This is a genomic window from Mycobacterium bulgaricum, from assembly GCF_041287165.2.
In the GTDB taxonomy this organism is placed as follows: Bacteria; Actinomycetota; Actinomycetes; order Mycobacteriales; family Mycobacteriaceae; genus Mycobacterium; species Mycobacterium bulgaricum.
Map to the genome: position 1 here is coordinate 173,014 of NZ_JBGGKV020000009.1, position 55,359 is coordinate 228,372.

Genomic DNA, 55,359 nt, shown 5'->3' on the forward strand with positions numbered 1-55,359 from the left:
GCTCTCGCACAGCTACGTGCTCGACGACGAGAACCGCAAGTTCATGTCCGAGTCGAACCCGTGGGCGCTGCACGGCATGGCCGAACGCCTCCTGGAGGCGGCCGGACGCGGCATGTGGGCCGCACCCGAGGCGGCCACCCTCGACAGCCTCAAGCAGGTGCTCCTCGAGACCGAGGGCGACCTCGAGGGCTAGGAACGGCTCGTCCCGCTAGCCTGGCGGCATGCCTGTGACCTTTGCCGACGTCGCCAAGTCCGAGTACATCCTGCTGACCACCTTCACCAAGGACGGCAGGCCCAAGCCCACCGCGATCTGGGCCGCTCCGGCGGGTGAGGCGCTGATCGCCATCACCCAGGAGAAGTCCTGGAAGGTCAAGCGGATCCGCAACACCTCACGGGTGACCATCGCCGAATGCGACCGCGGCGGCAAGCCCAAGGGGGAGGCAGTCGAGGCGACCGCCACGATCCTGCCGAAATCGATGAACGGCAAAACCTACGACGCCCTGGGCAAGCGGTACGGGCTGCTGGGCAAGACCTTCAACTTCTTCTCCAAGCTGCGCGGCGGCATGGAGAAGAACGTTTCGATCGAGATCAAACCGGTTAACTAATTCTGCTGTGACCGACCAGGCTGCAAAGGCGCCGACGTTCGAGGACGTCTACCGCGAGAAGTATCTGCTGCTGACCACATTCACCAAGGACGGGCGGCCCAAGCCGACCCCGGTGTGGGGCGTCCCGCACGAGGGCAAGCTCCTGATCAGCACCGACGACGGATCATGGAAGACCAAGCGCATCAAGAACACCCCACGGGTGACCATCCAGAAGTGCGGTGTGCTCGGCAAGGTGAAAGGTGAACCCGTCGAGGCGATCGCACGCAATCTGCCGAAGTCCGAGACCCGACGGGTGTTCGACATGGTGACCCGGCGCTACTGGTGGCACGCCTGGTGGTGGATCCCGCAGGCCATCGTGCGCGGCGGTGTGGACAAGGTACACGCGGCGATCGAGGTCGAACCCCTTCCCGACTAGGAACCTCCGCCACTGCCCGGTCGTTGGCACACTATGGCGATGAGGCTGTTTCTGCTCTACGTGGTGGTCGAGCTGGCCGTCCTGGCGGCACTGATATCGACGATCGGTTTCGGCTGGACCCTCCTGCTGGTCGCCGGCGCGTTCCTGCTGGGACTCGCGCTGGCCGGCTCGCAGCTACGCCGCCACCTGCGCCGGTTGCGGTCCGGCCTCACCCTGGCCGACGCCCAGGGGGCGGTCACCGACAGCGTGCTCGTCGCGCTCGGTACGGTGCTCGTCGTGATTCCCGGTGTGGCCAGTTCCGTACTTGGTGCGCTGCTTCTGCTGCCGCCCACCCGTGCCGCCGCGCGCCCCGTCATCACCGCGATGGCGGCTCGGCGCGCCCCGCTGATTGTCGGGGTGGGCACCGTCGGTTCCGCAGCGGCCGGCCGCCCGACCTACCGGGGCCAGGGCGAGTACGTCGACGGTGAGGTGATCGACGTCCGTGACGACGTCGGTGGCGGCGCCGACATCCGCCCTGCCATCGAGCAGCGCCACCTCCCGGAGTGACCACCACCCATCTGCTGCTCAACGGTCGTGTGCACAGCCCGGCGATGCCGGATGCGACAGCGATGGCCGTGCGCGACGGGACCGTCGCATGGCTGGGCAGCGACGAGGTCGGGCGGGCCCAGTTTCCCGACGCGGCCGTCACCGATCTCGACGGCGGGTTCGTCGCGCCGGCTTTCGTCGACAGCCATATCCACACCACGGCAACGGGTTTGACGCTGACGGGCCTCGACCTGCGCGGTGCGACGTCGCTGAGGCACTGTCTGGACCTGCTGGCGGCCTACGCGAGATCCCATCCCGGCGGGGTCATCTGGGGGCACGGTTGGGACGAATCGGGTTGGCCGGAGCGCTGCGCGCCGAGCACGGGCGACGTCGACGCCGCCGTCGGCGGGCAAGCGGCCTACCTGGCCCGTGTCGATGTGCATTCGGCGGTGGCGTCGACGGCTCTGCGCCGAGCTGCCGATGTGGGGGACGAGGTGCCGCTGACATCCGATGCGCACCACAGAGTCCGCCGCGCTGCCCGTGATCGCCTCACCGCCCAGCAACGCACCCAGGCCAGAGCGGCGGCGCTGGATGCCGCGGCGGCTCTGGGGGTGGTGGCTGTCCATGAGTGCGCGGGCCCCGAGATCGGGGGACTGGACGACTGGCTGGAGCTTCGCGCCCACGACCACGGCGTCGAGGTCGTGGGTTACTGGGGCGAGCACGTCGCCACCGCAGCCCAAGCCGTCGAGCTGCTCGCGGCGACACAGGCCCGCGGGCTCGCGGGCGATCTGTTCGTCGACGGCGCCATCGGCTCACGCACCGCATGGCTGCACGAGCCCTACTCCGATCTCCCCGACGGATGTCCGACGCCGACCGGGAACACCCACCTCGACGCCGACGCGGTCACCGCCCACCTGAGCGCGTGCACCGAAGCGGGCATCACCGCGGGATTTCACGTCATCGGGGACGCCGCCGTCACCACGGTCGTCTCGGCGCTCGACTCGGTCGTCGACCGGTTCGGGGTCGCGGCGGTCGCGCGCTGCGGCCACCGTCTCGAGCACCTCGAGATGGTCACCGACGAGCAGGCGGCACAGCTGGGCAGCTGGGGCGTGATCGCAAGCATGCAGCCCAATTTCGACGCTCTGTGGGGCGGGAACACAGGCATGTACGCCCAGCGTCTCGGCGCCGCTCGGGCCGCGGGGCTGAACCGGTTCGCGCTGTTAGCATCCCAAGGCGTGCCACTCGCCTTCGGTTCGGACAGCCCGGTCACCGACATGAACCCGTGGGCCACGGTGCGCGCGGCGACCCGCCATCACACGCCCGGCAGTGCCATCTCGGCGCGCGCGGCGTTCGCGGCGGCGACCAGGGGCGCCTGGCGTGCCGGGGGCGTACGGGACGGCCTGATGGGCACCCTCGTCCCCGGGGCGCCCGCCAGCTACGCGGTATGGGATGCCGACAGTTTCGAGGTCAGCGCTCCGGCCGACGCGGTGCAGCGTTGGTCCACCGATTCGCGATCCAGGGTGCCGGTGCTGCCTGCGCTCGACGGCGCCCTCCCGACGTGCCGGCAGACCGTGCACCGGGGTTCTGTCATCCATGGGTGAGACGCGGTGGCAGCGGTTCGGCCAGAAGGTCGTGGATCGGCTGCCCACCTTGTCGGTTGCGATCGTGGCCGGCCTGGCTCTGTGTGCGAGCTTCCCGCCGTTCGGATGGTGGTTCGCAGCGATCCTCGCGTTCGGGTTGCTCGGCTGGGTGCTCAGCCGCGCCGCACGATCAAAGGCCGGAGGCGCCGGCTACGGCCTGGTCTTCGGCCTCGCGTTCTACATTCCGCTGCTGCCCTGGATCAGCGGGCTGGTCGGGCCGGTGCCGTGGCTCGCGCTGAGCTTCGTCGAGGCCCTCTTCCCAGCCCTGTTCGGGCTGGCCGCGGTCGCTGTGCGCCGCCTGCCGGGCTGGCCGCTGTGGTTCGCCGGACTGTGGTCGGTGCAGGAGTGGCTGAAATCCACGGTCCCGTTCGGCGGGTTCCCGTGGGGGGTGGTCGGGTTCTCTCAGACTGGGGGTCCGCTGCTGCCGCTCGCCTACGTCGGCGGGGCGCCGCTGGTGTCCTTCGCGCTGGTGCTCATCGGGTTCGGTCTCGCAGCGCTCGTGCTCGAGATCGTCACCTGGTGGCGCCGCGACGCGGCGGCGCGCGCTGCGGCGCCCCCGTCGGTCGTGCTGCCGGGACTGTGCATCGCAGTCGTACTGCTCGGGTCGACGCTGGCCTGGCCTCATGTCCGTAAAGCCGGTCTCGGCGCCGGTGACGAACCGCCGGTCACCGTCGCCGCGGTGCAGGGCAACGTGCCCCGTCTCGGCCTCGATTTCAACGCCCAGCGGCGGGCAGTCCTCGACAACCACGTCCGCGAGACGCTGCGGCTGGCCGACGACGTCCGGGCCGGCCGGGCACCGCAACCCATGATGGTGGTGTGGCCGGAGAACTCCTCGGACATCGACCCGATTGCCAATCCCGATGCTGCCCAGGAGATTTCGTCGGCAGCGGCGGCTGTCAACGCTCCGATCCTGGTCGGCGGTGTGGTTGCGGCGCCGGGCTACAGCCGTAGCAATCCGGTGTCGAACAACACCGTCATCGTCTGGAATCCCGAGACCGGTCCGTCGGACCGCCACGACAAGCGCATCGTGCAACCCTTCGGTGAGTACCTCCCGTGGCGTGGCTTCTTCAGCAAGTTCTCGTCCTACGCCGACCGGGCGGGCTATTTCCTCCCAGGCGATGGCGATGGCGTCGTGCACGCGGCGGGCGTGCCGGTCGGCATCACGACGTGCTGGGAGGTCATCTTCGACCGCGCGGCCCGCGAATCGGTGCGCAATGGCGCGCAACTGCTCGCCGTGCCCAGCAACAACGCCACCTTCAACCAGGCGATGAGCGAACAGCAGCTGGCGTTCGGCAAGCTGCGGGCCGTCGAGCACGACCGCTACGTCGTAGTGGCGGGAACCACAGGGATCAGCGCGGTGATCGCCCCCGACGGCCACGAGATCGCCAGGACAGGGTGGTTCGAACCGGCCTACCTGGATCAACAGGTCCGTTTGAAGACGACCGTGACGCCGGCCACGCGCTTCGGCCCGTACCTCGAGGGTGCGCTGGCCGCCCTCGGCGTTTCGGGCCTTCTCTGGGCCATGCTGCACAATGGTGCACTGCCCGCAGTACTCGTGCCCGCAAGATTGAGGGGTCGGCGATCGGCCGCCGACACGGACAAAGGAGCCACATGAGCGTCCCCGGTGGCATCGACGACGGCGGCGAACCGGCTGACCGTCCCAGCGCGCGCACCCTCGTGATCATCCCGACGTACAACGAGCGCGACAACCTGTCGACGATCGTGTCGCGGGTCAACGAGTCGACGCCCGACGTGCATGTGCTGATCGTGGACGACGGCAGCCCCGACGGCACGGGTGAGCTGGCCGACGAGCTCGCCATGGCCGACCCCGACCGCGTCCATGTCATGCACCGGACTTCCAAGGACGGGCTGGGCGCGGCCTACCTGGCCGGATTCGCGTGGGGGCTCAGCCGTCAGTACACCGTCCTGGTGGAAATGGACGCCGACGGAAGCCATGCCCCCGAAGAGCTGTACCGCCTCCTGGACAAGATCGACGCCGGTGCAGACCTCGTGATCGGTTCGCGCTACGTCGACGGCGGTCGGGTGCGCAACTGGCCGCGGCGGCGCCTCGTGCTCTCACGCACCGCAAACACCTACTCGCGGCTGCTGCTCGGGGTGGAAATCCACGACATCACCGCCGGCTACCGGGCCTACCGCAGGGAGGTGCTCGAGAAGATCGACCTCGCCGCCGTCGACTCGAAGGGTTACGGCTTCCAGGTGGACCTGACGTGGCGATCCATCAACGCAGGATTCACCGTCGTCGAGGTGCCGATCACCTTCACCGAACGCGAACACGGCGTTTCGAAGATGGACGGCTCCACCATCAGGGAAGCCATCATCAAGGTCGCCCAGTGGGGTGTGCGTGCGCGCGTGGACCGCGCGCGCGGAAACGCGCGCTGACTATCCGCGACGGCGTGTCTTGACGATCTCGAGGCGCTCCTTGAGCAGCTCTTCGAGTTCCTCGACCGACCGGCGCTCCAGCAGCATGTCCCAGTGCGTACGCGGCGGCTTGACCTTCTTGGGCTCCGGCACGTCACCTTCGACGAGGGTGCCTTCCAGGCCGTTGCGGCACAGCCACGTGCCGGGAATCTCGGCGTCGTCGGCGAATGGGACGTCGAACTCCTCGCCGTTGTCGGTGCGATAGCGGGCAACCTGACGCGGCGCCAGGTCGTGGTTGCGGTCCGTCTCGTAGCTCACAGCTCCGAGGCGGCTGCCCCTCAAAACACGATCAGCCATCGTCAACTCCTCTGCTAGTGCTCTCGTTCCGGGACTTCGCCGGAGGTGAAGCGGCAACCGCTTCGCCGGAGGCGAACCGGCAACCGCTTCGCCGGAGGCGAACCGGCAACCTACGTCTAACGCAGATACCCGACGTAGAGTTCCCGACTCGACCGACGATGATACGCGGAATATGAGGTCGTCCCGTCTACAGTCGGGCTCGTGACCTCGCTGAGCCCCGCGACGACCACCCGACGGCGCCCTGCGACCTGCCGGTGGTGCGGGCGGGAAGTGGCCGACGCCGGCATGGGGCGGCGCCGCCAGTACTGCAGGCAGTCGTGCCGTCAGCGGGCCTACGAGCAGAGGGCCCTGGTCAAGGGGACCTCGGTGCCTGCCGACGCCGTGGTGCTGTCCGCCGAGGAGGCCTCGGTGCTCGCCGATCGCGTCTATCAGGTCCGGTGCGCTGCCGAGGACATGGCGACGGCCCTCGAAGAGGGTGCCGGCGCTGAGGAACTGCGCGCGTTGTGCGATGCGGTGATGCAGGCGGCACGCGCCGCGGACGGCTGGCGCTAGCCCCGCCACGGGACCCGATCGCCGGTACTCTTAGCGCGTGACCAGCGCCGATCCCGGCATCACACCGCCGCCGCGGGTGTGGCGCTTCGACGATTTCGTGCTCGACGCGGGCCGCTACGAACTGCGGTCCGGTGAGACCGTCATCAAGGTCGAACCCCAGGTGTTCGACGTGCTCACCCAGCTGGTGAGCAACCACGAACGCTTCGTCACCAAAGAAGAACTCTTCGACAGCGTGTGGGGAGGGCGCTTCGTCGGAGAGGCCGCGCTGACCAGCCGCATCAAGGCGGCGCGGCGCGCGCTGGGCGACGACGGCGAATCGCAGCGGTATATCCGCACCGTGCGTGGTCGCGGCTACCAGTTCGTCGGGCAGCTGCGCATCGAGAACCCGGTGGCGCTGCCCGAAACCGAGCCCGAACCCGACGCGCCGCGCCAGCACATCGCGTTCACCCGCGCCGCAGACGGGGTCCGGCTGGCCTACGCGGTCTCCGGTGACGGGCCGCCGCTGGTGCGCGCCGCCAACTGGATGACGCACCTGGGTTACGACATAGAAAGCCCTGTCTGGCGGCACTGGGTGCGCGACATGTCGTTGCGGCACAAGTTCATCCGGTACGACGAGCGCGGTTGTGGGCTCTCGGACTGGGAGGTCGACGGCTTCACGTTCGACGACTGGGTGACCGATCTGGAGTCCGTCGTCGAGGCCCTCGGGCTCGAACGTTTCCCGCTGCTGGGGGTCTCGCAGGGAGGAGCGGTCGCCGTCGCCTACGCCGCGCGCCATCCAGACAGGGTCAGCAGGCTCGTGCTCTGCGGGGCGTACGCGCGAGGTCGTGCCGTCCGAGCCATGAACGACGACGAAAAGCGCGCTGCTGCACTTGATCTCGACCTTGCTCGGGTGGGCTGGGGGCGCGACGACCCGGCGTTCCGTCAGGTCTTCGCGGCGCAGTTCCTGCCCGACGGGACGCGAGCCGACTGGGCCGCGTTCGACCAGCTGCAGCGGCGCACGACCTCACCGGAGAACGCCGTGCACTTCCTGGAGGAGTTCGCGCGCATCGACGTGCGGGACCTCTGTGTCGAGGTGCAATGCCCGACGCTGATCCTGCACTCCCGCGACGACCACCGGGTGCCGATGCGCTACGGCGAGGAGCTCGCGACCCTGATCCCGAACTCCCGGCTGGTCGCCCTGTCGAGCAACAACCATCTGCTCACCGGTTCGGAGCAGGCCTGGCGGGTGTTCTGCGACGAGGTGCAGGCCTTCCTGGCCACCTGATCGCTTCGTGGAGATCTCCACGCGATCTCCACACAATCTCCATGTAAGCGCTGCGGCCGCCGATCATGCTGAGGGCATGAGAAAACACACCCGCACACTGCTCGCCGGGGTCAGCACGCTCATCGCCTTCGGGACTTTGTCGGCGTGCTCGAATTCCTCCAACACCTCCGAGGCCACCTCGCCGTCCCAGCCGGCGCCCGAGTCGTCGACTGCGGCGCCGTTTCCCGCCTCGGCCCGTTACATGGCCGACATGACAGCGCCCGACGGCAAGACGATGACGATCGGCATCAGCGTCGACGGCACCTCGGTCGCGGCCTACGCGTGCAACGGGACCGACGACGAGGCCTGGTTCTTCGGCAATCAGACCGACGGCGCCATCGATCTCAAGTCCCGCTTCCGCGACACCCTCGACGCACAATTCAACGGAACCCAGGTGACCGGCGAGGTCACCATGAACGACGTCGAATACACGTTCAGCGCCGCATCCGTCACGGGCGTGGCCGGCATGTACACCGCCGAATCCGACGGCGTGCGCGCCTCGTGGGTGGTGCGTCCCGACCGGTCGGCGGTCGGGGTGCAGTTCAGCGGGTTCCAGCAGGGCGACCGCAACTTCGATGTGTTCAACCTCGACGAACTCAGCGATTTCGACGTCCGCAACGACGTGCGCAACAAGCGCACGCTGGGTCCCGCGGGCCCGATCGCGTTCCCTCCCGGCGCGGGCCCCCGCGCGACCATCAACGGGGTCAGCGTGGCGCCGACACTCGTGACCGGGACGTTCCGGCTCGGCTGAGGGATCCTACGGCGCAAAAGTCACGCCTGACCGTGCCACTCTGGTATCTCTGACGTCGTGGACGAATGGTTCGAGCGCAGCCCGTTCGTCGGATTCGTTCCGTGGATCATCTACTGGGTCGTCGCCGACGGGCCGAGCACCTGGATGTTCGGCGCGATCTGCGCTGTCATCTCGGCGCTCATCCTGGGGATGTCGGCCGGCTTCGCCGGGGTCCGGCTGCTCGACATCGTCACCGCGCTGTTCTTCACCGTCGTGACGATCTCCGGCCTCATTCTCGGGGCCGCGGACCGCGACTGGATGGACACGTACGCCACGACGCTCTCCAGCGGTGTGCTCGCGGCGATGGCGTTGGGCTCGTTGGCGTTCGAGCCGTTCACAGCCCAGTACGCGCCCGCCACCGCGGCCCGTCAGGACTGGGAGGAGGCCGCGTTCCGCCGTACCAACCAGGTCCTGACGCTGATGTGGGCACTCGTCTTCGCGCTGATCGCGGTACTGGGCTATCTGGCGGTCATGGCTCCGGCGACGGTGCACCTGACCAAAGCCGTCATTCCGGTCGTCGTCATCGTCGGCGCCATCGGGATGACGCTGACCTACCCGAGCAAGGCGCGGGCAAAGGCCCGGCAGGACGCCGCCCGGTGACCGGGTTCAGCAGCTGAAAAGTGCCGCCGACTCCGGTGGCGGCGTCACCTCGGCGAGGCAGCCGAACGGCGACACGCCGTCTGCGGCGATGCGTACCGCCGCCCTGTGCGCATAGTTCACGCAGTACAGCCCGGACCCGTCGCTGCGGCACCGGTTCTCGCCGAATGCCAGCGACTGGCCCGGTGCCAGCTCGGTGCCGGTCCCGGCGGCGAACGGGCCGGGATCACCACGTAGTGCCCCGACCGAGAGTGACGTACCGGAGAATTCGATCCAGCCCGGCTTCCACATACCTTCGGCCTGCGCCGGGGGCGGCGGAGGAGATGCCAGATCCAGAAGGCAGGTCAGCGCGCCCGCCGCGGAAATGCACTGGGTGGTGCTGTGCGGCGGCCCGGACGGGGCGACGAAGGCGATCTCGTCGCCGAGCTGGGTCGTCACCCCGTCCCGGAACGCGACGTGGAATCCGCCGGCGTCCACGGGTGTGCCCGCCTCGATCCAGCCGATCACGTCGCCGACAGGGGCACCCGCGGCGGGTGTCCCCGCCGCTGACGGGGCCGGCGATGCCGATCCCGTCGCAGGTGAGGGCGTTGTCGTCGGAGCCGGCTCGGAAGGCTGCGACGACTCAGCCTGGCCTCCCACCGACTGGGAGCAGGCCGCCACCAGGGCGCTCATCGCGATCACAGCAGCCAGGCGCATTCGGCCAGGTTAGCGAGCGGACACGGATCCGATGGTCAGGCAGGCCGGGCGAAGGTTCGCTACCGTCGGCAGAATGCACGAACACACCGTCCGGGTGAACACCGCTTCGGGCACCGTCGAGGGCTTCACCCGTGACGGGGTCAACCGCTGGCGGTCCATTCCGTACGCGAAACCCCCCGTGGGCCCGTTGCGGTATCGCGCACCCCAGCCGGTGCAACCCTGGCGCGGGGTGCGTTACTGCCATGGATTCGGCTACTGCGCGCCTCAACAGCGGATGTACACGATCCTGGCGCCGGGCAGGTACCAGCCGACCGGTGAGGACTGCCTGACGCTCAATGTGGTCGCCCCGGAGGACGCCGCCGAGCGGCCCGACGGACCGTTGCCTGTCATGGTGTTCATCCATGGCGGCGGCTATCTGCTGGGCAGCTCGGCCACGCCCGTATACGACGGCGCATCGCTGGCCCGCCGAGGGTGTGTGTATGTCTCGGTGAACTACCGGCTGGGCGCGCTGGGCTGCCTGGAACTGTCGTCGCTGTCGACGCCCGAGATCACCATCGACGACAATCTCTTCCTGCGCGACCTCGTGATGGCGCTGCGGTGGGTGCGCGACAACGTGGCGGCCTTTGGTGGCGACCCCGGCAACGTCACCATCTTCGGTGAAAGCGCGGGTGCGCATGCCGTCGCGACGTTGATGGCCACTCCCGAGGCCAAAGGACTTTTCGCGCAAGCGATTTCGCAAAGCCCAGCCAGTGGGATGATCAGCGACGCCGACATCGCCGAGGACTACGCGACCCGCTTCGCGCGGCAGATAGGCGCAACTGAGGCCGACGCTGCGCGCGCATTGCTGGCGGCGCGGCCGGCCGACCTGGTCGATGCGCTGGACCGGCTTGTCGTCGAGGGTCAGCGGGACATGCTGGGCGCGTTCGCCATCGGGCCCACCTACGGCACGGAGTTCCTGCCCGAGGACCCCGTCGAGGCCATGAGGTCCGGCGCAGCGCACAGGGTGCCGCTCATCGTCGGGGGGAACGCCGACGAAGGACGGCTGTTCACCCGCTTCCTGAAGTTGCTACCGACGAGCCAGCCGGCCATCGAGCGGTTACTGATGCACGTGGAACCCGATGCGCGACAAAGCATTCTGGCGGCCTATCCCGGATATCCCGGAACGGCCGCGTGCGTGCAGTTCGGCGGAGACTTCATCTTCGGCTCCGCGGTGTGGCAGATCGCCCAGGCACATTCGGCGTTCGCGCCGACCTATGTGTACCGCTACGACTACGCGACCGCGGCGCTGAGGCTGTCCGGGATGGGCGCCACCCACGCGACCGAACTCCTCGCCGTGTTCGACGTCTACCGGTCGAGGTTCGGCAAACTGCTGGCCGCAGGCGTCGACTCGCGCAGCGCACGCAAGGTGACCGACGACGTCCAGAAACGATGGCTGGCATTCGCAGACCGTGGCGTGCCGGGACAGGACTGGCCGCTGTACACCAGTGACGAGCGCGCCGTCCTGGTCCTCGATCGGCGCAGACGCGTCGAGCTGGACCCGCACTCGGAGCGACGACTGGCTTGGGAGGACTTTTTCCTCGCCACTCGGTGAGGTGCCCGACTTGGGCGATTCGGCATGCCCGCACACCCAGGATGTGATTGCGTTGGCAGGTGTCTGCACCCTCTGATTCGTCGCCCGCGGTTCTGCATCCTCTCGATCCGCTGAGCGCCGACGAATTCGCGGCTGTCACAGCGATCCTGCGGCGCGACCGCGGTGTCGAGCCCGGTTCCGCCGCACCGGGATCCGCACAGGGCTGGCGCTTCGCCTCGATCGAGATGATCGAGCCGTCCAAAGCTGAGCTGGCGGGCTTCGAAGATGGTGGCCCGACGCCCCCGCGGCGCGCGGAGGTGACCTGCTTCGACCGATCGGCCAACGCCACCTACAAGAGTGTCGTGTCGCTGACCGAGCAGCGCGTCGAAGCGTTCGACCATGTGCCCGGGGTACAGGCCAACTTCACCGTGGACGAATTCGTCGAATGCGACCGCATGCTTCGTGCCCACCCCGACGTCGTCGCGGCTCTGCGTAGCCGCGGCGTCACCGAGATGGATCTGGTGTTCTTCGACACGTGGACCTACGGGGATGCGGTGGCCCCGCCGGAATACCGGGACCGCAGGATCGGCTGGTCGGACAGCTGGGTCAAAGCCGCGCCGGGGGCCAACCCGTACGCGAAGCTGGTCAGTGGTCTGCACTGCGTCATCGACCTCAACGCGATGGAGCTGCTCAGGGTCGAAGACGAGGGCCCGTTCGCCGTGAACTCCCAGGACGGCACCCCGCGTCCGGTACCGGAGGTCATGGGCGAGTACGTGCCCGCACACATCCCCGAACGCATCCTCGGCGCCTCGACGCGGGAACCACTGACGCCCTTGCACATCACTCAGCCCGAAGGCCCGTCGTTCACCCTCGACGGCAACCTGCTGCGGTGGCAGAACTGGTCTCTGCGTGTGGGTTTCAACCACCGCGAGGGTATGACCCTGCACACGGTGCGCTACCGCGACGGCGGCCGGGAACGGTCGGTCGCGCACCGGATGTCGTTCGCGGAGATGATCGTGCCCTACCGGGATCCGTCGCCGGATCACTACCGCCGCACGGCATTCGACATCGGAGAGTGGGGGCTGGGCTTCATGACCACCTCGCTCGCGCTGGGTTGCGACTGCCTCGGCGAGATCCGCTATCTGAATGCGGTGCTGCACAACAGCAAAGGCGATCCGTACACCATCTCGAACGCGATCTGCATCCACGAGGAAGACAACGCCGTGCTGTGGAAGCACGTCGACCATGAAATCGGTGCGGAAGTGCGCCGGATGCGCAGGCTCACCATCTCGTTCCACGTGACGGTCGCGAACTACGAATACCTGGTGTACTGGCGGCTGTATCAGGACGGCAACATCGAATGCGAGGTCCGCGCGACCGGCATCATGGTCACCACCCCGCTACCGCCGGGAGCTCCGAACCCCAACGGCACGCTGGTCGACGAACGCACCTACGCGCCGTTTCACCAGCACTTCCTGGTGGCCCGGCTGGACATGGACGTCGACGGCTCCGGCAACACCGTCGTGATGTCGGAATCGTTCGCCGAGCCGATCGGCCCGGACAATCCGCACGGGCTGTCCCTGGTCGTCCGCAACACCCCGCTGCGCACCGAGGGGGAGGCCCGACAGGACGTCAACTTCGCCACGCAACGGGCGTGGAAGGTGGTCAACCCGAACGTGGTGACGGCGCTGGGTGCCCACCCGGCCTACAAGCTCGTCCCCAGCGGGGCGATCCCGCCGATGTTCGAGCCGGGATCACCGGTCCTCGAACGTGCCGGCGTCATCGCCCACACGCTCTGGGTCACCCCGCATCACCCCGAGGAGCGCTGGCCCGCAGGTGAATTCGTCAACCAGTCGGTGCGCGACACCGGCTTGTCGCGATGGACTGCCGCCGACCGTCCGATCGAGAACACCGACGTGGTGCTGTGGTACGTGTTCGGCATCCACCACATCACCCGCGCCGAGGATTGGCCGGTGATGCCGGTCGATGTGGTTTCGTTCTGGCTCAAGCCTTTCGGATTCTTCGACCGCAACCCGGCACTCGACGTCGCCGGCACCCCGCCGGACGCCTGCCACACCTCGACCACCAGCGCCCACCATTGAGTCGGCACCGCGACCGCGCGGGTCTGCACGCCGACACGCCGCTGGGCGCGGGCATTTTGCGCTCGCTCGCGGCAGAGTGGAGCCGTGGTCGTCAAGTCCGTCCTGCTGTTCATCCTCGCCGCCGTCCTAGAGATCGGGGGAGCCTGGCTGGTCTGGCAGGGTCTGCGTGAGCACCGTGGGTGGTTGTGGATCGGCGCGGGGATCATCGCGCTCGGCGCCTACGGCTTCGTCGCGGCCTTCCAGCCCGACGCGAACTTCGGGCGCGTCCTGGCCGCCTACGGCGGCGTGTTCGTCGCCGGGTCGCTGATCTGGGGAATGATCGCCGACGGCTTCCGCCCGGACCGCTGGGACGTGACCGGCGCGGCGGTATGCCTGGTCGGCGTCGGCCTGATCATGTATGCGCCGCGATGACTGTCAGCCCAGATGCGCGCTGCCGTCATCGAGATCGTCGCGGTTGAGCCCCATCGGGGTGCCCGACGGTATGTCGCCGGCCGCGACGACCTTGCGGGTGATCGGCGTCAGCGCCTGGAACAGGGCCTCGACCTCGTCGTCGTCAAGTGCCGCGAGAGCCGGCAGGGCCACGGCGTCGGTGTCGTCCTCGATGTCGCGTTTGAGATCGCTTCCTGCAGCGGTCAATTCACCGGAGGCATCGAGCACACCCCGCTGCTGCAGCTGGCCTTGCAGCTGCGCCCACTGCGACTCGTCGTAATCGCGTGACCGCATGATCATCTCCGCGGGCACCTTGCCGGCAGCGGCGTGCAGCACGTTGCACTCCCGTCCTGACACACCGTGGGCGGTGAGCACCGCGACGTGGCCGTCCCCTCGGTGTTCCCGCAGCAGGGTGGCGGCGTGCCACAGTCTGGCCAGTGGCTCCTGCGGCCACGGAAGGGCTTGATTGGCGGCGAACAGGACTCGCCCGCCCACCTCAAGGTCTCTTGTCGCCTCGGACACGAGGTCGGCCACCGTCGCTGCTTCGTGCTGCGTCACACCGCACCGGTCGAGAGCGGCCACGGCCGATTCCCGGCGAGCCTTCAGTGCCGCTTCGGGCGGGGCGACGTCCCATGCGGCGGGCAGCGCCTTGGCCACCCGAGCAGGCGCGAAGTTGTAGAAAGCCGCCGTGACGACGTCGGCGGGCACGCTCCCGAGCGGCGCCGAGCGTGCCGCGAAATATCCCATCCAGAAGCCGCGGTAGCCCAGCGAGTCGAGGGCAGATCTCGCTTCCGGTGCAAAGTAGGTGACGGCGTGCACGGGTTCGATCCGATCGTGCAGACGGCGGGCGAGGGAATGAGGTCTGGGCACGTAGGCAGTTAATCACCACCCTGACCTCGGTCTGCTAGGGTGCCTGCAAACTTCCGACCTGTGACAGGACTGCACACATGAGGAAGGTCGCCGGCCTGCTCGCAATGCTGGCGGCGGTGACTGCCCCGATGGCCGGCTGCGGCCTGACGGTGTCGCGGGGCGTCCCCGCAGTGGCCACCTCGGACCTGCAGTCCGACATCGCGGCCCGTTTCGCCGAGGCGGGCAACAATCCGCAGTCGGTGTCGTGCAAGGATCCGCTCATCGGCGAGGTCGGTCAGACCGCGCGGTGCGACGTCGTGATGAGCCCCACCAACAGCTTCGAGCCCATCGTCACCGTCACGAGCGTCGACGGCGAGGCCATCGACTACGAGCTGATGCCCGCTCTGTCCGAGGAACAACTCGAACGGGCGGTCGCGCGGCTCGTCGACGAGGCCGGGGGTCCGCCGACCTCGGACGTGATGTGCCTGAACGGTCTGCTGGGGGTGATGGGGGAGTCCGCACAATGCGACGTCACCGCGGACGGCGTGACGCTGCGGCGCACGGCCGAGGTGACGAGCGTCGAGGGCCTGATGATGAATTTCGATCTGGTCCCTATCCTCACCAAGGGCGAGGTCGAGAATTCGCTGCTGGGCGATCTGACCCGCCACCTGGGTAGACGGCCCGATTCGGCGACGTGCTCGGGCAACCTGGAAGGCAAGCCGGGCAACACGGTGGACTGTTCGGTGGTCGCCGGTCCGGAAAGCGCGGCGTTCATCGTCACCGTCACCACAGTCGACGGGGCCAGGATCGACTTCAGCTACGCTCCGCGGAGTTGACGCCGCGCAAAAGACTTGCGCGGCAGCAGTTTTCGCGAAGCATCTGTCTACCCACAACGACATCGAAGCCCCGGCGGAATTCGCCGAGGCCTCGATGTCGTGTCGTCAGCTCAGACGCGGCGCTTCTGCTTCTTCGCCTGCTTCTTGGCTTCCTTGCTCACCCTCCTGGCTTCCTTGCCTGCGGTGTCGGCCAGATCGGCGGCGCGGTCGAGTGCGAACTCCGCGCGTCCACGAGCCAGATCCGCCCAGTCGGAGCTCCTGTCGCGGGCCACCTCGGCCAACTCGGGTGCCCGGTCACGCGCCCGTTCGGCCAGGTCCCCGCCGCGGTCCCGGGCGACTTCGGCCCATTCGCTGCCGCGGTCGCGGGCCAGATCGGCGAACTCGCCCCCGCGCTTCTGCGCAACCTCTGCCCACTCGCTGCCGCGCTCCCTGGCAATCTCGGCCAGTTCGCCGCCGCGCTCGCGAGCGATCTCCGCCCATTTGCCGCCCCGGTCGCGTGCCACCTCGGCGAGTTCGGAACCCCGCTCGCCGGCGACGTGGGCGAGCTCGCGGCCGCGCTCGGCGCCGACGTGTAGGCCGTGTCCGACCTTTTCGGCGAGCGCGCTGTCGGTCAGAGAGCTGCCTGAGGCCGCCCCGGCCGGCAGCGCCGAAGAGACGGCCTCGGAGACCTTGCGGGCGGCACGTCGTCCGCGCCACCCGAGCGACGGTTTGCCCTCGGTGTCCACGGCGGCGATGATCAGGCCGCCGATCAAGCTGATGTCGGTGATGAACGCGCGACGCTCGTCGGTCTTGCGCTGCGGGTCGACTTCGTTCCAGAAGGCGTGGCCGCCAAGCGAACTGGGGACGACGGTCAGCGCGAGCGCCGCCGACGCAACGCGAGGAAGTTTGCCCGTGGCCAGCAGGAGGCCGCCGCCGATCTGTACAGCTGCGGTGACCTTGGCGACGGTCTCGGCGTTCGACGGCACATTGGTGCCGACGGGATCTGGCAATTTGCTCAGTCCCTCAAGGGTTTGCCGGGTGGCGTCTGTAGCTGGTTTGGGGCTTCGCAGGGCTTCGACACCCCGCGAGATGAACACTGCAGACAGCATGGGGCGCGCAACACGTCTGATCAACATGGGGCCTGTGTTCCCCCGCTTACGTGGCCGCAAACCCCACGTCAGCGCACGTGCGGGGTACCTTCGGCGACATGGCGTCGCCGGTGTGGGAACGGGTCAGCGCGCATGTGATGCGGTGCAGGTTGGCCTTCTGCGACGTCACCGTCGGCGTCGTCCACGACGACGGCGTGGCGCTGATCGTCGATACGGGCACCACGCTGTCGGAGGCAGGGGCGATCGCCGACGACGTCGCGACGCTCACCGGGTGCCGCGTCGGTCATGTCGTGTTGACCCACAACCACTTCGACCATGTGCTCGGATATTCGGTCTTCGCCGGCGCCGACACGTATTGCTCGCCCGAGGTCGGCCGCACGATGGCAGAGCGCAAACTTTTGTTGCGCGCCGACGCGCTCAACCACGGAGCCGACCCGGACGAGGTCGCCCAGGCGCTGGCCGTGCTGGATCCTCCCCGTGCATCCGTTGCCGAGGCGACGGTCACGCTCGGCGACGTCGCGGTGACGATCAGCCATCCGGGCCGGGGCCATACCGACCATGACGTGATCGCCGTCGTGCAGGACGGGCCCGAAACGGTGGTGTTCTGCGGAGACCTCGTCGAGGAATCCGCCGACCCGTGCATCGACGAAGGCTCGGACCTGACGGCATGGCCGGAAACGCTGGAGCGTGTGGTGACAGCAGGCGGAGAAGGCGTCTACGTCCCCGGGCACGGTTCGCTCGTCGACGCGGCGTTTGTGCTCCGGCAGGCCGCGTGGCTGGCCTCGGGGCGCGGCCACTGAGGGTGCGGCGGGACCCCTGGTGGCGGACGCATCCGGTCCAGGATCGCGCGCAGGGGTGACCACGCCGAGCGGCCGGCCCGCGTCACGGCATAGGCAGTCAACGTCACCTCCGGGTTTCGTAGCGGCAGGATGTCGACCCCGGGACCAGTCGGCCTGCCCAGGGGCAACAGTCCGACGCCGAACCCGCCGACGATGAGGTCCTCGACGAGGTCGAGGCTGTCGATCTGATGGGCGATCGTCGGGGTGAATCCTGCCAGCGATCCCAGCGTGCGCACCGCCGTTTCATCAGCGGTGTTGCGCGAGTTCACAATCCATGTCGATTCCGCGAAGGCGGTGAGTTCGGCGTCGGCGGGCGTGCCGGACGGCACCCCGAGACCCCAGCCGATCGACCACAGCGGCATCGGTTCCAGGCTCGCGGCAGGCGAGGCCGGGGCGAGGTTGTAGTCGTAGGTCAGAGCCAGGTCGAGATCGTCGCCGACGAGCAGTGCGAACGCCTCGATCGGCTCGTACTCGCTGATCACCACGTCGACATCGGGGTAGCGAGTCCGCAGATCGGCGACGATGGGCAGCAGCGAGACCCGAATGCCCGTGGCGAAGCCGCCGATGCGGACGGTACCGGCCGGTTCGGCGTCCGGATCGAGGTCCAGTCGGGCGCTGTCGACGGCCGCGAGGATCGTGACGGCGTGGTCGGCGAGGCGCCTGCCCGCCGGGGTCAGACGCACTCGGCGGCCTTCCGGTTCGACCAACTGGGAGCCGGTGTCGCGCGCCAGCGCCGCGATCTGCTGGGACACCGTCGACGTCGTGAGGTGGTGCTCGTCGGCCACGGCACGCATCGAGCCGAGCCGCGACAGTGCCAGCAGCAGTTCCAGACGCCGGGTTTCCATGCAGGAATTGTCCCCAGTCGGAGCGCACGCAGTCGGTAAGTTCGCCACATGACCGACCTGACCGTCTCCGTCGGCGACGGTGTCGCGGTGCTCACCCTCAACAGGCCGCAGCATCGCAACGCATACACCGGTGAGATGGGAGCGCTGCTCAACGCCGCCTATCGGGGCTGCGACGACGACGATGACGTGAGAGTGATCCTGGTGACCGGCGCGGGCGACGCCTTCTGCGCCGGGGCGGACTTCGCGACACCGGAAAGCCCGTTCGCATCCACCACCGATTCGTTCACCGCGTCACCCACCGACCCCGCCGCGTTCGAGTTACGCACCCCGGTCATCGCGGCGGTCAACGGACATGCCATCGGCATCGGTTTGACGATCGCGCTGCAGGCCGACATCAGAATCATGGCCACTGACGCCAAATACGCTGTCGCGCAGGCGCGCCGGGGTGTGGTCGGGGACTGCATGTCGCACTGGACTCTGCCGCACCTGGCCGGCGGCACCGCGGCTGCGGATCTACTCTTGACCGGCCGTACGTTCGGCGGGGACGAGGCGCTCGCGATGGGGATCGCCACGCGTACGGTCCCGGCTGCCGAGGTTCTGGGCGAGGCGATGTCGGTCGCACGCGACATCGCGACCAACGTCGCGCCGATGTCGGCAGCGCTGAGTAAGCGTCTGCTCTGGGACACGATGGTCAACGGGTATCCGCCACGGCAGGTCGCTCGTCTGGAAACCGAGGCGCACCGCCGGGTGATGGGCAGCGCCGATGCGCGCGAGGGCGTGGCCGCGTTCCTGGAGCGACGCACTCCGCGCTGGACGGCGTCGGTGTCGGGGGAGTGGAAACCGTTGCCGGGGATGGGCGTTGAAGGCAGCACCGCACGGTTCGGGACGCCGGGTTAAGCGAAGAGTCTAAACAGCCCGGCGGCGCAGGAGCGCTGACACACTGGCGGGAGTGCGCAGCGGAAGGAACCATCCATGGCGGTCAGCACGGACAGCGACGTCTCCTACGACCCCTACGACGTCGAGCTCAACACCGACCCATACCCGATCTTCGCGAGAATCCGCGAGGCCGGCCCGCTGTATTACAACGCCGCGCACGACTTCTACGCGCTGAGCCGATACGCCGATGTCGACGCCGCATTGGTCGATCACGAGACGTTCAGTTCCGCGCGTGGCGCCGTCTCGGAGATCATCAAGTCGGGCATGGACATCCCCTCGGGCACACTGATCTTCGAAGACCCACCGATCCACAACATTCATCGCAAACTGCTGTCGCGAATCTTCACGCCGCGCAGGGTCGCGGTCAACGAGGTGCTGATCCGTGCCGCCGAGCAGACCTGATGAACGACTCGTGGGTTCGCGGTGACCTCAGCGGTATCTCGTTTCCCGCACACCCGGTGGCTTTGCGGCAGGGCGGTGTTCGATTCCTGCGCGACGCCTTCAGGGCGTGGGGTGTCCTGAGCGCCGACAACGACGTCACCGGCATCGACCGCTTCGTGGAAGTCGGCGGAGGCAGCACGGGCCGCAAGGTCGTCCTGTCGGTGCGGTACTGCGCACCGCAACCTGGTGTGCATCGCGAACTGTTCGCCAAGTTCTCCCGTGACTTCGACGACGATCTCCGCGACGTCGGGAGAACCCAGATGGATTCCGAGGTCAGGTTCGCCGCGCTGGCACGGTCGCCGGGCTTTCCCATCGCGGTACCCGCGACCCAGTTCGCCGACTACCACGGCGCCTCGGGCACCGGCCTGCTGATCACCGAGCGAATACTGTTCGGAAGCAACGGAATCGAGCCGGCGTACCCCAAATGTCTCGACTACCGGATGCCCGGGCAGTATGAACACTATCGTGCGATAGTCATGGCGCTGGGCCGGCTCGCCGGAGCGCACCGCGCCGGTGCGCTTCCTGCCCGTCTGATTGAGCATTTCCCGGTCGATCTGGCCGCGGCGACGGTGGGGGAGCGGCCCACGCGGGCTCCGGAACAACTCGATCGCAGGCTCGTTCGGCTCGTCGACTTCATCGCGGCCCACCCGGGTCTGTTCCCGGCAGACGTCCGTGCGCCGCAACTGACCTCGCGACTGGCCGCCGACGCGCGGGCGGTGATCGCCGCCGAACCCGCACTATGGCGGCACCTGGCCGCCGCAACCGATCACATCGCGCTGTGCCACTGGAACGCCAACGTCGACAACGCATGGTTCTGGCGCGACGGGCACGGCCTGCGGTGCGGCCTGATGGACTGGGGCTGTGTGAGCCAGATGAACGTGGCGATGGCGTTGTGGGGCGCGCTGTCGGCGGCCGAGACCGATCTGTGGAATCGACACCTCGACGACCTGCTGTGCGCTTTCTGCGACGAGGTCCGCGCCATCGGTGGCCCGGATGTGGCACCGGTCGCGCTGCGCCGGGATCTCGTGCTCTACGCGATTCTGATGGGCGTCACCTGGCTGCTGGATGTGCCCGCGCTGGTCCGGGCGCGCGTGCCAGGCCTCGATGCCACCACCACGCGCGCTGATCCGCACATCGAAGACGACGAGGGGGTCCGGGCGCCGCTCCAGATGCTTGTCAACGTGTTGAACCTGTGGGCGGGAACGGATCTCGGCGACGCATTGCGTGGAATCTAGCGCAGTCCATCCTCGCCTGTCGGTGGGCCACAGGCCGGTGACGGCGTCGATGAGCCCGTGGGCTGCCTCCGGCCACGCAGATCGGGCCCGCGGACCGTGCTGGGCCAGAGCTCCCTCATGCTCGGCGCACGTGTGCATCAACAGGTTTCGCGCCATCACGATGCGCTCGAACCGGACGCGCTCGGGAAGATGGGGCATGCCGTCGTTGATCCCGTTGATCGTCTTTACCAGTTGCGGTGAGGCCGGTGCGTCCTTGGTGACCACGTCCCGATAGGCGGGGTCTGCCATCGCCTGCGCGGCGAAACGTGCATACCGGTCGCCGGCGAGGCCGTGGTCCGGGCCGGCATCGCCGCGCGCAACAGATCCGTCCGCGTACCGAAGTGGTAGCAGACGGGCGTTGTCGCCCTGCCTGGCGGCCTCGCTGATCTGCCTGTTCGAGATCGCATACATGCCCCGTTCGGCGAACAGCCGCTCCGCAGCGGCCAACAGAACGAGGCGGGTGCCTTCGGATCTGCCAGTGGGCAAGGGGCCTGGCTGCGGTCGTCACAGGGCCCGGTGAACACATTGCCGACGGCGGAATTGTTCGAAAATGATGAACGGTATGTCGTAGAAAACCACGTGGACCGCAACGGTCGGCGTCCCGTTCAATGCACTCATGGAGACAGGTCACGCGCGGACCGGCGCCCTCATGGCGGTGGGGTCGATGGTGTGCGTGCAACTCGGGTTGGCGATCGCCGTCACGCTGATCGAAGACATCGGCGTCGAAGGAGTGGCGTGGCTGCGGTTGGCGTGGGCCGGGATCCTCTTTCTCATCATCGTCCGCCCCCGCCGGGCAGCGTTCACCCGCAACAGCTTTCTGATGTGCGTCCTTCTCGGCGTCGTGACGGCGGGGATCACGATGCTGTTCATGGCCGCGCTGGATCGCATCCCGCTGGGGACCGCGAGTGCGCTGGAATTTCTGGGCCCGCTCGGTGTGGCGGTCGCGCGCGGAAGGGGCCGGGGCCGCTGGGTGTGGCCGGGACTCGCCGCGGCAGGGGTGCTGATGCTGACCGAGCCCTGGAGTGGAAGCGTGGACCTCGTCGGCGTCACCTACGCGCTCTGCGCGGCGGTGTGTTGGGGTGTCTACATCCTCCTCACCCAGAAGGTGGGCGACGAGGTCGCGGGCATTACCGGCCTCGCCGTGTCGATGCCCGTGGCCGGGTTGGTCGCGACGCTGGTCGTCGGCCCCGGTGTCGTCGAGCACATGACACCGCAGATCTTGCTGATCGGCCTGGGGCTGGCGATCCTGTTGCCGGTGGTGCCTTTCGCGCTGGAGCTGCTGGCGCTGCGCAGGCTCACCACCGCGGCGTTCGGCACGATGATGGCCCTGGAACCGGCCTTTGCCATGGTGCTCGGCTTCGTCGTACTGCACCAGGTGCCAGGACCGCTAGGCATCATCGGCATCTGCCTGGTCGTCGCCGCCGGCATCGGTGCTGCGCGCACCGGAGCAAGGGCCGCCCCGGTGCCGCTCGAAGTGGGCTGAACGAAGGCCAGTCAGCCCTCGAACTTTTTGCGTCGCCACAACGTGCCGGCGGCGAGCAGAACCAGGCTCACCACCAGGATCGCGGTCGCGAGCACATTGATCTGGGGCGGCACAGCCGCTTTCACGGCCGCGTTGACGTACAGCGGATAGGTGACCTCGGACCCGCTGACGAAGTAGGTGATGATGAAGTCGTCCAGCGACAGCGCGAAGGACAACATCGCCGCGGCCACGATCCCAGGCACGATGAGCGGCAGAGTGACCTTGAAGAACGTGCGCGCCGGGCTCGCCCCGAGGTCCAGTGACGCGTCCTCCAGCGTCCAGTCGAAACCGCGCACCCGGGCCCGCACCGTCATCGCGATGAAGCTGACCTCGAAGGCGATGTGGGACAGCAGGATCGTCACATACCCGGCGGGCTGGTCGAAATCCAGGAACAACGTCAGCAGTGCCGCACCCATCACCACCTCGGGCGCGGTCAGCGGCAGCACCAGGAACGTGTCGACGGCGCGCTGTCCGCGCCACCGCTGCCGGACCAGGGCGATCGCTACCAGCGTGCCGAGAACGATCGCGATCGCCGTGGATACCGCGGCGACGTTGAGGCTCAACTTCAGCGCCTCGGTCAGCGGCGGGTACTTGAACGGGTCGAGCCAGTTCTCCAGCGTGAAGCCCTGCCAGGTGTAGTTGAACTTGCCTTCGGGTTTGTTGAAGGAGAACAGCACGATCACGAAGATCGGCAGGAAGAGGTACAGAAGCACCAGGCCGGCCACGATCCGTAGCAGCACATCGCCCCAATTGCGGCGCGCGCGAACCTTTTTCGGCTTCGGATCCTGTTGTGCGGCGGTGGCGATCGCGGCACCTGCCTGCGTCGTCATACGAGGTCCTCCGAGCCCAGCGCGCGGGTGTAGAGCAGCACCCCGATCAGGATCAGCACCATCAACCCGAGGCTCAGTGCCGCGGCCGCCGGATAGTCCTTCACGACGAGGAACTGTTTTTGGATGACGTTCCCGATCATCGTCGTCTGCGTACTACCCAGATAGTCGGCGTTGATGAAATCGCCGACAGCAGGGATGAATACGAGCATGCTGCCCGCCAACACACCCGGCATCGACAGCGGCAGAATGACCTTGCCGAACGCCCGCGGCGTCGACGAATAGAGGTCTTTCGACGCCTCGAGTAGGCGCGGGTCGATCTTCTCGAGGCTGACGTACAGCGGCAGGATCATGAAGATGATCCAGTTGTAGGTCAACCCCCCGATCACCGCCCAACTGGTGGACAGCAGCCGGCCCTCGTCGGGGAGGAGTCCGATCGCGCCCAGCGCGGTGACGACCCATCCCTCGTCGGCGAGGATCGTCTTCCACGCGATGGTGCGAATCAGGAACGTGACGAAGAACGGCAGGATCACCAGGCCGAGAATCAGGTTCTTGTACCGCCCGGCCTTGAAGGCGATCACGTAGGCCAGCGGAAACGCCAGCAGCAGGCACAGCACCGTGGCCGCCAGGGCATAGCCGAACGAACGGAAGATCTGTTCCCGGTAGAGCGTGAAGGCCTCGGCGTAATTACCGAAGTCCCACGCGAACGTCAGCGTGGGCATGAATACCGAGCCCGCAGTCTCCGACAGCGATGTCCGCGCCAACGAGAAGAACGGCACGACGAAGAAGATCGCGAGGTACGCCAGCGCCGGCAGCACCATCAGATACGGCGCGATCTTGCTCCGCTGACGGCTGCTGGAAGCAACACCAGCCATGGTGTCAGCCGCCGGTGACGGCGGCGTACGCGGTGTTGTACTCCTGCGTCTGCTCGTCGGTCAGAGCGGCCCAGCCCTTGGACTTGGCCAGGACATCGGCGGACGGGTTGATCAGTGGATTGTTCGCCGATTCCGGATCGATCTTCTCGAGTTCCTCGGTCATGTCCGACAGCACCGGGATGTACTGGACATAGGACACCAGCTTGGCGTAGTTCGCCCGGTCGTAGACATAGTCGATCCACGCCTCGGCGGCCTTCTGGTTCTGCGTGGTGTACGGAATCACCATCGTGTCGACGAACGTCGTCGCGCCGGACTCGGGCACGACGAATTGCAGGTCGGGGTTGTCGGCCTGAAGCTGCACGATGTCACCCGAATATGCCTGTGCCACAGCGATGTTTCCTGCCGCGAGATCGTCGGCGTAGTCGTTGCCGGTGAACCGGCGGATCTGTCCCGCATCGTTCTGTTCACGAACCAGATCGACGGCCTGCTGCACCGATTCGGTGCTCGGGTTCTCGGGCGAGTTGCCCTGCGACAGCATGATCATTCCGAGACCGTCCTGGGCGTCGGAGAACAGGCTTACGCGTCCCTTGAACGCGGGGTCCCACAGATCGTTGATGGTCGTGATGTCGCGGCCCGTCGCGGCACGGTTGTAGGCCAGTCCGACGAGGCCGGACATGTACGGGGCGCTGAACTCCCGGCCCGGGTCGACGCTGGCCTCGAGAAGGTCCGGGCGGATGTTCTTCATGTTGGGGATGGCGTCGTGATTGATCTTGTTGAGCCACCCGAGCTGGTTGAGTCGGACAGCCAGGAACGTCGTCGGCACGGCCAGATCGGCGCCGATGTCCTGCTTGCGGGACAGCGGCTCTTTGACCTTGGCGAACCACTGCTCGTTGTCGTTGAGGTCTTCCTTGTAGTCGACGGTGATGCCCGACGCCGTCTGGAACGCGGCGATGAAGCCGTCGGCCATGTAGAGGGGCCAGTTCGAGATTCGCAGCGTGCCGCTGGCGGGGCCGCTGTCCTCGGAGCTGGCGCTCGACGATTCACTGCCCGAGCCGCACGCGGCCAGGAACGACGAGCCGAGCGTCAGGCCCGCGGCCGCCGCAGCGCTGCCGCCGAGGAAACGTCGGCGCGATGTGCGGCTCGCGGTCATGCGGGCCAGCAGTTGGGGGTTGATCTCACGGGACATGGCGATGCAGGCCTTTCGTCGGCTCCAGGGAGGGGGATGGGGTCGCGCGGGCGTGAGGCCCACCAATGGCTTTCAGGAGTCGTCGAGCATCTCTTCGAGGTCCTCGGTCGTGGGAATGTCGTCGCCCGGCAGTACCAGGGACGCATCCGGGGCCCAGCTGACGAACACCTCGTCACCGGGCCGCAGCATGGGCAGATCCTGTTCGGGTCCGACGTGCGCGATGATCGTCGAGTCGTCGGGCGCGGCGAGGGACAGTCGCACCACCGGCCCCTGGAACGTCAGGTCGACGACCTTGGCGGGCACCGCTGCTACTTCGCCTGTCGGTGCGTCCATGGACACCCGGATGCGTTCGGGGCGCACCATCAACGTCGCGTGACCGCCCGGTTCGATCGTGGTATCACCGGCGCGCGCCTTGAGCGTGGACCCGAGCACATCGATCTCGACGAACTCGCGGTTGGCGCGTCCGGTCCGACGACCTGCCCACAGATTCGCCTGTCCGATGAAGCTGGCGACGAAAACCGTCGCGGGTCGGTCGTAGATCTCGGTGGGACTGCCGATCTGTTCGACGTTGCCCGCGTTCATGACGGCGATGCGATCGCTCATCGTCAACGCCTCTTCCTGATCATGGGTCACGTAGATGAACGTGATCCCGACCTCGCGCTGGATGCGCTTGAGCTCGAACTGCATCACGTGGCGCAGCTTGAGGTCGAGCGCACCGAGGGGCTCGTCCAGGAGCAGGGCGCTGGGGTAGTTCACCAGCGCGCGGGCCAGCGCGACGCGCTGCTGCTGACCGCCGGAGAGTTGGGCAGGCTTGCGTTCGGCGAAGTCGGTCAGGCGGACGATCTCGAGCAGTTCGTCGACGCGCTTTCGGGTCTCCCCTTTGTCCAGCTTCTTGCTGCGGGGGCCGTAGGCCACGTTGTCCCACACCGTCATGTGGGGGAACAGGGCGTAATGCTGGAAGACGGTGTTGACGTTGCGCTTGTTCGGCGGCGTCCGCGACACGTCGGCGCCTTCGAGGCGGATCGCGCCTTCGGTCGGAGTTTCGAAGCCGGCGATCATGCGCAGCGTCGTCGTCTTGCCACATCCCGACGGGCCCAGCATCGAGAAGAACTCGCCGGAGGCGATCGAGAAATCGGCGTCGGCAACGGCGACGTAATCGCCGAAGCGCTTGGTGACGTGGTCGATCTCGATGACCGGCCCGCCCTTGGCTGCGGCGGCGCGGTGCTGGCCCGCCTGTGCATCAGCGGTCGTGTGTGCGCGGGTCAGAGCGCATCCTCCTCGTTAATGCCCCCCGGCTGTCAATAAACCTTCGCGGATCACGCGGTTACGCGCAAGCGAATCCGCAACGAATTTACATTTCCACAATGGAATCCGCTGTCTAACCGACCTGATCTCGAGAGAATCCGCGTATGAGGGCGCGTTGGACCGACGCCTGACCGTGTGCCGGCCGGCCCGCCCCGCGTCGCGGTCTCAAGTCTGGCAGCCATCAGTCGGGATCGCCGCTGTTTACGCGCGCGCATACCCTGGGTAGGGAGGAGGGCATGGCGACTGTCGATGTGTCCGTGACGTCCGATCTGACACCTGAGCGAGCCTGGACGCTGGCCTCTGATCTCAAACGGTTCGATGAATGGCTGACGATCTTTGGCGGCTGGAAGAGCACGGTGCCCTCGGAGATCGATGTCGACACTCAGGTGTCGTCACTGATTAGGGTCAAGGGTTTCCGCAATGTCATCCACTGGCGGGTGACCCGCTATGACGAGCCGAAGGAGATCGAACTCGTGGGCCGGGGACGCGGGGGCGTGTGCATCGCGCTCACCCTGCAGGTCGAGCCCGCCGAAGGGGACGGGTCGTCCTTCCGTGTCATCGCCGAACTGACCGGAGGTCTGCTGAACACGCCCGTCGGCAACGTCGTCGCCAAGGTCATCAAAGGCGATGTCCACCGCTCGGTCTGCAATCTGGCCGAACTGCAGTGACCGCATCCTGTCGCTAGCCCCACTCGTGGTTCATCGCCCGCGATTCGTAGCGGGCCTCGTCGGATTCCGTCGCCCGCGAGCGCGGGCGTGAGACGGCGATGAGGATCATCGCCAAAAGCGCGGTGCCGGCGCCGCCGAGGAAGATGATGGTGAAGCTGCTCTCCATCGGGGTGCCCGCCGACGTGGTGCGGCTCAAAAGCACGGCCACGACTGCCGCCGCCGTCGAGCTGCCGATTGTTCGCGCGATGGCATTCATGCCGGTGGCGACTCCGGTCTCGCCGGCCTCGCTGTCGGCGACCACCAGCGCGGGCAGCGCCCCGTAACCGAGGCTGATATAGGCATTGGCCAGGATGTTCGCGATGATCACCTGCCACGGCGCCGCGTGCACGAAGGCGATCAGAAGGAATCCCGCGATGCCGGCGAGGGCGGCCACCACCAGGACGGGCCTGGCGCCGAAGCGGTCGATGAACCTGCCGCTGACGAGAGCGATCAGGAAGCCGGTCAGCGCACCGGGAAGGAGGTAGACGACGCTGGCCTCGAGCACCGTCGCATGGAAGCCGTAACCCGCGACGTCGTTGTCGATCTGGACGAACTGGGTCAGGCCGAGAAACGCGAAGTAGAGCCCCATCCCGACGAAGATCGTCGCGAGATTGGTGAAAAGCATCGACCGCTGGGCCAGCATCCGAGTAGAGACGAGAGGCCGGGCGGCTCGCCGCTCCCAGAACCACCACGCGATCAGCACCGCGACACCGCCGGACGCGGCGGCCATCGTGCGTGGCGACAACCAGCCCCACGCATTGCCCTGAGTGATCGCCAGCAGCAGAGCCGACAGGCCGGCCGCCAGACCCAGCGCACCGAGCCAGTCGATCGACCCCGAGGCGGCACGTGGCCGGTCGGGGACGACGGTGAGCACGATGACGACCACGAGCACCGTGAACGCAGTGGTCAGCCAGAACACCCGGTGGTAGCCGGCGTCGCCGGTCATCAGGAGGCCGACGACGACGAGGCCCGTGCCGCCACCGAAACCCAGCGTGCCCGACAGCACCGCCATTGCCGAGACCATGCGGTCGGGCTGCAACTCCTCACGAAGGATCGCGATGCAGATCGGGTAGAGCGCAAACGACGCGGCCTGCAGGACACGGGCGACGATCAGCATCCCCAGCGACGACGTCGCCGCGGCGAGAATCGAACCGACCAACACGACCGCAAGAACGACCAGCAGCACCAGCTTTTTGCGGTACAGGTCGGCGAGCCGCCCGATCAACGGCGTCGCCGCGGCGGCGGCCAGCAGATTGGCGGTCACCGCCCAGCTGACCGCGACGGTCGAGGCGTTCAACTGCTCGGCGATGACACCGAGCACCGGCACCACGGCGGTCTGCAGGACGGCCACGGTCAACACCACGATGCTCAGCCCGACGACCAGGAAGCGGGGGCGCTGGACCGTCTGCCCCACGTCACGCTCCGCTCGTCGAGAAACCAGTTCGTTAGCTGATCTTCAGTTCTCGTCGATTATTGCGCCTGTCCGAGGAGCGCTGTTAACCGGTCGAGCGGCAGGCGCGGCGAGCGGTGTCCGTCGCGACCGGTCATGTCGGTGTTGACGACGAGCGCGTTGAGCACGGCCTCCTCGACGCATTGCACGACGGCGGAGTACAGGTCGTCCATCCGGCCCCAGGGCAGGAACGCGATGGAGCCGATCTCGTCGTCGGAGAACGGACCGAGAGGGAAGGCACTCGCCAGACCCGGCACCTCCGCGGTGGAGAAGGCAAGGAAGATGTCGCCAGAGAAATGACTGCCGGTGGTTCCGGTCCTCGCCAATCCCAACGGAACCCGACGCGCCAGGGCCTTGCACTGGCCCGGGAGCAGAGGGGCGTCGGTGGCGACGATCGCGATGACCGAGCCGGCGCCCGGCGGGGGCGCGCCGGCCAGGTCGCGGGCGAACCAGTCGCCGTCGAGCGGGTTGTCGTCGAGCAGCGTCGGACCGACGTGGCGGCCGGCGACCGTCAGTTCGGCCCGCGACCCGAAATTGGCCTGCACGAACGCCGCGACGGTATAGGTGCGGGATCCGTAGGGCACCAACCGCGAGGCCGTCCCGTTACCGCCCTTGAAGTCGTAGCAATTCATCCCGGTTCCGCCGCCGACCGATCCTTCGGCGACCGGTCCGCCGTCGGCGCTGTCGAGCGCAGCCACGGCGTGCTCGGGCCTGACGTGCCCGCCGTTGATGTCGTTGAGGTAGCCGTCCCAGGTCTCGGCGCAGACGGGTAGCAGCCACTGTCGCGCCAGCCGTGGCGCGACGCGGTTCGCCCATTGCACGACACCGGTGTGGCAGGCCCCGATGGCATGTGTATTGGACAGCACCACAGGCAGATTGAACGAACCGACCTCGTCGATCCAGGTGGTCCCCGTCATCTCCCCGTTGCCGTTGAGTGAGTACCAACCGGCGGCACAGGGCTGCCCGACGCCGGCGGTTCCGCGGGGCAGGATGGCCGTCACCCCGGTGCGCACCGGGCCGCGCCCGACGACGAGGGGGCCCTCGCCGCCGATCAGTGTCGTCACCCCGACCTCCACGCCCGCCACGTCGGTGAGCGCGTTGAGCCGTCCCGGGGTGCCCGGCAGCTCGATTCCGGCGCCGCGGGCGCGTGGTCTGCCGTCGGGGGTATGCGTTGCGAAATCCTGTCCGGTCACCTCATGAATCATGGTCACCGAGGGCGGTCAGGTCGAGCCCGGCGACGCGTGGTCGAATATGGCCATGTCGCAACGAACCTCGAACGACGTGTTCAGTGGTCACCGGCCGTCGGCGGCCGGTGACCTGTCGGTCGAGACGCAGGGCATCGCCCCGATTCCGGTCGCGCACCGTTACGGCACTGCGGGTCGGCTGTTCACGGTGTGGTTCGCGCCGCAGGTGAACATGACGGGAATCTTCACCGGAACGCTCGCGATCGTGTTGGGTCTCGGGTTCTGGCTCGGGATGCTCGCGATGGTGATCGGTACGCTCCTCGGTGCGCTCGTCGTCGGCTATCTGTCGACCTTCGGCCCGCGCACAGGCGTCGGGCAGCTACCGAACTCACGGATGGCCTTCGGCGGTACGGTCGTGCTTCCCGCAGCACTGCAATGGGTTTCGTCGATAGCCTGGGATGCGCTGGTGGGCTTGTTCGGTGGTGAGGCGCTTTCGGCGCTGCTCGGCATCCCGTTCTGGTCCGCGGTGCTGATCGTCCTCGGGGTGCAGGGCGTGGTCGGGTTCTTCGGTTACGAGCTCATCCACCGGTTGCAGGCGGTGCTGACCGTCGTGTTGTTCGTGACCTTCGTGGTGTTCGCCGCCAAGCTCGTCGGCGGTCACGAGATCGTCGTACCCGCCACCGTGGCGGGTGCCGACCTGGTTGGCGCGTTCGTGCTGGAGGTGACGATCGCGTTCAGCCTGTCCATCTCGTGGGCGACCTACGCGGCGGACTTCAGCCGGTACCTGCCCGCGGGTGTCTCGGCAGGGCGCGTATTCGGTTTCACCGCAGCGGGATTGGCGACAGGTTACGTGTTCGTGCAGGGCGTGGGCATCGCCGCGGCGAGCGTGGTGGGGGAGCACACCGTCGAGGGTGTGCGCGCCATCATGGGCGGCGGTCTGATCGGCGGTCTGGCGCTGCTCGTGATCGCCGTCGCGTCGATCGGCTCGGGAATCATGAACGACTACAGCGGTTCGCTGGCTCTGCAGACGATGGGCGTGCGGGTGCGGCGGCCGATCTCCGCAGTCATCGTCACCGTGCTCGCGTTCGCCTTGATCCTCTGGCTTCACGCCGCCGACACCGCCACGCGGTTCACCGACGTGTTGCTGCTGGTGAGCTACTGGATTCCGGCTTTCGCGGCGATCGTGGTGATCGACTGGCGGCTGCGCATCGCAGGGCGGGACACTCTCGATCCCACCGTCGAGGTCACCGGGCGTCGCGACGGCATTGCTGCGCTGATCGTGTTCGCCTTCGCCTATGTCGCGGCGATCCCGTTCATGAACACGACGTTGATCCAGGGCCCGGTCGCGTTGGCGTGGCATGGCGCCGACATCGCCTACTTCGTCAACGGATTGGTCGCCGCCGGTCTCTACGGTGGTTACCGGGTCCTCACCCGCCGCGGAGCAGCGACGGTCTGATTCGCCGCCCTACGATCGGGGTACTGACACTCGCAAAAAACCGCGCCGAAAGGAAATAGATGTGCCCCTCGACACTTGCCAAAACGGCAGGCGGATCTTTCGCCGCGGCAGCAGCCGGCGCGTTGGCCACCCGACCTGCCGTCCAGTCGTCGTGGTACGACCGGCTGAAGAAGCCCAGCTTTCAGCCGCCACGCCAAGCTTTCCCGATCGCCTGGAACATTTTGTACTCGGACATCGCAGCCGTCTCCGCGTCCACTCTGGACACGCTGAACGAGCGCGGTGACACCGAGCGGGCCCGCAGGTACGCCACGGCGCTGACCGCCAACCTCGTGCTCAATGCCGGCTGGAGCTGGGTGTTCTTCAACCGCCGCAAGCTCGGCGCCGCCGCTGTGCTGTCCGGCCTGCTCACCGCCAGCAGCGCGGACCTCGCGCGCCGGGCGGGTGCGGTCAACGCCCCCGCAGGGGCGGCACTGGCGGCGTATCCGCTGTGGTGCGGTTTCGCGACCGCGTTGTCGACGCGGATCTGGCAGCTGAACCGCTGACGGGCGTGGCGGTGGCCGGCAACGAGGAAGAAAAGCCCGAGGAGCGCCAGCGTCTCGCAGATCGGGTCCTGAGCGTCATCGAGGACGCGATCTACTGGGCCATCGCCGTGATGCTGGTGATCGGGTCCGGCGCGTTGCTGGTCAGCCAGTTCAATACGATGTTGCGGCTACGCAACACCCCTGCGAACACGATCATGCTGGAGATCCTGGACGGTCTGCTGCTGATCTTCATCTTCGTGGAACTGCTCTACGCCGTGCGGACGTCGCTGCGCTCCCACGAGATCGCCGTCGAGCCCTTCCTTATCGTCGGCATGCTCGCGGGCATCAAAGAGATCGTCGTCCTGTCGGTGGAGGCCGCCACGCTTCTCGACAACGGCCCGAACTTCGCGCGTGCCGTCGTCGAGATCGGCGTCCTCGGCGGTGTCGTGCTGATTCTCGCGGTGGCCGCGTTCATCCTTCGGGGACGCCGTTCGGGGCGGGCCGACCCCGGGGCCAAAGCGGTCGAGGAGGAGTCGCCTGCCCCGGCGTGATCCTCCGCGCGTGGGCACGATCTACTGAGACGGTGCAGCAGAGCAGCGACGCCGCGGAGATCGCGGCGCACTTCACGGAGGCCGACGGGGGCTTCACGCCGACCCGATATGCGCAGAGCCACTGGGGTGAGGACCATCTGAACGGTCCTGCGATCGTCGGCCTGGCCGCGCGCGCTCTGGAGGCCGAATGTGGATCGCCGGAGTTCCGCCCGACCCGGTTGACGGTGGACCTGTTCCGCGCGGCGCGCAACATCGCGACCACCGTCGAGGTCAGAGTGGTTCGGGACGGCCGCCGGGTCCGCAGCGCCGAATGCGACGTGATGCAGGACGGCAGGCCGGTCGCCAGGGCAACGTTGATCCAGTATCGGCCGTCCTCGCCGCCGCCGGGAACGCTCTGGCAGTCGGAACAGACCTTCGCGGACTCGACGCGGCCGCAACCCGACGGCACGATCTTGCCGTTCGTCGGAAGCGACGACGTCGGCTGGACCCGTTCGCCGGCCGAACATCAAAATGCTTCACGCAAGCGGTTCTACAACGACGGCATCAGAGTCGTTGCCACTGAACCGAACTCCCCTTTCGTGCGGTCGGCGATGGTTGCCGAGGCGACGAGTCTGGTGACGAATCTCGGTACCGCAGGTGTCGGCTATATCAACGGCGATCTGACGGTCGCGCTGTCACGGCTGCCCGTCGACGACTGGATCGGCATCCAGGCCGACTCTCATCATGCTCGGGACGGACTTGCCGTGGGCACTGCCACGCTGTTCGACAGCGTCGGTGCCTTCGGTGCGGGATTGACGACGGCGATCGCCAATCCCGCGGCCCAGATCGACTTTTCGGCCCGTCGATTCCGCGTGGGTGACATCAACTACGAGTGACGGCCGAGCCGAGCCCGTGGCACTCCCCGCAGGGCTAGTGTCGTGCGCCTAAATGCACCCGCTGACGGAGATCCGCCGTCCGACGTTGGCGCAGACGCTCACGTTCGGCGGTGGGGGCGGTGGCGGTGGAGGAGGGGCCGCGCTGTAGTCCTCCGGCAGGGGCGCGTAAGCCGCGGGCGGCGGTACCCAGGGGGCGATCGCGTCCGCGACATTGCCGCACGCGTTCACCGAGACATGTCGTCCGCCGACCGAACCGCACACGTCGGCCGACGCGATCGGCGTCTGGGGCGTTACGGCCAGACCCAGCGTGATCAGCGACAACCCGATCGCCCGCGCGGTCTTCATGCTCGGGATCCTACCGCCGGCGCCCCTGTCGACCGGCCGTAACGCCAAGACGTCGTACACTCCGGCATGGCCGACAGCTCGCCCGACGATTCGGACCTCAGCGTCGACCCCGCCCGCGTCGATGAAGAAACCTTGTCGGGTGCGGACCGATACTGCGCCCTGTCCGTGCTCCGCTACACCGACACCGACGCGCAGCCGCGGTGGGCGGCCGCGCGAACCCTGCTGGCCGGCGCGCCTGAACTGGTCGACGGCCACCTCTGGGCTGCTGCCACGGCGGCCGACCCGAATGCGTTGGCACGCCAACTCAGTCGAGGTGCCCGGGTGACGGAGAAAGGTGGACCATTCCGGTGGGAGCCGCTGATGTACCTCTGCTACGGGCGCAGTGCGCACGCATCCCGCGAGCAGACGCTCGCCGCGGCGACTCTGCTGCTCGACGCCGGCGCCGATGCGAACGCGGGCTATCTGTGGCGAGGCTTGCCCACCCCGTTCACCGCGCTCACCGGCGTATTCGGCGAAGGTGAGCAGGGGCCGCGTCGTCAGCCCCGCCATCCTTTCGCCACCGACCTGGCCACCCTTCTCCTGGAGCGGGGTGCTCATCCCGTCGATCACCAGACGCTCTACAACCGCATGTTCCGTCGCGACGACTCTCATCTGGAGTTGCTCTTCGCGCATGGTCTGGCCGACGCCGGTCCCAGCCCGTGGGAACACAGGCTGAGGGAGTCGATGGAAACCAGAGCGCAGATGTGGCAGCGGCAGATTCGCTGGGCCGCCGACCACGGATTCGCCGAGCGGCTCGCGCTGTTGTCCCGCCATGGCATCGACACGACGGGAGCTGCGCTGATCGTCGCGCAACTGCCCGATGATCCCGACGCACGCGACGACACCGGCGCGACCGCGCTACATCATGCTGCGTGGGACGGCGACGTGGAGCTGATCGGCCGCCTGCTCGATGCCGGGGCTGATCCGACGATCACCGACGCAAGGTTCGACGCGACCCCGCTGGGCTGGGCCGAGCACGCCTACCAGAACGAAGCAGCCGACGTTCTCAGACCTCTGACGCAGCGGTGAGCCAAGCCCGGGCTGCGATGAGTTCCGGTACCAGAACCTCCGTGAGCAGCGCGACGTCGTCGTCCGAGTCGTGGGGATACCGCAGGGTGTATCCCGCACCCGGTACGTCACCACCGACGGCGACGACGGTGCTTCCACGCGCCTCGGTCCATTCAGCCATCTGCGATTCCCACGGCGATCCGGCGAACACCAGCAATCGGTAGTCGGTCGTCTTCGTGAGATAGACGTCGACATGGCTCCAATCGCCGGTCTCGCAGCCGACCGCCGGACGGCGCGGGCCTTCGCGCAGCATCAGCGCACCTTGGTGCGCTGAGCACAGCCGGTGCGCGGGTGCCGCCAGGTGGGTGCCGGATGGTCCGAGAAGAAGTTCGGAAATGTCGGGGCACCAGTCGGATTCACGGTCGAGCAGGTGCGCGGACGCTTCGGCGGCGGCGCTGACGGTAGCAACCACGCTGTCCGTGCTTGCGCCGGTCAGATGGCACTCCAGGGCGAGCAGCAGCGCCAGCGTGTGCTGGTAGCTGCGACATGCAACGCCGCCGACCTCGGCTTCTGCGTCCAGTGTGACGAGTGAGTCGGCGCGTGTCGTGATCGTCGAATCGGCCGTATTGGTCAGCGCAACGGTGGCGACGCCGGCGGGCAGCCGGGACAGCGCGTCGAGGGTCTCCACCGAAGTGCCGCTGGCCGACGTGGCGACCACCAGAGTCCCTGCGCCCCAGCCGGGAAGCAGACGAGACGAGGCAAGCTCGGAAGTCGCCATCAGGCCGTGCGAACGCATCCTGGCCGCCGCGATGTTCGCGGCGTACGCCGAGGAACCCATGCCGAGAAGGACCACACGCGCGGGGCCGGACTGCACGACCTCAGACCACGGGTTTCGTGCTGCCAGCGTGCGTGCCAGCCGTTCCAGCACTTCCGGCTTGCGGCGCAGATCCTCCAAGAATGCATCGGGTTTCATCTGTCGGTGCCTTCCTCGAAGAGCGCGGGCAGGGCGGCGTCGGGAACATACATCCATCGGGGCAGATGTTCTGCCGCATATACCATTTCGCGCATCACCTGCTGAAGCCGCAACGCGCGCAGCGGGCGGGGGTCGTACAGACGTGCGTGACCGAGGGTGTCGAGCTGGTGCACGTATGCATCCAGAAAGGAGTCGCGTGCGGCTGCGTCGACTGCGGCCAACGCACTCGGCTCCAGAACGGTGTACTTGGCCGCCACAATGGCCACGTGTGCCAATGACTGCGCCATTCCGGCGACGTCGACGACGGTAGGGATCGGTAGGCCTCGCTGCGACGCGGGAAGTACCGGATTGCCGTCGAAATCGGTGACGACGAACCGCCCGCCACTGAGTAGCACCTGCCCGACATGGAGATCACCATGACCCTCGATCGCTGACACGCCGGACATACCTTGGAGGCAGTCGAGCTCCGCCAACACCTCGTGACGATGGGCTTGCAGGACCTGGCCGCTGGTCGACTCCGAGAGAGCGCACGCCCTTTCGAGGAGATCGAGTGCGTCCCGGTGCCACCGGCGCGCATCGTCTGCTGACGCTACGGATTCTGTCGGGGCCAGCGCCGCATGCAGTTGCGCGATCAAGGCGCCGACATCGGCGGCCGCGGTGGTGATCGGTTCGATCGCGCCGCAGGATGCCGCCGAGGTCACCAGCTCCACTGCCCAGGTCCACCCGTCGACCGCTCCTGGGAGGTACTCGTCGACAGAGACGGCGAGCGTCTCGGCACGGCCGGACGGGTGCCAGGTGACCAAACCCCAAGGTGCGGGCATGCCGGTGAAGCCCGCGTCGCGCAGGGCGGCAACGCGTACGGGTGCGGGGTGCGGCCCTTCCTGCAGATGAGTCGCCCATTTCACGACAGCTTTGTCGCCGACGATCACCGACTCGTTGGTCTGGTCGACCCCCATCGCCCGCTCGCTGACGGCCCTCTGTGCGGACCACGAACGCACCGTGAAATTCCCTCGTGTCTGTGAACCGGGCTGCCCGGCAAGCAGATCCAGGACTGCCTCGGCGGTGCCGTCACCTGGCTCCGCGCGGTGCCATCCGACGCCGTCGCGGACCATCGGTAGTGCGGAAAGCGTGGTGCCTTCGCCCGTGATCGACAGCCGGTAACCGTCACCGAGATCGAGCGTGTCGACGACCTCAGGCAAGTGACGTCCGGTGTGCCAGCCCGACCCGTTCGATCACGTCGGCGCCCACCCGCAGCCCGTCGCGGGCTCGTACCGCCTCACCGATTGTGGAGAGCCGGCGCCGCAGGTCGCTGTCGGCCAGCAGCTGTTCGACTGCACCGGTCAGGTCGGCGTCGGTGGACGCGTAGGTGTCGAGTCGGACGCCGTATCCGAGTTCGTCGATGCGTTGGGCGTTCTCGTACTGATCCCAGAACAACGGCAGAATGATCAGCGGCTTACCGAAATGCAGCGTCTCGGTCACCGTGTTGTTGCCACCGTGTGAGATGACCAGGTCTACCTGAGGGATCACCTTGGTCTGCGGCAGCATCTGTTCGCCGACCATGTTGTCGGCCAGGGTGATTCGGTCGGCCTGCGGTCCCTTGCTCACGATGAACCGATGACGCGTGGTGCCGAGAACATCGACGAGCCGCTGCATGAGCGCGACGTCCGCACCGCCGAGGGAGCCGAGAGACAGGTAGATCAGTGCGCTGTCTTCGGGACGGTCGGCGACTTCGTCCGGCACGACGTATTCTTCGTCGTTCTCGCGGACGCTCGAGTCCATCCGCGTCCAGCTCTCATCGAGTGGCCGCGCCTCGCGATAGTCCGCCTCGGCGGGGTAGACGTAGAGGTTTGCCGCCGTGGCGCGTGGCATGAACTCGAGATCGGGGAGTGCGTCGGCCCCCTGTGCCTGAACCCAGCCGTTGAAGTCGGCCCACATCGCGCGGTGGGTTCGCTCGAATTCGGCCCGGTATGCGTCCCACTCGCTGCGATCGGCACTGGGCAATCCCGAGAAGGGCGGCGGCACATCGGGTCCGAGGATCTCCAGAGGACTGCAGGACACGATACGCACGAACGGGGCGTCCGCGGTCGCGAGCGCGGGGAAGAGCACGACGTTGTCTTCGACGATGACGTCGGGGCGGTGCGTCGAGATGATCTCCCGCAGGCGAGGTTCGCAGTACTTCGCTCCGTCGATCAGTGCTTGATATGTCGGCTGGATGAAGGTGGCCAGCTGATCGATCGTCGGCTTCCGGAACTCAGGTGAGGTCTCGGCGATGAAGTCGGTCCAGAACTTTCCGGGGTCCTCGTCCTGGGCGCCCTCGGCGGGCTCGGCGAGGTCGACGAGTTCTTCGATGAAGCCGAGCGCGGAGAGCTTGCCCGCCCACGAACTCTCAGCCGCGAAGACGATCGAGTGTCCGCGCTCGCGCAGGATCGAGGCCAATCCAATGCACTGATTGGTCGGTCCATAGGCCGACTCCGGCCAGAACATCACCGTGAGGGGTTGCGCCGCCGCCACATTGTTCCCTTCTGTTTCGATGACCGTGGTTGCGAAGGTACCCCTCCTTTGCAGTTCAGGCGTACTGTCGCCGTATGCCCACGATCACCACCGGCGACGGCGTCGAAATCTTCTACAAGGATTGGGGATCGGGGCAGCCGATCGTCTTCAGCCACGGCTGGCCGTTGTCCGGCGATGACTGGGACGCGCAGATGATGTTCTTTCTCGGGGAAGGGTTCCGGGTCATCGCACACGATCGTCGCGGACACGGGCGATCCAGTCAGGGAGCCGACGGTCACGACATGGACCACTACGCCGACGATCTCTCGGCCGTCGTCGAGCACCTCGATCTCCACGACGCCGTCCACGTCGGGCATTCCACGGGTGGCGGCGAGGTGGTGCGTTACCTCGCGCGCCACGGCGAGAGTCGGGCATCGAAGGCGGCGATCATCGCGGCGGTGCCGCCGCTGATGGTGCAGACCGAGGCAAATCCGGGGGGTCTGCCGAAATCTGTGTTCGACGATTTCCAGCTGCAGGTCGCGACCAATCGCGCGGGTTTCTACCGCGCGGTGCCCGAGGGCCCGTTCTACGGATTTAACCGAGACGGCGTCGAACCCGTCGAGGGCATCATCGCCAACTGGTGGCGGCAGGGGATGCAAGGCGGCGCCAAGGCGCACTACGACGGAATCGTGGCGTTCTCGCAGACCGATTTCACCGAGGACCTCAAAAAGATACACATTCCGGTCTTGGTGATGCACGGCGACGACGACCAGATCGTGCCCTACGCCGACGCCGGCCCGCTGTCGGCCGAGTTGCTGCCGAACGGAATTCTCAAGATGTACAACGGCTTTCCCCACGGCATGCCCACCACGCATGCCGATGTGATCAACGCGGACCTGCTGGAGTTCATTCGCTCCTGAGGGTCCGTGGGCTACGAGAACCCCGAACGCCACCTACTGCCCCAAGACGAAAAACCCTAGCCGGTGGGCTGGGTTTTCGCCCGATCAGCGTCGCCAGAAATCGTAGCGGTCTCGCCCTGGGCGGAATCCCGCAGCCTCGACGATGTCGACTGCCACGTCGAAAGCGTCTCCCACCCGCGCCGGCGCATGCGCGTCGCTGCCGTAGGACACCGCATCCCCGCCCTCCTCCCACCACCACCGGATCAGTTCGACGGAGGCGAGCGGTGATCGCGTGTTGATCTCCAGCGCACGCCCCGAGCCGGCGAGACCGCGAAAGACCGTGCGGTAGTGCTCTTCGAAGTGTGCTTCGTGATAGGCGCCGGCTCGATCGTGCGGCCAATACCTTCGCGGATAATCGCAATGCGCAAGCACGGTGAACAGGTCGCAACCCTCCACCAGGGTCACCATGTCGGTGAAGTACCGATCCATCAACTCGAACGGATCGATGAGCTCGAACAGCTCGGCATTGACCCATTCCAGCTTTCCCTGCAACGGAATTGCGTGGAGGCTGCCGAGCACTCGCTCGAAACGGCCCGCGTCGAGCACGCCCGCGACGCTGGCCGGAAAGTAGTGCGGTTCGCCTGCCTCGATGCCCGAGAGGATTCGCAGCTGCGGGAACATGTCCCGGCAGCGCGATATGTCCGCGGAGTAGCCGGCGATGTCGAGGGGCGCGACACCCGGTCGCTCGCCGACTTTCAGAGAGTCGGGCCTGTCACCCGCAGCCCACTGGGTGAAATCGACGTGCTCAGTGAAGGCGACCGCGGGTATGCCTCGCTCGATCGCCGACCGGCACTCGAGCTCCATTGTGGAGGTTTGGGCGGTATCCCAAGACCATCGAGAGTGGACGTGGTTATCCGAGGGCAACATCGGCACAATCGTTTCACGACCGAGCATCATTGCGCCGCCGCCCGCGCAGGCTCAGCCGCGTTCGGTTGCCTCTCGCTGAATGCGCTCGAACTGTGCGCCCATCGCGTCGGCCAACGCGGTGGCTGCCGACAGCGGCCGCACCATCACGATGAAGTCGTCGATCAGACCGTTGTCGTCGAGGTGCAGAAAGTCGCAACCGGTGATTTTCTTGCCGTCTACCGTGGCCTCGAACATCAGCGCATGGTCGCGCCCGTTGGTGTCGGCGATCTCGCGCACGTAGCGGAAATTCTCGAAAACGCGCATGACGCCGCGCAGGATCGCCGCGGTGATCGCCTTGCCCGGGTACGGCTTGAACGCCACCGGGCTGGTGAATACGACGTTGTCGGCCAGCAGCGCTTCGATCGCAGCCTCGTCGCGCGCTTCGACGGCCTCTCTGAATGGATGCACCGCACACCTCGTCTCTTCTGTCAGGTAGGCGTCCTCGCCGACGTGATGCAGAGACGGTATCTCGTCGTACCGCGGCGACAGTGCCGGGCCGGTCTCATCGAGCTGGTCGCCGGGTCGCTCTAAATGTGTGGACTTTTCACTCGTGCAGCGGCTTTCGTGGCCTTCGGGCACGAAGGCGGTCGCGTACTTCTGGCCCTGCCTTCCGCAGCTGACTCACACCGCTATGGCGGGACGCGAGAGGAATCGCTGACACGCATCGATGCGATGTGCCACGCGCGCAGCGGATTCAGCGAACACACCCGCATCCGTCGAGCTGAAGGCAGTCGGGTCCGATGAGAACACGCTGACGGTTCCGATCCGGCGCTCGCCCGCATGGAGCGCCGACGTGAGTACAGTCTGGATGCCGAGGCTGCGCGCGTGTGCAAGCCAGGCCGACCACTGGGCGGAGCCGGCCAGTGTCTGCGCCACGACAACACCACTGTCTCGCCATGCTGACGAGCATGGATTCTCGGGCATCCGTTCGCAGAGCGAACTGAGCTCTTCCCCGGTCCGGTTGGTCGCCACAGACGTGATGCGACGGCCGTCAGTGGTCAGCAGGCTGAGGGCGCAACCGGTCGCCATGGGCAGCAGCGCGGCGCAATGGTGTGTGACTTCGTGGAGCAGCGATGTCAGGGGCGCGACCGTGGGGGAGGCGACTCGTGCTGCAGGCAAGGTGGTCGGCATTGCGCGGCGATACCCGTGGAGCACCTCATCAAACGCGAGCCGGCGGCGGCGATAAATTGCGTACTCGAATCAGGTTTATCGCCCACGACAGGGGTATCTCGCTCGAGCCTCCGGTTGAGTCATTGCCGCAGCGTCGACCGCTTCCCAATTGTCAAAGCGCGTTCTGGAGAACCTATGTTTCGTCATACCGACTACATGCAGTTCGATGTCAAGCCCGAGAAGCCAGATCCGGTGTACGCCCGCAAACTTCAGGAATTGTTGGGGGGCGCATTCGGCGAGATGACAGTCACCATGCAGTACTTGATGCAGGGCTGGAACTGTCGCATGAAAGGCAAATACAAAGACCTGATCATGGATATCGCGACCGAGGAGATCGGGCACGTGGAGATGATCGCCACGATGTGCGCGCGTCTGCTCGAGAGCGCGCCGGCAACCGATTCCACCGAGAATGCCCTCGGAGACCCTGTGGTCGCCGCAGTGATGGGCGGCATGGACCCCCAGCAGGCCATCATCTCCGGCGGGGCTCCCACACTTTCGGACAGCCAGGGATCCCCGTGGAGCGGCAAATACATTGTCGCCTCGGGAAATCTGCTGGCCGACTTCCACGCCAACGTCGCCGCCGAGGCGCAAGGTCGTGTGCAGACCGCACGTCTGTGGCACATGACCGACGATCCGGGTGTGAAGGCGATGCTGAAGTTCAACCTCGCACGCGACACCTATCACCAGAACATGTGGTTGGCAGCCATCGAAGAACTGCAGGCAGACGGTGTCGAGGGCGTGGTGGCGCCGAACGATCTCTTCGACGAAGAATTCGAGGAGCACGCCAGCACGCTCTGGCACCTGTCCGACGGCGCGGATTCCGACAAGGGGCGCTGGATCGGCCCGCTACCCGACGGGCGCCACACCGGCCGCTTCCTCGCCGACCCCCAGCCGCTCGGCGACCGGCAGTCCGGTCCGCCTCCGGATCCGAAACTCTACTGCACCTATGACGGCGGAATGGGGGAGCCGCGAACGCCGGCATTCGGTACCGAGAAAGGGCTGATGGGCAAGCTCAAAGATGCGGTCGATCCCGACAAGACATAGGGGTCGGCACAGGTCAACCCTGCCGGGGCGGGGCGTCGTCAACGGTCTGCGCGGCGCCCCGTCCCACCCTCCTCCGGCAGCGAAAAAGGACAAACAAGCATGAAAGCGATGGCCTACCGGGGCCCTTATCGAATCCGGCTGGAAGAGAAGAACTTTCCGCGAATCGAACACCCCAACGATGCGATTGTCCGGGTTCAGCGGGCGGCGATCTGCGGGTCGGATCTGCATCTGTACCACGGACTGATGCCTGACACCAGGGTCGGGCACACGTTCGGCCACGAGTTCATCGGCGTGGTGCACGAGATCGGTCCCTCCGTCGAGAACATCGCGCCGGGAGATCGAGTGATGGTGCCTTTCAACATCTTCTGCGGGTCGTGCTACTTCTGTTCCCGTGGCCTGTATTCCAACTGTCACAATGTGAACCCGAACGCGACCGCGGTCGGGGGCATCTACGGTTACTCGCACACATGCGGCGGGTACGACGGTGGCCAAGCGGAGTTCGTTCGCGTGCCGTTCGCGGATGTGGGCCCGGTGCCTATTCCCGACTGGCTCGACGATGACGATGCCGTGATGCTCACCGACGCACTGCCGACGGGGTACTTCGGTGCCCAACTTGGCAACATCGCCGAAGGCGACACCGTGATCGTGTTCGGCGCCGGCCCCGTCGGCCTGTTCGCGGCAAAATCCGCGTGGCTCATGGGTGCCGGTCGAGTGCTTGTCGTCGACCATCTGGACTTCCGACTCCAGAAGGCGGCGACATTCGCTCACGCCGAAACCTTCAATTTCAGCGAATACGGCGACATTGTCGTCGAGATGAAGAAGGCGACCGGCTATCTCGGTGCGGACGTCGTGATCGACGCCGTCGGGGCCGAGGCGGACGGCAACCTGCTGATGCACGTCACCTCGGCCAAGCTGAAGCTGCAAGGCGGTTCGCCGATAGCGCTCAACTGGGCGATCGACTCCGTCCGCAAAGGCGGAACCGTGTCGGTGATGGGCGCCTACGGCCCGATGTTCAGCGCCGTGAAGTTCGGTGATGCGATGAACAAGGGCGTCACCATCAACGCGAACCAGTGCCCGGTCAAGCGGCAGTGGCCTCGGCTGCTCTCGCACATCAAAGAAGGTTATTTCTCGCCGAGGGACATTGTCACACACCATATTCCGTTGGAGGAGATCGCCGAGGGCTACCACATGTTCTCTTCAAAGCTCGATGACTGCATCAAGCCGGTCATCGTCTTCGGCAACGACTGATAAGGACTGGAGAACCATGGCCACCCCCGCAGACAGCGTCCCCGTATATACCGCGGCACATCCACCGACTCCCGGCAGTGACGAACTCCGGGCCCGTATCCCCGGGTGGGGTGCCGATCTTGACCCCGAGGACAGGCCGTCGGTCCCCAAGCTGCGCCATGATCTCGATTCCGGGGCGCACTGGGATTTCCCGGATCGTCAGGCCGAAACGACCCCGCGCGAGAAGTCCATCGAACACCGATTCCTGACGCCCGTTTTCGGTACCGCGCAGCCTCTGCGTGGGCTCTCCGGTGCTGTCCGGAGAGCCGCGTATCGATACAGCGAGGGCAGAGCGGCCCACTGGCTGATCTTGCTGCTGGGCGACCGGATAGACGTGCTCGAAAGCCGAATTCTCGCCGCCCTTTCCGGAAGACCGGACAGGATGATCGCCGAACTCGGACTGCGCGCCGAGATCACCCGCGGCGGCAGGCGGTCGCGGTGGGGAAGAGGACGTACGGACGTTCAGCACATGTGGATGGATCCGGTGCTCGTCGCAGGACCGTGGTTGGTCCTCGGTGCCGTCGTGGCACGGCTGGTGCGCCGCCGCCGCGGCCGTCGATAGTCGCTCCGCCATGTCACGTCGGCGACATCAGATGCGTAAGGGTTTAGCGTCTGCGGCTCCGGCTATGTTTCGGGTGAACCGCATAGCGAGGAGACCGACGTGAGCACCGACGACGCCGGCGGAACCACCGCCAACGACCTGGGTGGAGCCGACGACATGCTGAGCCCGATGGAAGCCACTGATTCCGACGAAGTACGCAACGCCGACGGCGACGAGGTCGTCGATCCTCCTGACGACTGGAGTGGCGCCGACAAGTTCGGCATGTCTTCCGAGGAGGAGCGGCAGGGCGAGTCACTCGATCAGCGGCTCGCCGAAGAGGAGCCCGACGTGACCGTCGACGCGAATCCGCCGGGCGGGTCGGCAAGCGAGGGTGGCGAGCAGATCGACGGTGCGCCCGAGGACGGCGACTCTCTGTTCCCCGTGGTCGAGTAAAGGAAGAAGGCGCACTTCGATGACAGAGTCCGGCAATCTACCACTGCCCGATTACGACCAGCTGACGCTCGGGGATCTGCAGCACCGCATCCGGTCACTCGACGCACAACAACTCGAAGTGGTCCTCACTTACGAGGCCGGGCACGCTGCGAGGGTCCCCGTGCTGGAGATCCTGGAGGCGCGCGCTCGTGAACTCGACGGCGGTGCCACCCCCTCGGCGGGGGACCCTCGACGCGCGCCCGGCGTCGAATCGACCCCGGGCCGCTCCTCTGTGCAGGAGTCCACTGCGGCCGAGGCCACCAGCCCGCTGCGTCACGGTGTCGCGAATCAGACACCCAATCGGGGCCTCCCGTGATCGCCGCGTCAGCCGAGTAATAGCCGGGAGGCGGCTCGATTGAGCCGCCGGCGGGGCCAGCCTGTCGGCCCGTCGGTGGCCAGCGCGGCCCTCGCGGCGTTTCGTCCGCAAATGCCGTGGACTCCGCCGCCCGGCGAGGCCGCGGCGCTGCCGAGAAAGACGTTGTCCAGTGGGGTCTGTGCTCTGCCCTGCCCGGGCAGCGGGCGAAAAATCAACTGCTGGAACAGTTGGGAGGTACCGCCGTTCACGGCTCCTGCGTGCAGATTCGCGTCGCTGCGCTCGAGATCCGAGGGGCGTTGGATGACCTTGCCGACGATGCGACGGGTGACGCCGGGAGCATGCCGCTCCAACACGTCGTCCACGGCGGCGGCGAGCTCTTCCGCTGCGGCGTCGTCGGAGAGACCCCGCGGCAGATGCGTATAAGCCCAAGCGCTTTCGGTTCCCGCAGGCGAGCGGCTCGGATCCGCTGTCGTCATCTGGCCGAAGAGCAGGAAGGGGTGCTGCGGCACGGTGCCGGTGTTGAGGTCAGCCATCCACCGGATCAGACCGTCGTGGTCGGCGCCGAGATGCACGGTACCCGTCTCGGAAAGACTCGGCGATCGCCATGGAATCGGAGCATTCAGCGCATAGTTCACCTTGAGCACCGGGGTGTCCCATACGAACCTACTGAGATCGCGGTGGCGCTGCGGCAAGACGCCGGAAGGCAGCAGCCGCTGGTAGAGCTGGGGTGCCGACGTGTCGGCGATGACGGCGCGGCGACAGCGGACGATGCTGCCGTCGGCGCAGCGAACAGCGGTGGCGCGGTGGCCGCTCACATCGATTGACGAGACCTCGCGGCCGCACTCGACGCGGGCACCCGCCGCGCCGGCGCGCCGGACCAGGGCTTGTGTCAGTTCGCCCGCTCCGCCGACCGGGACGGGGAACCCGCCGTCCTGGGCCAGCATCATCATGAGGTAGCCCATGACACCGCTGCCCGGCGCGTCGACGGGCACATCGGCGTGCATGGCGTTGCCCAACACCAGCAGGCGTGCTGCGTCGCCGTCGAACAGGTGTCGGGCCAGTTCTCCTGCGGGTAGGAGCAGGAGATGCGCGAGCCGCAGGGCGTCAGCGGAACCGATCCGGCGCAGCAGGCCGGCCGGTCCGCGCACCGGGGGAAACGGCGCGAACAGCGTCTCCAACAGAGGTTTCTTGATGCGCTGGAAGAATTCGCACACCTCGAGCCAGCGGTCACCATCTCCGGGCCGGCGTCTGTCGAAGTCTGCGGCGGTGCGGGCGATGTCGCGGTAGATGACGGGTGCGTCGTCATCCTCGGCCGAGCGGGCGTGTCCGACGACCGCGGGAGCGTGGGCCCAGCGCAGACCGTGGTCTTCGAGCGAAAGTGATTGCAGTGCAGGCGATGCGGTGGACAACGGATAGAACGCGCTATAGAGATCGCTGACGTAGCCGGGCACCAGTTCGGCGCTCTTGACAGCGCCGCCGGCCTGGTTTTGAGCTTCCAGCACCACCACGTCCCAGCCGGCATCGGCCAGCAGCGCCGCCGCGACAAGGCCATTGTGACCGGCGCCGATGACGACTGCGTCGGCGGTGACCCTTTCCGCGACGTCAGACGTCATCTGAGGTGCGGCGCTCGGCTATCGCGGCGAGCCGCCACGTGGTCTCCTTGTTGCGCGGGAAGACCCCGGCGAGGGCAATCGGATCGGGCAACCACTTCATCGGTGCGGACACAGGTACCTCCGCCATCTCGATGATGCAGCCCCCACCTTCGCGATCGTGCAGCCGCAGCGTGATCCGGGCCTTGCCGAATGGGCGCCCGTTGGCGATCAGGACGAGTTCGTCTTCCGGAGTGCACGATTCGACGACGGTGCTGTCGTTGATGAGGGCAGGCCAAACGCCGATCGAGTGGTGGATGGTGCTGCCCGGTTGAGGCCAACGCGGGTCCACTGCCCGCATCCGGCTGTTGCCGACGACCCACTGGGAGTAGGTCCAGCCGTCGGCTATCACAGCCCATACCTGCTTTCTGGACGCGCTGGTCTCCCGCCGCACAAGCGGTGCACTGTGTATTTCGTCAGGTTCTGCCACTCTGTGCGGCTACCCGGCCGGGCGGCGGACAAACACGCCAGCCGGTTCTGTTGACGGCGACACCCGGGCGGCCGGCTCGGTCGTACCCGTGTTTCGATAGGGCGGAACAGGAGGTGTCGTCGCATGCCACAACCCGGCGGGTGGCGCGGCGACCCTGTCTGGCTGGCAGACATCCTGCGCGCCGAAGGCCTCGACGTCGTCGAATTCCCCAGATGGCGAGACCGCGGCCACGGCGACTTCAAAGACATTCGCGGCGTGATGGCACATCACACCGGCTCCGACACCGCGAGCGCGGCATCCATCGCCTACGGCCGCCCGGACCTTGCGGGGCCACTGTCGCAGCTGCACATCGCCCGCAGCGGCACCGTGACGGTCGTCGCGGCCGGCGTGGCCTGGCATGCGGGCGTCGGCATGTATCCGTGGCTGCCCGCCAACATGGGTAACTGGCACACGATCGGCATCGAGTGTGCCAATTCGGGTACCAATCCCTCGGCGCCGCATCGGCGTAACTGGCCCGATGCGCAATATGCCGCGCTGGTGAGCAGTTGCGCCGCAATCTGTCGCCGACTCGGTCAGCCCGCTACCCGCACGATCGGCCACAAGGAGTACGCGGGGCGTGCACAAGGCAAGTGGGACCCCGGCGCCATCGACATGGACCGCCTGAGACGCGACATCGCCGAGCGGATCGGCGCCGTACCCGGCGGATCGTCGCCGCGACCGCCCCTGCCCGCCGGCGAATACACCGACGTGTTGCTCCACCGAGGCTCGCGAGGGCCTCAGGTTGCCGAACTGCAGCGGCGGCTCAAGTATGCGTACGCTGCCTACGCGGGTGACCTGGAGATCGACGCAGTCTACGGCCCCGAGACGGAAGCGGCAGTACGCGAATTCCAGCGTCGTACACCAGGTTTGAGGGTCGACGGAATCGTCGGTCCAGCCACTGCCGCGGCGCTGCGGCTCAAGCTGGTTTAGCCGGCGGGCCCCACCTCGACGGGAATCCCGTTGAGCGCACCGTTTCCCGACGGCTCGTCAAGGAAGTCCGGGGGCGACAAGACGTTGGTGTTGACGCCCGGGGACCCGTTGGCGATGCGGAGTCGGGTCCCGGGCTTGCCGTGCCCCCATCCGTGTGGCATCGACACGACACCGGGCTTGATGGCGTCGGTGACCTCGAGGGGAACCTCGACGCATCCGCCGGCCGACCTCACTGCCACCAGGTCGCCGGTGGACAGGCCCCGGCGTGTTGCATCGTCGCGGTGCATCAACAGCGTGCACCGGTCTCTGCCTTTCATCAGCGGACCGACGTTGTGCAGCCAAGAGTTGTTGGAACGCAGGTGCCTTCGACTCACGAGCACCAGATCGTCGGGCTCGCGTGTGATGCGGCGTGCAAGCCGTGGCAAGTCGTCGAGCAGGTACTGCGGCGCGAGCCGGATCTTGCCGTCCGAAGTGCCGAGAACCTCTGGTATCCGCGGGACCATGGGGCCGTAGTTGATTCCGTTCGGTGCTGCTTTGAGCTTCGCCAAAGTCAGAGCGCCGGGGTTCTGGCCGTAGCGGTCGCCGAACGGGCCGGTACGCAATGTCAGATCCAGCGTGCGCTCGGGTCCTCCGGCAGCCAGATCGGTTCCGGCGTACTGCGCGCGGATCTCGGCGCCGTCGAGTCCTTGGGTGAAGCACATGTAGTCGAAGAAGCCGTCGTCGATGGCGGCGACGTCGACGTCTTCGGCAGGGGTGCCAGTGCACAGCCCGGTCAGGCGGATGAGGATCTCCCATTCGTCGGGGGCTTCCGGATCAGGTTTTGCGAACACCGGAGGTGAGTAGTTCGCGATGCTGTTGATCGCGAAGTTGAGGATCAGGTCGTCGTGGTGGGGCTGCTCCAGCGGCGAGCAGCCGGGCAGGATCACATCGGCATGTCGCGTTGTCTCGTTGAGCCACAAGTCGATCGAGATCATCGCCTCCAGGCTCGGTAGCGCCTCGTCGAGCTTGTGCCCGGCGGGTGTGGACAGCACGGGATTGCCCGCGACGGTGATCAGTGCCTTGATCTGGCCCTCGCCCGGGGTGGCGATCTCTTCGGCCATACAGGACACCGGTACCTGGCCGAGCACTTCCTTGGCGCCGCGCACGCGGGTGCGATAGCGTCCGAACTCAGGCGCCCCGTCTTCGAGGCCGGGGATCGGTTGCAGCGTGATCGTCCAAGCTGCCGGCGTGGGGAACATCGAGCCGCCCGGCACGTCGAAATTGCCGGTGAGGATGTTCACGACATCGACGAGCCAGCTGGCCAGGCTGCCGAACTCCTGGTTGCAGGTGCCGATGCGCCCGTACAGGACCGCGCGGGGCGTCCCTGCGAGCTCACGTGCCAGCGCCCGGATCCGCTCGGCGCCGATACCCGTCGCGTCCGCGACCCGCTCCGGTGACCAGTCGGCGACGACGTCGCGCAACACGTCCACGCCGTCCAGGTGTGGCTCCAATGTGCCGAGGTTCACCAATCCCTCGTCGAACAGCGTGTGCGAAACCGCAAGGAGCAGAGCGGCATCGGTACCCGGCGTGATCGGCAACCATTCGTCGGCGCGGTCCGCCGTCGCCGTCTTCACCGGATCGATCACGATCACCTTGCCGCGCTTGCGGATCGCGCCGATCAGTCCCATCACGTCGGGCGCGGCGAGTAGCGACCCCTGCGATGCGGCCGGGTTGGCGCCCATCACCACGAGAAGATCGGTGCGTTCGATGTCGGGAACGGGAAAGCTCCACCAGCCGCCGTACATCAGATGGGAGGAGAGGTTCTTCGGCCACTGGTCGACGGTGCCGGGGGAGTACGTCACCGGCATTCCGGACAGGCCGAGGAGGATGCCGGTGTAGCGGGCCAGCGAAAATGAGTGCGCCAGTGGGTTTCCCGTGTAGGCGGTCACGGCACCGATGCCGTATTCCGCGATGACGGGCTGCAGCAGTTCGGTGCAGCGCCGGAACGCGGTGTCCCAGTCGACCTCGTGCCATTCGCCGTCGAGTTTGATCATCGGACGGCGGATCCGGTCGGGATCCTCGTGTAGTTCGCCCAGTGATACGCCCTTGGGGCAGATGTGGCCGCGGCTCCAGGTGTCGTCCCTGTTGGGTCGGATCCCGGCGACGTGGCCTTTTTCGACGCTGATTTCAAGGCCGCACATCGCCTCGCACAGCGGGCACGTGTACAGGTGCAGGCCGTCCTCGCCGACTCCCGCCAGCCGCCTGGTGTCCTCTGCCATCTGACCGCCCTTGTGGTTACTGGCTGTATCGACAAATTGCTATGCCACACTGTAACGACGGTTTGCGCAGAAGGGAACGGCATCGGTGAACAACGCAGGCCAGGCGCGACCGGCCCGCCGGCACCACGGATCGCGTCGTGATCCTGCGATCAACGATGCCGTTCTCGACGCCACCCGCAAATTGTTGGTGACGCGCGGATACTCGGCCACCTCCATCGACCTGATCGCAGCGACCGCGAAGGTGAGCCGGCCGGCCATCTACCGTCGCTGGAGGTCCAAGGCCCACCTCATTCACGAGGCCGCGTTTCCCGATCTGGGGAAGACGCCGTATGAGGATGACATCACAGCCGAGATCACCCGACTGTGCCACGGTGCGCTCGTCATGTACGGGGATCCCGTTGTTCGCGAAGCGGTTCCGGGTCTCTTACACGATCTGCGCCTGGAGCCCGCCATGCGCAAGCTCATCAACGACAGGCTGGAGGCGGCCGCGCGACGCCGGCTGGCCGACCAACTGGCCCAGGGGGTCGAGGGCGGCACCGTCCGCCCTTCGGCCGATGCCGACACCGTCATGGACGTCGTCGCGGGTGCAGCCTGGTACGCGGTGTGTGTTCGGAAGGTAGACGACGTCGAGACCGCAGCCCGGCAGCTCGCCGATCTCGTACTGCGCGGTGTCCTCGCCAGTTCCTAAAGACGGCCGACCTGCCGCAGGCCATCGACGGTGTCGGCGATCGTCTCCGCCGGATCCCGCTGGGTGAGTCCGAAATCGCGTCGGCTCGGGGCGTCGTCAGAAGCGGGCATCTGGGTGTAGTACTGCATCGCCGCCGAGTTGATCGGCGTTTCGAACGGCATGTAGGGGCCGACGACGTCGAGCAGTCGGCCCGCGCTGCGCAGGGCGACGTCGGGGACGGGGAGGGTGATCAACGTCTGCCCGGCCGCGCTGCCGATCATCGACGCCAGTTCCGACACCGAAACCCGCCTACCGCCTGCCATATAGCGACGGGGACCGCGTCCCGATTCAAGCAGGGCGACGTGAAGCTCTGCGAGGTCGCGGACGTCGATGACGATCCACGCCGCACTGCGGCCGGGAACGCTGCGCATCTTCACCGACGCCTCCACACCCTCGGCGGCCTCGCCGAACTGGTCACCCGCGGGCGGACCCAGAACCATGCCGGGGTAGGTGATGGTGACGGGTGCGCCGCCGTCCTGCAGACCTCGCGCGTAGGCCTCCACGGCCGCCTTCGACCTGCCATAGCCGTCGCTTCCGCCGACCACGGGCAGATCCGCGTGCAGGACCTCGATGTCCGGCCGGAACAGCGCCGTGAAGCTGGAGACGTGGACGATCGGGTCGATGCCCGCATGCGCGGCACCGCCGAGAATGTTACGGGCGCCCTCGAGGTTCGTGTGCAGCATCTCGTCGGCCCGGTTTGGGTCGGTGGAAACCATTGCCGCGCAGTGAATTACTGCATCACAGCCCGCCAGTGCGGCGGCGGTCGTCTCGCCGTCGGCGATGTCGCCCACCACGTGGTCGCTGATGTCCACGCCGATCTCGGCGGCACTGGTTTTGAGTCGGTCCGGGTTGCGGACCAGGAAACGGATTTCGTGGCCCGCATCCTGCGCCGCCTTCGCCGTCCATGCACCGACGAATCCGGTTCCTCCGGTGATCAGTACCTTCATGTGCCCTCCGCTCGACGCCGAGACGCAGGCTACCCACAGTCGGCCGTGTCGACACCCTGGGTCGCGCGCGAGTTGACGGCCGTCAAGTGATTCTTCCGATGTGGCCGTGGCCGCGCTCCGCTGCTATACGTTGGCCGGGTGTGCCCATCGACGCGTCCACAGTTGATCGAACGCCCCACTGATCTGACCGCCGAATGGCTGACCGCGGCCATCGGCGGCGGGACTGTCGCGGAGTTCACCGTCGACCGCATCGGTACGGGCCAGATGAGCGAGTGCTACCGCGTCACGCTGCGCTATGCCGAAGGCGAATCCGGGCCGGGCTCGGTGGTGCTCAAGGTCGCCGCGGCTGACCCGAGCAGTCGGCAGACCGGCTCGGCGATGGGACTGTACGAGCGCGAGGTGACCTTCTACGCCGATATCGCGCCGGGGCTGGGCGGGCCGGTCGCTCCCTGCTATCACTGCGCCTACGATCCGGACACGGGTGCTTTCGACCTGCTGCTCGCCGATGCGGCACCGGCCACTGTGGGTGACGAGATCCGCGGCGCCACAGTCGATGAGGCCATGCTGGTGATGCGTCAACTCGGCCTTGTGCACGGGCCGCTGCTGGGTGACCAGGCGCCGGTGAACGCATCCTCGCTCGACCGGGATTCGCCGGTGGATCAGGGGCTGATCACCGCGCTGTACGCGGGTTACATCGAGCGTTACCGCGACCAGGTCGCTCCCGAACACCAGCACGTGTGCGAACGCCTCGTCGAGTCGTTCGACGCGTACATGGTTGCCGAGAACGAGGCCGGGCGGCAGCGCGGCCTGATTCACGGTGACTTCCGGCTCGACAACATGCTTTTCGGGCATGAGGGCGCGGATCGTCCACTGACGGTGGTGGATTGGCAGACCGTCACGTGGGGTCCGGCGTTCACCGACGTCGCCTATTTCCTCGGCGGCTCGCTGCCGATCGAGCTGCGCCGCGGCCACTACGACGCATTGCTTGCCGCCTACCACCAAGCACTGGGCGCCGATTCGGGCGTCACCGTCGACGACGTCCGCGAAGGGGTCCGCCACCAGAGCTTCTTCGGGGTGCTCATGGCAATCGTGTCACCGATGCTGGTGGCACGCACCGACCGCGGCGACGAAATGTTCATGGCCATGATCTCACGCCACTGCCAGCATGTTCTCGACACCGATGCGCTTGCCGTCCTACCCGCTGCGGCGGCACCGGAACCCTTGCAGCCCAACGACGATGACGAAAATCGCCACGAATCCACCGATGAGCCGCTGTGGAGTGAAAGCTGGTATTTCGACTTCGTCGATCCGGCACAGGGCATCGGGGGCTGGATCCGGCTGGGCCTGATCCCCAATCAGGGGCATGCGTGGATCAACGGGCTGCTGTGCGGACCCGGCCTGCCAACGATCGCCGTCCTCGACTTCGCCGCGCCGCTGCCGGCTGATCACACGCGGGTCCGTGCCGACGGCGTCGAGCTCGACCAGGACGTCGTCGAGCCGCTGCGCACGTACCGCGTGTCGCTGCGGGGGCGCGGGCAGGCCCACGACGACCCTGCCGGGTTGCTCCAGGGGGGAGACGGCCGGTCCGTCGACGTGGAGATGGACCTGACCTGGTCGAGTGTCGGGCAGCCCTACCAGTACCGGGTTTCACCGCGTTACGAGATTCCGTGCACCGTAACGGGAACTGTGAGCGCCGACGGACACACCTACCAGTTCGCCGATGTCGACGGACAGCGCGACCACTCGTGGGCATCGCGGGACTGGTGGAGTATGGACTGGGTGTGGAGTGCCTTCCACCTCGACGACGGCACGCACATTCACGGCGTCGAGATCATGATTCCCGGTATGTCACCGCTGTCGGCCGGCTACATCCAGCGCGCCGGCGACCCGCTGATCGAACTGTCCACGGTGACCGCGCAGACCGCGTTCGATGACAGCGGGTTGCCGATGTCCGCCGAGATGCGTTACGCGCCGGGAGAAATCACCGCGACCATCGACCTGCAAGGTCATGCCCCGGTGTTGCTGACCGCTTCTGACGGTCGGCTCAGTCGTTTCCCGCGAGCCTGGGGGAGCGTCACCACCACCGACGGTCGAACCGGGGTCGGCTGGATCGAGTGGAATCGCAGCCAGTCCTGAGCCAGCGCAATCCAATCGCCTGTTTGCGGAATCAACCGCCTGTTTGCGCGTCTGCAAATTAAGCTCCGGTCGGGGCGGCGACGACGGGTCGTGCCGCGAAGTGATCGTCGAACGTTAAGTGGGGGACTGAAGTGCGGCTGGTTCACGGATTGGCGCGAAGCATCCTTTTCGCCTTCATCGCAGTGGCATTCGTGCTCCTCGCGCCCACCGGAACGGGTGCCGGCGTCGCACTTGCCGACCCTTTCGGCTATGAGGACGACAGTCCCGTCGACGTGGACCCCGAGCCTGCCGAAGAACCCGGACCGGTTGACGAGGCGCCCGAACCCGCTCCTGAAGTTCCTCCCGCGGAGGATCCGTGGGGGGAGCCGGACCCCGGGCCGGCCGGCAACGCCGAGAACGGCGGGCCCGAGCAGCCCGCGCCCAATGAGGATCCCGGGACTCCGGCCGAACCTGCACCGCCCGGCGAGCCGGTCCGCCCTGATGATCCAGCCGTCCCTGACGATCCCGGTCTCGGCGAAGATCTCGCGGACCTGGACGCCTTCGATCCCTCTGTGGCCGAGGCACCCGAACCGGACATCCTCCTCGCAGACGATGGAGAAGCAGACCTGTTCGACCCCGATGTGGCCGGCGATGCGGAACTCGACGAGCTCAGAGAGTTCGTGGAAACGACGACCGAAACCACGTCGACGCAGCAGATTTCGCAATGGAGTTCGAGCTGGGTGCGATACGACCAGTACTTCCGGCCTGTATTCAGCAACCCCTATCGCACACCGTTGAGTCTGGTGTACACCTACGGCGGTTCACCGCGGATCGTGACCGTTCCACCGTTGCAGAGAGCCGTGGTCCAGACGCCAGACGCAGGCGTCTACAGCTTCACCGCGATCGCAAACCGGGACGCGGGAACCCCTGTCATTTCGGTCGGCAGCTTCTCCGGCGGTGGCTACCAGCCTGCGCCGGGTCAGCCGCCGCCCGCGAAACCTGCACCCGCGACAGTCATCAAGAATGTCGTAGTTCGCTTCAATCTCGGTGCGCAGCAGTACAAGCCGATCAAGGTGGCCTCGGTGGTCGATGTGGGCGACGACCCGACGGTGGGCGCACACCAGGTACTGCTCGACGGCGAGGTCCCCGTTTGGGGCGCCTGGCAGC

At 67.0% G+C, this 55,359-nt stretch carries 56 protein-coding genes and 3 pseudogenes (2 of these 59 cut by a window edge); 36 read left to right on the top strand and 23 right to left on the bottom strand.

All coding sequences use genetic code 11. From position 1 onward, the window contains the following. The 7 genes in view from cobN to ACAG24_RS22260 are tightly spaced (at most 44 nt apart) and all read left to right on the top strand, a layout consistent with a single transcriptional unit that may run on beyond the window. A protein-coding gene (cobN, locus tag ACAG24_RS22230) for a cobaltochelatase subunit CobN (RefSeq protein WP_370474510.1) crosses the window boundary here: on the top strand, positions 1 to 193 show its 3' end. The gene continues 3,422 nt to the left of window position 1, outside the view; the window shows 193 of its 3,615 coding nt (coding positions 3,423-3,615); its start codon lies off the left edge, out of view; its stop codon occupies positions 191 to 193. Between the two features lie 28 nt (positions 194 to 221). After that, on the top strand, positions 222 to 605 hold the full coding sequence (locus tag ACAG24_RS22235) for a PPOX class F420-dependent oxidoreductase (protein ID WP_370474509.1): 384 nt from the start codon (positions 222 to 224) through the stop codon (positions 603 to 605). A gap of 7 nt (positions 606 to 612) precedes the next feature. Further along, entirely contained in the window at positions 613 to 1,020 is a 408-nt protein-coding gene (locus tag ACAG24_RS22240) for a PPOX class F420-dependent oxidoreductase (protein WP_370474508.1), read from the top strand. Between the two features lie 33 nt (positions 1,021 to 1,053). Continuing rightward, the gene (locus ACAG24_RS22245) at positions 1,054 to 1,566 is read left to right on the top strand and encodes an FxsA family protein (protein WP_370474507.1); all 513 of its coding nucleotides are present in this window, start codon (positions 1,054 to 1,056) and stop codon (positions 1,564 to 1,566) included. Positions 1,567 to 1,610: 44 nt separating this feature from the next. After that, on the top strand, positions 1,611 to 3,146 hold the full coding sequence (locus ACAG24_RS22250; protein WP_370474609.1) for an amidohydrolase: 1,536 nt from the start codon (positions 1,611 to 1,613) through the stop codon (positions 3,144 to 3,146). After that, entirely contained in the window at positions 3,139 to 4,800 is a 1,662-nt protein-coding gene (lnt, locus tag ACAG24_RS22255; RefSeq protein WP_370474506.1) for an apolipoprotein N-acyltransferase, read from the top strand. The genes ACAG24_RS22250 and lnt overlap by 8 nt, the downstream gene beginning before the upstream one ends. Further along, a complete protein-coding gene (locus ACAG24_RS22260; protein WP_370474505.1) occupies positions 4,797 to 5,585 on the top strand; it encodes a polyprenol monophosphomannose synthase in 789 nt (262 codons plus the stop codon). The genes lnt and ACAG24_RS22260 overlap by 4 nt, the downstream gene beginning before the upstream one ends. On the opposite strand, the gene rbpA is transcribed toward ACAG24_RS22260, so the two are convergent. Further along, positions 5,586 to 5,921 carry an RNA polymerase-binding protein RbpA gene (rbpA, locus tag ACAG24_RS22265; protein WP_370474504.1) on the bottom strand — a complete coding sequence of 112 codons (336 nt, stop codon included), beginning with the start codon at positions 5,919 to 5,921 and terminating at the stop codon, positions 5,586 to 5,588. Positions 5,922 to 6,122: 201 nt separating this feature from the next. Between rbpA and ACAG24_RS22270 the strand changes: the two genes are divergently transcribed. The 4 genes from ACAG24_RS22270 (at position 6,123) to ACAG24_RS22285 (ending at position 9,166) form a co-directional block, all read left to right on the top strand. Further along, complete coding sequence (locus ACAG24_RS22270) at positions 6,123 to 6,473, top strand: hypothetical protein (protein ID WP_370474503.1); 351 nt, start codon at positions 6,123 to 6,125, stop codon at positions 6,471 to 6,473. A 37-nt stretch (positions 6,474 to 6,510) separates the two neighbouring features. Further along, entirely contained in the window at positions 6,511 to 7,737 is a 1,227-nt protein-coding gene (locus tag ACAG24_RS22275; protein WP_370474502.1) for an alpha/beta hydrolase, read from the top strand. A 76-nt stretch (positions 7,738 to 7,813) separates the two neighbouring features. Continuing rightward, positions 7,814 to 8,527 carry a hypothetical protein gene (locus tag ACAG24_RS22280; protein WP_370474501.1) on the top strand — a complete coding sequence of 238 codons (714 nt, stop codon included), beginning with the start codon at positions 7,814 to 7,816 and terminating at the stop codon, positions 8,525 to 8,527. A gap of 57 nt (positions 8,528 to 8,584) precedes the next feature. Beyond that, positions 8,585 to 9,166 carry a hypothetical protein gene (locus ACAG24_RS22285; protein WP_370474500.1) on the top strand — a complete coding sequence of 194 codons (582 nt, stop codon included), beginning with the start codon at positions 8,585 to 8,587 and terminating at the stop codon, positions 9,164 to 9,166. A gap of 6 nt (positions 9,167 to 9,172) precedes the next feature. Here the strand turns inward: ACAG24_RS22285 and ACAG24_RS22290 are convergent, their stop codons facing one another. Further along, positions 9,173 to 9,859, bottom strand: a complete 687-nt coding sequence (locus ACAG24_RS22290; RefSeq protein WP_370474499.1) for a hypothetical protein — start codon at positions 9,857 to 9,859, stop codon at positions 9,173 to 9,175. 73 nt (positions 9,860 to 9,932) lie between these two features. Here ACAG24_RS22290 and ACAG24_RS22295 point away from each other — a divergent pair, with 73 nt between their 5' ends. From ACAG24_RS22295 to ACAG24_RS22305, 3 genes are all read left to right on the top strand, one after another. After that, the gene (locus tag ACAG24_RS22295; RefSeq protein ID WP_370474497.1) at positions 9,933 to 11,450 is read left to right on the top strand and encodes a carboxylesterase/lipase family protein; all 1,518 of its coding nucleotides are present in this window, start codon (positions 9,933 to 9,935) and stop codon (positions 11,448 to 11,450) included. 59 nt (positions 11,451 to 11,509) lie between these two features. Beyond that, a complete protein-coding gene (locus tag ACAG24_RS22300; RefSeq protein WP_370474496.1) occupies positions 11,510 to 13,531 on the top strand; it encodes a primary-amine oxidase in 2,022 nt (673 codons plus the stop codon). A gap of 84 nt (positions 13,532 to 13,615) precedes the next feature. Continuing rightward, on the top strand, positions 13,616 to 13,942 hold the full coding sequence (locus ACAG24_RS22305) for a YnfA family protein (RefSeq protein ID WP_370474495.1): 327 nt from the start codon (positions 13,616 to 13,618) through the stop codon (positions 13,940 to 13,942). A gap of 3 nt (positions 13,943 to 13,945) precedes the next feature. On the opposite strand, the gene ACAG24_RS22310 is transcribed toward ACAG24_RS22305, so the two are convergent. Continuing rightward, positions 13,946 to 14,830, bottom strand: a complete 885-nt coding sequence (locus ACAG24_RS22310; protein WP_370474494.1) for an SCO6745 family protein — start codon at positions 14,828 to 14,830, stop codon at positions 13,946 to 13,948. Positions 14,831 to 14,907: 77 nt separating this feature from the next. Here ACAG24_RS22310 and ACAG24_RS22315 point away from each other — a divergent pair, with 77 nt between their 5' ends. Beyond that, positions 14,908 to 15,645 carry a DUF4333 domain-containing protein gene (locus tag ACAG24_RS22315; RefSeq protein ID WP_370474493.1) on the top strand — a complete coding sequence of 246 codons (738 nt, stop codon included), beginning with the start codon at positions 14,908 to 14,910 and terminating at the stop codon, positions 15,643 to 15,645. Positions 15,646 to 15,755: 110 nt separating this feature from the next. Here ACAG24_RS22315 and ACAG24_RS22320 read toward each other — a convergent pair whose 3' ends face one another. Beyond that, positions 15,756 to 16,760: a DoxX family protein gene (locus ACAG24_RS22320; RefSeq protein ID WP_370474492.1), complete on the bottom strand. Its 1,005-nt coding sequence runs from the start codon at positions 16,758 to 16,760 to the stop codon at positions 15,756 to 15,758. Between the two features lie 71 nt (positions 16,761 to 16,831). On the opposite strand from ACAG24_RS22320, the gene ACAG24_RS22325 reads away from it, so the two are divergent. Next, positions 16,832 to 17,533, top strand: coding sequence for an MBL fold metallo-hydrolase (locus ACAG24_RS22325; RefSeq protein WP_370474491.1), 702 nt, complete (start codon positions 16,832 to 16,834; stop codon positions 17,531 to 17,533). On the opposite strand, the gene ACAG24_RS22330 is transcribed toward ACAG24_RS22325, so the two are convergent. Continuing rightward, on the bottom strand, positions 17,449 to 18,417 hold the full coding sequence (locus ACAG24_RS22330) for a LysR family transcriptional regulator (RefSeq protein WP_370474490.1): 969 nt from the start codon (positions 18,415 to 18,417) through the stop codon (positions 17,449 to 17,451). The genes ACAG24_RS22325 and ACAG24_RS22330 overlap by 85 nt on opposite strands. A 48-nt stretch (positions 18,418 to 18,465) precedes the next feature. Between ACAG24_RS22330 and ACAG24_RS22335 the strand changes: the two genes are divergently transcribed. The 3 genes and pseudogenes from ACAG24_RS22335 (at position 18,466) to ACAG24_RS22345 (ending at position 21,029) form a co-directional block, all read left to right on the top strand. Then, on the top strand, positions 18,466 to 19,314 hold the full coding sequence (locus tag ACAG24_RS22335) for an enoyl-CoA hydratase-related protein (protein WP_370474489.1): 849 nt from the start codon (positions 18,466 to 18,468) through the stop codon (positions 19,312 to 19,314). A gap of 75 nt (positions 19,315 to 19,389) precedes the next feature. Next, positions 19,390 to 19,737 (top strand): annotated as a pseudogene (locus ACAG24_RS22340) (cytochrome P450); the annotation flags it as partial. Between the two features lie 17 nt (positions 19,738 to 19,754). Continuing rightward, complete coding sequence (locus tag ACAG24_RS22345) at positions 19,755 to 21,029, top strand: hypothetical protein (protein WP_370474488.1); 1,275 nt, start codon at positions 19,755 to 19,757, stop codon at positions 21,027 to 21,029. Positions 21,030 to 21,056: 27 nt separating this feature from the next. Here ACAG24_RS22345 and ACAG24_RS22350 read toward each other — a convergent pair. Then, positions 21,057 to 21,554 (bottom strand): annotated as a pseudogene (locus ACAG24_RS22350) (TetR/AcrR family transcriptional regulator); the annotation flags it as partial. Between the two features lie 130 nt (positions 21,555 to 21,684). Between ACAG24_RS22350 and ACAG24_RS22355 the strand changes: the two are divergent. Then, the gene (locus ACAG24_RS22355; protein ID WP_370474486.1) at positions 21,685 to 22,551 is read left to right on the top strand and encodes an EamA family transporter; all 867 of its coding nucleotides are present in this window, start codon (positions 21,685 to 21,687) and stop codon (positions 22,549 to 22,551) included. A gap of 11 nt (positions 22,552 to 22,562) precedes the next feature. Here ACAG24_RS22355 and ACAG24_RS22360 read toward each other — a convergent pair whose 3' ends face one another. From ACAG24_RS22360 to ACAG24_RS22375, 4 genes are all read right to left on the bottom strand, one after another. Continuing rightward, positions 22,563 to 23,420, bottom strand: coding sequence for an ABC transporter permease (locus ACAG24_RS22360; protein WP_370474485.1), 858 nt, complete (start codon positions 23,418 to 23,420; stop codon positions 22,563 to 22,565). Next, positions 23,417 to 24,292, bottom strand: a complete 876-nt coding sequence (locus ACAG24_RS22365; protein ID WP_370474484.1) for an ABC transporter permease — start codon at positions 24,290 to 24,292, stop codon at positions 23,417 to 23,419. The genes ACAG24_RS22360 and ACAG24_RS22365 overlap by 4 nt, the downstream gene beginning before the upstream one ends. A gap of 4 nt (positions 24,293 to 24,296) precedes the next feature. Then, complete coding sequence (locus tag ACAG24_RS22370) at positions 24,297 to 25,478, bottom strand: polyamine ABC transporter substrate-binding protein (RefSeq protein WP_370474483.1); 1,182 nt, start codon at positions 25,476 to 25,478, stop codon at positions 24,297 to 24,299. A gap of 72 nt (positions 25,479 to 25,550) precedes the next feature. Then, positions 25,551 to 26,579: an ABC transporter ATP-binding protein gene (locus ACAG24_RS22375; RefSeq protein WP_370474482.1), complete on the bottom strand. Its 1,029-nt coding sequence runs from the start codon at positions 26,577 to 26,579 to the stop codon at positions 25,551 to 25,553. A gap of 440 nt (positions 26,580 to 27,019) precedes the next feature. On the opposite strand from ACAG24_RS22375, the gene ACAG24_RS22380 reads away from it, so the two are divergent. Next, complete coding sequence (locus tag ACAG24_RS22380) at positions 27,020 to 27,451, top strand: type II toxin-antitoxin system Rv0910 family toxin (protein ID WP_370474481.1); 432 nt, start codon at positions 27,020 to 27,022, stop codon at positions 27,449 to 27,451. Between the two features lie 13 nt (positions 27,452 to 27,464). On the opposite strand, the gene ACAG24_RS22385 is transcribed toward ACAG24_RS22380, so the two are convergent. Both ACAG24_RS22385 and ACAG24_RS22390 read right to left on the bottom strand, forming a co-directional pair. After that, complete coding sequence (locus tag ACAG24_RS22385; protein ID WP_370474480.1) at positions 27,465 to 28,904, bottom strand: MFS transporter; 1,440 nt, start codon at positions 28,902 to 28,904, stop codon at positions 27,465 to 27,467. Between the two features lie 56 nt (positions 28,905 to 28,960). After that, a complete protein-coding gene (locus ACAG24_RS22390) occupies positions 28,961 to 30,145 on the bottom strand; it encodes a DmpA family aminopeptidase (protein ID WP_370474608.1) in 1,185 nt (394 codons plus the stop codon). 46 nt (positions 30,146 to 30,191) lie between these two features. Between ACAG24_RS22390 and ACAG24_RS22395 the strand changes: the two genes are divergently transcribed. Genes ACAG24_RS22395 through ACAG24_RS22410 form a run of 4 tightly spaced genes read left to right on the top strand, consistent with a single transcriptional unit; the run spans position 30,192 to position 33,527 of the window. Next, on the top strand, positions 30,192 to 31,580 hold the full coding sequence (locus ACAG24_RS22395) for a purine-cytosine permease family protein (protein ID WP_370474607.1): 1,389 nt from the start codon (positions 30,192 to 30,194) through the stop codon (positions 31,578 to 31,580). 59 nt (positions 31,581 to 31,639) lie between these two features. Continuing rightward, complete coding sequence (locus tag ACAG24_RS22400) at positions 31,640 to 32,122, top strand: TspO/MBR family protein (protein WP_370474479.1); 483 nt, start codon at positions 31,640 to 31,642, stop codon at positions 32,120 to 32,122. Further along, entirely contained in the window at positions 32,068 to 32,652 is a 585-nt protein-coding gene (locus ACAG24_RS22405) for a phosphate-starvation-inducible PsiE family protein (protein ID WP_370474478.1), read from the top strand. The genes ACAG24_RS22400 and ACAG24_RS22405 overlap by 55 nt, the downstream gene beginning before the upstream one ends. A 32-nt stretch (positions 32,653 to 32,684) precedes the next feature. Further along, positions 32,685 to 33,527 carry an acyl-CoA thioesterase domain-containing protein gene (locus ACAG24_RS22410; protein ID WP_370474477.1) on the top strand — a complete coding sequence of 281 codons (843 nt, stop codon included), beginning with the start codon at positions 32,685 to 32,687 and terminating at the stop codon, positions 33,525 to 33,527. Between the two features lie 48 nt (positions 33,528 to 33,575). On the opposite strand, the gene ACAG24_RS22415 is transcribed toward ACAG24_RS22410, so the two are convergent. After that, entirely contained in the window at positions 33,576 to 33,872 is a 297-nt protein-coding gene (locus ACAG24_RS22415) for a hypothetical protein (protein ID WP_370474476.1), read from the bottom strand. Between the two features lie 93 nt (positions 33,873 to 33,965). On the opposite strand from ACAG24_RS22415, the pseudogene ACAG24_RS22420 reads away from it, so the two are divergent. Next, positions 33,966 to 34,940, top strand: a pseudogene (locus tag ACAG24_RS22420) (ankyrin repeat domain-containing protein); the annotation flags it as partial. Here ACAG24_RS22420 and ACAG24_RS22425 read toward each other — a convergent pair. The 3 genes from ACAG24_RS22425 to ACAG24_RS22435 are packed head-to-tail and all read right to left on the bottom strand — an operon-like array spanning position 34,918 to position 38,403. Further along, on the bottom strand, positions 34,918 to 35,892 hold the full coding sequence (locus ACAG24_RS22425; protein WP_370474475.1) for an SIS domain-containing protein: 975 nt from the start codon (positions 35,890 to 35,892) through the stop codon (positions 34,918 to 34,920). The pseudogene ACAG24_RS22420 and the gene ACAG24_RS22425 sit on opposite strands and share 23 nt — an antisense overlap. Further along, positions 35,889 to 37,091 (bottom strand): glucosamine kinase, encoded by a 1,203-nt coding sequence (locus ACAG24_RS22430; RefSeq protein WP_370474474.1) that lies wholly within the window; start codon positions 37,089 to 37,091, stop codon positions 35,889 to 35,891. The genes ACAG24_RS22425 and ACAG24_RS22430 overlap by 4 nt, the downstream gene beginning before the upstream one ends. Next, complete coding sequence (locus tag ACAG24_RS22435) at positions 37,084 to 38,403, bottom strand: glycosyltransferase (protein ID WP_370474473.1); 1,320 nt, start codon at positions 38,401 to 38,403, stop codon at positions 37,084 to 37,086. The genes ACAG24_RS22430 and ACAG24_RS22435 overlap by 8 nt, the downstream gene beginning before the upstream one ends. Positions 38,404 to 38,477: 74 nt before the next feature. Between ACAG24_RS22435 and ACAG24_RS22440 the strand changes: the two genes are divergently transcribed. Further along, positions 38,478 to 39,302: an alpha/beta fold hydrolase gene (locus ACAG24_RS22440; RefSeq protein ID WP_370474472.1), complete on the top strand. Its 825-nt coding sequence runs from the start codon at positions 38,478 to 38,480 to the stop codon at positions 39,300 to 39,302. An 84-nt stretch (positions 39,303 to 39,386) separates the two neighbouring features. On the opposite strand, the gene ACAG24_RS22445 is transcribed toward ACAG24_RS22440, so the two are convergent. From ACAG24_RS22445 to ACAG24_RS22455, 3 genes are all read right to left on the bottom strand, one after another. Continuing rightward, positions 39,387 to 40,238, bottom strand: coding sequence for a PHP domain-containing protein (locus tag ACAG24_RS22445; RefSeq protein WP_374150794.1), 852 nt, complete (start codon positions 40,236 to 40,238; stop codon positions 39,387 to 39,389). A 21-nt stretch (positions 40,239 to 40,259) separates the two neighbouring features. Further along, complete coding sequence (locus ACAG24_RS22450) at positions 40,260 to 40,655, bottom strand: nuclear transport factor 2 family protein (RefSeq protein WP_370474470.1); 396 nt, start codon at positions 40,653 to 40,655, stop codon at positions 40,260 to 40,262. A gap of 213 nt (positions 40,656 to 40,868) precedes the next feature. Beyond that, complete coding sequence (locus tag ACAG24_RS22455; RefSeq protein WP_370474469.1) at positions 40,869 to 41,378, bottom strand: GAF domain-containing protein; 510 nt, start codon at positions 41,376 to 41,378, stop codon at positions 40,869 to 40,871. A gap of 174 nt (positions 41,379 to 41,552) precedes the next feature. Here ACAG24_RS22455 and ACAG24_RS22460 point away from each other — a divergent pair, with 174 nt between their 5' ends. The 5 genes from ACAG24_RS22460 (at position 41,553) to ACAG24_RS22480 (ending at position 45,097) form a co-directional block, all read left to right on the top strand. After that, entirely contained in the window at positions 41,553 to 42,461 is a 909-nt protein-coding gene (locus tag ACAG24_RS22460; RefSeq protein ID WP_370474606.1) for a manganese catalase, read from the top strand. Between the two features lie 99 nt (positions 42,462 to 42,560). Further along, positions 42,561 to 43,709 carry a zinc-dependent alcohol dehydrogenase gene (locus ACAG24_RS22465; protein WP_370474468.1) on the top strand — a complete coding sequence of 383 codons (1,149 nt, stop codon included), beginning with the start codon at positions 42,561 to 42,563 and terminating at the stop codon, positions 43,707 to 43,709. A 16-nt stretch (positions 43,710 to 43,725) separates the two neighbouring features. Further along, entirely contained in the window at positions 43,726 to 44,310 is a 585-nt protein-coding gene (locus tag ACAG24_RS22470) for a hypothetical protein (RefSeq protein WP_370474467.1), read from the top strand. A gap of 156 nt (positions 44,311 to 44,466) precedes the next feature. Beyond that, the gene (locus tag ACAG24_RS22475; RefSeq protein ID WP_370474605.1) at positions 44,467 to 44,742 is read left to right on the top strand and encodes a hypothetical protein; all 276 of its coding nucleotides are present in this window, start codon (positions 44,467 to 44,469) and stop codon (positions 44,740 to 44,742) included. Positions 44,743 to 44,761: 19 nt separating this feature from the next. Further along, positions 44,762 to 45,097 carry a DUF8129 domain-containing protein gene (locus tag ACAG24_RS22480; RefSeq protein ID WP_370474466.1) on the top strand — a complete coding sequence of 112 codons (336 nt, stop codon included), beginning with the start codon at positions 44,762 to 44,764 and terminating at the stop codon, positions 45,095 to 45,097. A gap of 8 nt (positions 45,098 to 45,105) precedes the next feature. Here ACAG24_RS22480 and ACAG24_RS22485 read toward each other — a convergent pair whose 3' ends face one another. Both ACAG24_RS22485 and ACAG24_RS22490 read right to left on the bottom strand, forming a co-directional pair. Beyond that, complete coding sequence (locus ACAG24_RS22485) at positions 45,106 to 46,710, bottom strand: phytoene desaturase family protein (protein WP_370474465.1); 1,605 nt, start codon at positions 46,708 to 46,710, stop codon at positions 45,106 to 45,108. After that, positions 46,700 to 47,176, bottom strand: a complete 477-nt coding sequence (locus ACAG24_RS22490; protein ID WP_370474464.1) for an SRPBCC family protein — start codon at positions 47,174 to 47,176, stop codon at positions 46,700 to 46,702. The genes ACAG24_RS22485 and ACAG24_RS22490 overlap by 11 nt, the downstream gene beginning before the upstream one ends. 123 nt (positions 47,177 to 47,299) lie before the next feature. Here ACAG24_RS22490 and ACAG24_RS22495 point away from each other — a divergent pair, with 123 nt between their 5' ends. Beyond that, the gene (locus ACAG24_RS22495) at positions 47,300 to 48,145 is read left to right on the top strand and encodes a peptidoglycan recognition protein family protein (protein WP_370474463.1); all 846 of its coding nucleotides are present in this window, start codon (positions 47,300 to 47,302) and stop codon (positions 48,143 to 48,145) included. Here ACAG24_RS22495 and ACAG24_RS22500 read toward each other — a convergent pair. Further along, on the bottom strand, positions 48,142 to 50,403 hold the full coding sequence (locus ACAG24_RS22500; RefSeq protein ID WP_370474462.1) for a molybdopterin-dependent oxidoreductase: 2,262 nt from the start codon (positions 50,401 to 50,403) through the stop codon (positions 48,142 to 48,144). The two genes, ACAG24_RS22495 and ACAG24_RS22500, sit on opposite strands and share 4 nt — an antisense overlap. Before the next feature lie 85 nt (positions 50,404 to 50,488). Here ACAG24_RS22500 and ACAG24_RS22505 point away from each other — a divergent pair, with 85 nt between their 5' ends. Next, positions 50,489 to 51,091 (top strand): TetR/AcrR family transcriptional regulator, encoded by a 603-nt coding sequence (locus ACAG24_RS22505; protein ID WP_370474461.1) that lies wholly within the window; start codon positions 50,489 to 50,491, stop codon positions 51,089 to 51,091. Here the strand turns inward: ACAG24_RS22505 and ACAG24_RS22510 are convergent. After that, positions 51,088 to 52,077 (bottom strand): NAD-dependent epimerase/dehydratase family protein, encoded by a 990-nt coding sequence (locus tag ACAG24_RS22510; protein ID WP_370474460.1) that lies wholly within the window; start codon positions 52,075 to 52,077, stop codon positions 51,088 to 51,090. The two genes, ACAG24_RS22505 and ACAG24_RS22510, sit on opposite strands and share 4 nt — an antisense overlap. Positions 52,078 to 52,215: 138 nt before the next feature. Here ACAG24_RS22510 and ACAG24_RS22515 point away from each other — a divergent pair, with 138 nt between their 5' ends. After that, positions 52,216 to 54,213, top strand: coding sequence for a DUF7064 domain-containing protein (locus ACAG24_RS22515; protein ID WP_370474459.1), 1,998 nt, complete (start codon positions 52,216 to 52,218; stop codon positions 54,211 to 54,213). Between the two features lie 131 nt (positions 54,214 to 54,344). Further along, positions 54,345 to 55,359: the 5' portion of a hypothetical protein gene (locus ACAG24_RS22520; RefSeq protein ID WP_370474458.1), read on the top strand. The gene runs 251 nt beyond the window's last position; 1,015 of the gene's 1,266 nt are visible here — the first part of the coding sequence; it begins with the start codon at positions 54,345 to 54,347; its stop codon lies beyond the right edge, outside the window.

Bases quoted from the DNA above. Each gene is read 5' to 3' on its own strand.
- ACAG24_RS22245 (WP_370474507.1), top strand. From the start codon at position 1,054: ATGGCGATGAGGCTGTTTCTGCTCTACGTGGTGGTCGAGCTGGCCGTC.
- ACAG24_RS22425 (WP_370474475.1), bottom strand. From the start codon at position 35,892: ATGAAACCCGATGCATTCTTGGAGGATCTGCGCCGCAAGCCGGAAGTG.
- ACAG24_RS22415 (WP_370474476.1), bottom strand. From the start codon at position 33,872: ATGAAGACCGCGCGGGCGATCGGGTTGTCGCTGATCACGCTGGGTCTG.
- ACAG24_RS22235 (WP_370474509.1), top strand. From the start codon at position 222: ATGCCTGTGACCTTTGCCGACGTCGCCAAGTCCGAGTACATCCTGCTG.
- ACAG24_RS22510 (WP_370474460.1), bottom strand. From the start codon at position 52,077: ATGAAGGTACTGATCACCGGAGGAACCGGATTCGTCGGTGCATGGACG.
- ACAG24_RS22500 (WP_370474462.1), bottom strand. From the start codon at position 50,403: ATGGCAGAGGACACCAGGCGGCTGGCGGGAGTCGGCGAGGACGGCCTG.
- ACAG24_RS22335 (WP_370474489.1), top strand. From the start codon at position 18,466: ATGACCGACCTGACCGTCTCCGTCGGCGACGGTGTCGCGGTGCTCACC.
- rbpA (WP_370474504.1), bottom strand. From the start codon at position 5,921: ATGGCTGATCGTGTTTTGAGGGGCAGCCGCCTCGGAGCTGTGAGCTAC.
- ACAG24_RS22395 (WP_370474607.1), top strand. From the start codon at position 30,192: ATGGCCATGTCGCAACGAACCTCGAACGACGTGTTCAGTGGTCACCGG.
- ACAG24_RS22445 (WP_374150794.1), bottom strand. From the start codon at position 40,238: ATGATGCTCGGTCGTGAAACGATTGTGCCGATGTTGCCCTCGGATAAC.
- ACAG24_RS22495 (WP_370474463.1), top strand. From the start codon at position 47,300: ATGCCACAACCCGGCGGGTGGCGCGGCGACCCTGTCTGGCTGGCAGAC.
- ACAG24_RS22460 (WP_370474606.1), top strand. From the start codon at position 41,553: ATGTTTCGTCATACCGACTACATGCAGTTCGATGTCAAGCCCGAGAAG.
- lnt (WP_370474506.1), top strand. From the start codon at position 3,139: ATGGGTGAGACGCGGTGGCAGCGGTTCGGCCAGAAGGTCGTGGATCGG.
- ACAG24_RS22260 (WP_370474505.1), top strand. From the start codon at position 4,797: ATGAGCGTCCCCGGTGGCATCGACGACGGCGGCGAACCGGCTGACCGT.
- ACAG24_RS22455 (WP_370474469.1), bottom strand. From the start codon at position 41,378: ATGCCGACCACCTTGCCTGCAGCACGAGTCGCCTCCCCCACGGTCGCG.
- ACAG24_RS22345 (WP_370474488.1), top strand. From the start codon at position 19,755: ATGAACGACTCGTGGGTTCGCGGTGACCTCAGCGGTATCTCGTTTCCC.
- ACAG24_RS22440 (WP_370474472.1), top strand. From the start codon at position 38,478: ATGCCCACGATCACCACCGGCGACGGCGTCGAAATCTTCTACAAGGAT.
- ACAG24_RS22370 (WP_370474483.1), bottom strand. From the start codon at position 25,478: ATGTCCCGTGAGATCAACCCCCAACTGCTGGCCCGCATGACCGCGAGC.
- ACAG24_RS22375 (WP_370474482.1), bottom strand. From the start codon at position 26,579: ATGCTGGGCCCGTCGGGATGTGGCAAGACGACGACGCTGCGCATGATC.
- ACAG24_RS22465 (WP_370474468.1), top strand. From the start codon at position 42,561: ATGAAAGCGATGGCCTACCGGGGCCCTTATCGAATCCGGCTGGAAGAG.
- ACAG24_RS22320 (WP_370474492.1), bottom strand. From the start codon at position 16,760: ATGTTGATCAGACGTGTTGCGCGCCCCATGCTGTCTGCAGTGTTCATC.
- ACAG24_RS22325 (WP_370474491.1), top strand. From the start codon at position 16,832: ATGGCGTCGCCGGTGTGGGAACGGGTCAGCGCGCATGTGATGCGGTGC.
- ACAG24_RS22360 (WP_370474485.1), bottom strand. From the start codon at position 23,420: ATGACGACGCAGGCAGGTGCCGCGATCGCCACCGCCGCACAACAGGAT.
- ACAG24_RS22400 (WP_370474479.1), top strand. From the start codon at position 31,640: ATGTGCCCCTCGACACTTGCCAAAACGGCAGGCGGATCTTTCGCCGCG.
- ACAG24_RS22365 (WP_370474484.1), bottom strand. From the start codon at position 24,292: ATGGCTGGTGTTGCTTCCAGCAGCCGTCAGCGGAGCAAGATCGCGCCG.
- ACAG24_RS22380 (WP_370474481.1), top strand. From the start codon at position 27,020: ATGGCGACTGTCGATGTGTCCGTGACGTCCGATCTGACACCTGAGCGA.
- ACAG24_RS22290 (WP_370474499.1), bottom strand. From the start codon at position 9,859: ATGCGCCTGGCTGCTGTGATCGCGATGAGCGCCCTGGTGGCGGCCTGC.
- ACAG24_RS22250 (WP_370474609.1), top strand. From the start codon at position 1,611: ATGCCGGATGCGACAGCGATGGCCGTGCGCGACGGGACCGTCGCATGG.
- ACAG24_RS22480 (WP_370474466.1), top strand. From the start codon at position 44,762: ATGACAGAGTCCGGCAATCTACCACTGCCCGATTACGACCAGCTGACG.
- ACAG24_RS22485 (WP_370474465.1), bottom strand. From the start codon at position 46,710: ATGACGTCTGACGTCGCGGAAAGGGTCACCGCCGACGCAGTCGTCATC.
- ACAG24_RS22330 (WP_370474490.1), bottom strand. From the start codon at position 18,417: ATGGAAACCCGGCGTCTGGAACTGCTGCTGGCACTGTCGCGGCTCGGC.
- ACAG24_RS22295 (WP_370474497.1), top strand. From the start codon at position 9,933: ATGCACGAACACACCGTCCGGGTGAACACCGCTTCGGGCACCGTCGAG.
- ACAG24_RS22470 (WP_370474467.1), top strand. From the start codon at position 43,726: ATGGCCACCCCCGCAGACAGCGTCCCCGTATATACCGCGGCACATCCA.
- ACAG24_RS22315 (WP_370474493.1), top strand. From the start codon at position 14,908: ATGAGGAAGGTCGCCGGCCTGCTCGCAATGCTGGCGGCGGTGACTGCC.
- ACAG24_RS22390 (WP_370474608.1), bottom strand. From the start codon at position 30,145: ATGATTCATGAGGTGACCGGACAGGATTTCGCAACGCATACCCCCGAC.
- ACAG24_RS22355 (WP_370474486.1), top strand. From the start codon at position 21,685: ATGGAGACAGGTCACGCGCGGACCGGCGCCCTCATGGCGGTGGGGTCG.
- ACAG24_RS22280 (WP_370474501.1), top strand. From the start codon at position 7,814: ATGAGAAAACACACCCGCACACTGCTCGCCGGGGTCAGCACGCTCATC.
- ACAG24_RS22475 (WP_370474605.1), top strand. From the start codon at position 44,467: ATGCTGAGCCCGATGGAAGCCACTGATTCCGACGAAGTACGCAACGCC.